Genomic DNA, 57,162 nt, shown 5'->3' on the forward strand with positions numbered 1-57,162 from the left:
GGTTCAACTCCCGCCAGCCCACCAAAATTCTCCATCGGTGATTACCAGAGTCATCCGATGAAGTCCTAAGAGCCCGCACGGCGCAAGCCCTGCGGGCTTTTTTGTGCCTGCAATTTGTTCCGCAAAATCTCAAGCAAACTAATTTATTCTGAACTTTTTAGGCCCATTGATAGGTCCAACATAAAGAACTATTGTTTTCGTTGGGCCTAAACGCATGGAGACACCCCATGGCAAGACGAACCAAGCCGCTAACGGATTCGGAAATCAAAGCCGCAAAACCTAAAGATACCGATTACCAGACAGGATGATGACAGGTTGACGCTGCTCATCAAATCCAGCGGTAGTAAAATCTGGCAGTTTCGCTACATTAGTCCTGTAAGCTCACGAATACGAATGTCGACTCCTACCAGTTCTGCTTTATAGTCCCGTGCTACGCATCGGATGCTTTTTAAACGGCGAAGGTTAGCAGGTACTTTATCGATCGCACGGCGTGTTCAGTTCGACTCCCCTTCACGCAAGCCACTATTTTTGACTGACCGTTACTACGAACATTTGCGCTTTCCTGAAGACATTTGTCTGGTACCTGAGATAATCAGCCAGCTATGCATTAAATACCGTTTCAGCGCTAATCTTTATCAACATCGAGAAAACGAATTAAGATCGCCTCCGGTTTGAAGGACTTTCACCAGTGCAGCGACAAGACCTCGAAAAGAAAATATAAAAATGTCTCTTCACTCAATCTGCTATTAATAACCTAAGGCTGTAACTCAAAAGTAATTGATATTAGCGTGTCTGGGTTAATCTCGGTAGGGGGAGTACTATATAGCGATCCTGCCTGACCATAGAGCGTGACAATCCCACCTTTGAGACCTGATAACAAGACTTTGCCTATAAGAGGATCAATATCTTTGTTGTTCACAAACGTTGAATTCATAGTATTCAATATAGGCGTACCATCAAGTTTTTTCTCCAGTATATTCATAGACAAAGACTCGTTAGCTTTGTACTGGACCTTCCCTTTCTTCTCAACAACGAAATAAACACCATTAGGTAAGATTTCATATTTCTTACCTTTAATTTTGGCCATGATTCTTTTTTCGATATCAACATATCTTGATGACATTTGACCGTTAAGAGTATTAACGATACTCTCTATTTCATCTTCTTTAATTTTAAGTTTTTTATTGTAAGCATCGTTAAACCCTGAAACCAACGCTGAGGGTGTCAGCTTCACATCATTGTCGGCCATTTTATTCACATCTGATAGCGCCTGGGTGAGGTAGAAAACGCCCAGTGCATAGGCATTTTTATTACTTTTATCAGCAAAATTTATAACCTTTTCTTTTATAGATAAGCTATCAAGCGTTGACTGTAATTTTTGATTTTTTTCGTTTAAAGCAAGTATCGAAGCATCATATTTTTTCTGCGCCGTATCTGCAGCAGTAATCTGTGCCGACAGCAAGTGGGTGGTGTTATCCCGCGTTTTCTGCGCAGCCTCGGTGGCGGCAGTCAGCTCGGCGTTCTTTTTCGTCAGCGCCTCAAGGGCGACTTTCTGCTGACTTTCACCCTGGGTATTCTGCGTTTTCAGCGCGGCAATCTGCGCCGACAGCGTGCGGGTAGTCTCATCCAGCTTTTTCTGCGCCGCCTCGGCGGCGGCAGTTAGCTCGGCGTTCTTTTTCGTCAGCGCCTCAAGGGCGACTTTCTGCTGACTTTCACCCTGGGTATTCTGCGTTTTCAGCGCGGCAATCTGTGCCGACAGCGTGCGGGTAGTCTCATCCAGCTTTTTCTGCGCGGCCTCGGCGGCGGCGGTCAACTCGGCGTTCTTTTTCGTCAACGCGCTGATGGTATTTTTCTGTCCATTTTCACTTTGCGCATTCTGTGCTCTTAGAGCACTCTGCGTTTTTAGCGCAGCAATCTGCACCGACAGCGTGCGGGTAGTGTCATCCAGCTTTTTCTGCGCGGCCTCGACGGCAGCGGTCAGCTCGGCATTCTTTTTCGTTAAGGCGTCAAGACTGGTTTTCTGGGCGCTGTCTTGTGGAGTAATCTGTGCTTTCAGCGCCGCGATCTGTGCCGATAGCTCACGTGTCGTTTCATCCCTTTTTTTCTCAGCCGCTTTCGCCGCAGCGCTCAGTTCCGCATTCTGTTTCTTAAGGGCATTTATCGTAGCTTCAGTTTTATTATTCTGATTTATTTTCTTTCTGGCTGTTTCCTGCTTCAGAGGCACTTTTTTACTGCGATTATCTTTCTCTTGATTAACCGAATTTGATTCTTCTGAGGCCGACGGATTTTTTATTTCGAGTTTCGATATACTATCAAGGAAATCTCCCCCCTCAGAATGAGCAGGGAGGGCAACAAAAAGGGTAAAGAGAGCCAATACAATCGCCAGAGTGCTAAGATCGTATATATTCAGTTTCCCCTTGCGGTATGTCATCTGGCCAGCCCATTGCTAAGTTCAGCTTTTCTTGCCCGGGCTTCAAACTCTTTAATTAATTTCTGAGAAATACTATTACACTTATCGTTTATCTTGTATTCAAAAAGCGGAGTAATTGTTGATTTTACGCTGGCCGACGTTTGGCCTGAAACAGAAGCATAAAACTTAGCATCGCTGATCAAACCATACAGCTCGCTGGAGTCCTTCTGAAACTTACTATCTAGCTTAACCAGAGCATCCGCATCCTGGATACACTGCTGTAAAGCAGGAACCTGAGCGGGCTGCTCGCTTTGACTATTATCTTTTTTTATTAGTGCACTATCCACTTTCTTAATATTAGCGCACCCCTGCAACAGGCCAACCGAAATGCAAACCACCATCAATAAGCTATTTCTTATCATTTTCATAATCCGTTAGATAAAATAATTCAAAATATATCAATCGATTCCAGCAGAAAAAATTCCAATAGACAATGCTGTTAGTCGAATTTAATACCAATTCGGATAAAACACACAATTTGATTGTTTTTTAACCACAAAAGAGATGGGAATAATCCTGGTGCAATGCGATATTTACATCCAATACCTTTCTTAAAGACAAAGACGAAATAGCGGATTGTCTTTTTTATTCCTGATATAAATCGGCTTTTTCGCAAAACAAATCAGACCAGGCTCTTTCTAAAGAGCCCCATGCATTACTCACGCCACTTCGGTCTGGCCACCGTATTCTTCTTCAGGAGATTACGGAACTCCTTCAACCAGGGTTCATTGCTGCGCCCACGTTTGCATATCGCCGAGAAAGGTGATTGAAAGCCAAACTCATTGGGCAACAGCACCCGCAGACGGTTCTCTTTAATCCATGGCCAGGCGTAGTGCTCAGGAAGATAGCCGATATATTTTCCGGACAAAATCAGCAGCAGCTGCGCATCAACGGTCTCAACGGTGGCGCTCCCCTTGCTGAATCCGCGCCGCCGCAGGTCGCTGGTGTTCCAGTAACTACGCGTCACCAGCGGACACTGGCTGATCAGATTTTTATCGAGTTGGCGACTAAAGAACATCGGATGCAGGTCGCTACAGTAAAGCCAGTGCTGCTCGCGATAGAGCGGTTCGCTGATGATGTTATGCACCCGCGAGTTATAGCTACCGATGGCGAGATCGATATGGTTATTCAGTACGCCATTAAGCTGTTCCGCCGGGGTACGGATAATCAGTTTGATATGCACATGAGGAAACTTATCGCTAAAGCTGCGCAGCACCACCGGCAGCGATAGTGCGGTTTCGGTTTCGATGGAGTCGAGGGTTGAGATACAAATCGTCCCGCTGTGCTCACCCTTCAGCAGCGCCGACTGGCGCTCCAGCTCGTTCAGTTCGCTCAGCACGCGGATCGCTTGCTGTAAAAAATGCTGCCCTTTTTCGGTCAGGGCAAAGCCACCGCGCCCGCGCTGGCACAGGCTAAAACCAAGTTGCCCCTCTAGCTGCGACATCGCATTGCTGATCGCAGAAACAGAAATCCCCAACTCCTGCTGAGCGCGGTTATAGCTCTCAAGACGGGCCACCGCCTCAAAAACCTGTAGCTGACGAATATTAAGCGTGGCGTCGTTAGGCATTGTATTTAGTTCACGAATAAATGAACTAAGTATTTGCGGCAGACGATTTAAAGTCCAGCACATCTTTCGCACTATCCCTCCTGTTGAGTTTTGTTTGTCAGATTCAGGAGCTGAAATGGATAACGTCTTTCATCAACCGCAGGGTGGCAACGAGATGCCGCGTTTCGGCGGCCGCGCAACAATGATGCGTCTGCCATTTATCGAAGATTTACAGGGACTTGATGCAGCATTTGTCGGCATACCACTGGATATCGGTACTTCCCAACGTTCCGGGACACGCTACGGACCGCGCTATATTCGTACCGAGTCGGTCATGATTCGTCCCTATAACATGGCAACCGGCGCGGCACCTTTTGAGTCGCTGTCGGTCGCGGATATCGGCGACGTACCGATTAACACCTATAGCCTGCTTAAATCAGTGCAGATCATCGAAGATTACTACACCGGTTTAAATAGTTTCCCGCTGATTCCCCTGACCCTGGGGGGCGACCACACCATTACGCTGCCAATTCTGCGCGCCCTGACCAAAAAGCATGGTCCGGTGGGGCTGATTCATGTCGATGCCCATACCGATACCAACGATGAAATGTTCGGCGAGAAAATCGCCCATGGCACCACCTTTCGACGCGCCGTCGAAGAGGGACTGCTGGACCTCAAGCGCGTAGTACAGATTGGCCAGCGCGCTCAGGGCTACGCCGCCGGTGACTTCCAATGGGGCGTCGATCAGGGCTTTCGTCTGGTCCAGGCGGAGAAGTGCTGGCACAAATCCCTGACTCCGCTGATGGCCGAAGTCCGTCAGCAAATGGGCGATGGCCCGGTCTATCTCAGTTTTGATATCGATAGTCTTGACCCGATCTGGGCGCCAGGAACCGGCACCCCGGAAGTTGGCGGTCTGACGTCAATTCAGGCGCTGGAGATTGTCCGCGGCTGCCGCGGCCTGAACCTGATTGGCTGCGACCTGGTCGAGGTCTCCCCACCTTATGACGTCAGCGGTAACACCTCGCAGCTGGCTGCCAACCTGCTGTACGAGATGCTCTGCGTTCTCCCCGGCGTAAAATACGAATAGAGGATAAACCATGCAGCTCAACGTCTTTCGCACGCTATGGGGCGTCACCTCCCCGTGGCAGCAAACGGTTAGCGAACTCAAAAGCGTCGGCTGCTGCGGCATTGAAGCGCGGGTGCCGCTCACAGTAGAAGATCAGCAGACGCTGGCCCTGCGCATCGAAGAGTCGGCGTTGCAGTATATCGCCATCGTATTTAGCGGCGGCGGCGTCATTCCGGCCCAGGCCGAAACGCCAGCCCAGCATCTGGAACGGTTAAAAGAACGCTTTACAGCTGCAAAAGCGCTCAATCCGCGCTTCGTCAACCTACTGGCCGGTAACGATCGCTGGCCGCTGGCGCAGCAGGTCGATTTTCTCGGTAAAGCTCATGAGCTGGCTGCCGATTATGAGCTGACCTGCAGTTTCGAAACCCATCGCGCCACGTCGCTATATAGCCCGTGGCTAACGCTGGAGATTATCCAGCAGCTACCGCAACTGCGCTTTACCGCCGATATCAGCCACTGGATTGTGGTGAGCGAACGCCTGCTGGATGACCCCTGCGATGACTTCAGCACGTTTATCGACCGGGTACACCATATTCAGGCCCGCGCCGGATATGACCAGGGCCCGCAGGTACCGCATCCGGCAGCGCCGGAATATCAGGCGGCCCTGCAGTTCCAACAGCGTTTCTGGCAACAAATCTGGCAGTCGCAGCGCCAGCGCGGCTACCAGCAAACCACGCTCACGCCGGAATTTGGCCCTGATGGCTACCTGCACCATCTGCCGTTTACCAACGTTCCGGTGGCCGACTTATGGTCGCTGAACGCGTGGATGGCGCAGCATGAACAGCAGCATTTTGTTGAATTCACTTCGCTCACTTAATAAGGAACGGTAGAAATGACCGCCGCAAAAAGTTCTTTCACTGAATTACCGACTATCGATATCAGCGACCTGACCTGCGACGATCTCGCTAAGCGCCAGGCGGTGGCCGACATCATTGGTCAGGCCGCCCGTGAAGTCGGTTTTTTCTACATTACCGGCCACGGCATTGCGCCAGAGCTGATCGCCGGAGTCCGCGCCGCGGCAAAACAGATTTTCGCCCTGCCGATGGAACGCAAAATGGCGTACTACATCGGTCAGTCCAAAAGTCATAAAGGCTACGTCCCCGAGGGGGAAGAGATCTACGGCTCCGGCAAGCCCGATCATAAAGAAGCATTCGATATCGGCTTTCAGGCCTCTGACGATCACCCTTTCGTTATCGCCAAAACGCCGTTGATTGGCGCCAACGAATGGCCGGATGTCCCGGAGTTTAAATCCCGAGTACTGGCCTACTATGAAGCGGTGTTCGCCCTCGGACATCGCCTGTTTGACGCCTTCGCTCTCGCCCTTGGCCTGCCGGAAGGCTATTTCCAGTCGATGGTCACCTGCCCGCCCTCGAAGCTGCGCCTGATCCACTACCCCTTTGACGCCAGCGCCGAAGATGTTCCCGGTATTGGTGCACATACCGACTACGAGTGCTTCACCCTGCTGCTCGCCGACCAGCCGGGTCTCGAAGTGCTGAATGAAGATAGCGACTGGATCGACGCTCCACCGTTGAAGAACGCGACCGGGGAAGAGGCTTTCGTGATTAATATCGGCGACATGCTGGAAGTGCTGAGCGCTGGCACATTTGTTGCAACAGCACATCGTGTGCGTAAGGTGCCGCAGGAGCGCTACTCGTTCCCGCTGTTTTTCGCCTGCGATTATCACACACTGATTCGCCCGTTACCCAGCTTCCTGGAAGCAGGAGAAGGCAGCGAATATCAGGAGCTGAGCATTGGCGAGCATATGTGGAGCCAGGCGTTACAGACCTATCGCTACCTGCGCGAGAAAGTCACCCGCGGAGAGCTTCAGCTCCCTGAACGCGCACGCGGCACCAACACCTTTGGTCATCTGAAAAAACAAGCACAGCAAAAATCCGTTAATAACCCGTGAGGATAAATGATGAAAAAAACGCTAAAAAAACTCTCGCGCCGTGTGGCTTTATGCATCGCCGTCACCGCTTGTTTTTCACCGCTAACCCAGGCCGCAGAGCTGCTGACCGATGGCGTATTCAAAGTCGGGATGGAGGTGACCTATCCACCTTTTGAGTCTTACGACAGCAATAACAATATCGTGGGTATCGACCCGGAATTTGCGGCGCTGATCGCCGAGCAACTAAAGGCTAAACCGCAGCTTATCGACACGAAGTTCACCAGCCTGATTTTAGGCATTGGTAAAAAATACGATGCGGTGATTTCCGGCATGTACGTGACTCCTGAGCGGCAGAAACAGGCGGATGCCATCCCTTACGCGTTGTCCGGCGCATCAATTATTGCGCTGAAAAACAGCGCTATTCAGCCGAAAACAGAAGATGAATTATGCGGCGTGAAGGTGGGGTTACAAGCAGGTACCGCCTGGGTTTCCAGTTTGAAAACCCACTCCGACGAGTATTGTCTGAAAAACGGCAAACCGGCGATTAGCATCCAGGAATTCCCGACGGCGCCAGAAGCCTCCCAGGCGCTGATGTCGAAAAATATCAACGCCCAGTTAGAAATCGCCCCGGCGGCGCAAATCATTGTCGACAAAAGTCGCGGTCGTCTGGCAATCAGCTCCAGCCGCCTGATATACCCATTACCGCTGGGAATTTATATCGCCAAAGGCAACACCGAACTGGCAGAGGCCATTAAATCGACGTTAGCCACCTTAAAAGCTAACGGCAAATATGACGCCATCATCAAGAAATACAATTTAGAACGCATTGATTAATACAATAAAGAAACAGGAGTCGGTATGGAGTTCGATTGGGGATACTTTTTCTCATTATTTAGCGTTGGGGCATTCTGGCAAGCGTGCGTAACCGTTGTTGTCGTCAGTTCATTGTCCTGGTTTATTGGCCTGATATTAGGTTTTCTTTTAGCCTGCGCCAAGCTCTCCGGCCCGCGCTGGCTAAAGGTTCCCGTCGAACTCTATATTTGGTTTTTCCGCAGCGTACCGCTGATGGTATTACTGGTCTTTGTCTATAACCTGCCGCAGCTATTTCCCATGACCCAACCGCTACTCGGCATTCCGTTTATTGCCGGGCTGGTGTCGATGACGGTAACCGAAGCGGCCTATATGGCGGAGATCCATCGCGGCGGCCTGCTTTCCGTCGCCAAAGGGCAAAGCGAAGCAGGGCACGCATTAAGCTTTAGCTTTATTGGTATTCAGCGCTTAATTATTATCCCGCAGGCGTTTCGCATTTCGCTGCCTACGCTGATAAACGAATATATCACCATTATTAAACTCAGCTCGATTCTGTCGGTGATTTCACTGCCGGAGCTGCTGTTGACTGGCCAGCGCCTGTACGCGCAGAACTTCCTCGTCATGGAGACGCTGCTGGCGGTCGCCGTCTATTACGTGATGGTAGTGACGGTCTTTACCTGGCTGTTCCGGGCGCTGGAAAACCTGCTCGATATTCAGCGCAAGCGCCCGCAAACGCTCAATGACGATGAATGCGAAACCCTGCGCCAGAATCTGACACCGCCGGTGCAGGCGCAAAAAACGCAGCCCACCAGCGGTAACCCACCGGCCCTGGATTTACGCGCCATCGAAAAATCCTGGGGCCAACACCACGTGCTGAAAGGCATCGACCTGAAGGTCGAAAACGGCGAGGTGATCAGCATCATCGGCCCATCCGGATCCGGTAAAACCACACTCATTCGCACCATTAACGCCCTTGAAAGCATCGATGCCGGAGAAATCATTCTTTACGGCGAGGACTATCTGAAAGGCGCGTCCATAGTTGATAAACAGCAAATGCGCGCAGGCGTGCGCCGCATCGGCATGGTGTTCCAGGGCTTCAACCTGTTTCCCCATCGTACGGTGCTGGATAACGTGATGCTCGCCCCGCTCTACCACAAATTGCTCGACCGCCCCGTCGCCCGGGAACAGGCGCTGTGGTTGCTGGACCGCGTCGGTCTGCTGGCTCACGCCGAAAAATACCCGTACCAGCTCTCTGGCGGCCAGCAGCAGCGCGTCGCCATTGCCCGCGCTCTGGCGCTTAAACCGGACATCATGCTGTTTGATGAACCCACATCTGCGCTGGATCCTGAACTGGTTGGCGAAGTGCTGAAAGTCATTCAGTCCCTCGCCCGTGAAGGGATGACGATGATTATCGTGACCCACGAGATGGACTTTGCCTTATCAATTTCTGACCGGGTAGTGATGATGGAAAACGGCGTGGTGCAGAGCGATATGCCGCCGCAGCGCATTCGCCACGATGTCGCCGATCCGTCCCTGACCCGCATTCGTGAATTTATGGGAGTGCAATAAATGGCAACTGAACTGGAGCTACGCCAGCAGCTGGCCGCCGCCTATCGTCTGGCGGCGCTATTCGACTGGGAAGACACGCTGTATACCCACTTCTCCGTACGCCTGCCCGGTGACGGCGAGCCGCGTTTTTTGATTAACCCCTTCGGGATGATGTTCGATGAAGTGACCGCCAGCAACTTAATCGTGGTCGACATGCAGGGCAAAGTTGTTGAGGGCAGCGCCCCGGCAAACTCGGCAGGATTTACCATTCACAGCGCGGTGCATATGGCCCGCGAAGACGCTCACTGCGTGATCCACACCCACACCCTGCCGGGAATGGCGGTCGCCGCCTGTGAAGATGGGCTACTGCAGCTTAACCAGATCAGTACCGAGTTTTATCGGCGCGTCGGCTACCACCCTTATGAAGGCGTAGCGTTCGATCTCGATGAACGTGTACGGATCCAGCAGTCGCTCGGCGATAACATCGCCATGATCCTGCAAAGCCACGGCCTGCTGTCGGTCGGTCGGACCGTCGCCGATGCGTTTTACATCATGTACTACCTCAACCGCGCCTGCGAGATCCAGATGGCTACTGCACAGTTGGCGCCGCTCAGCCCCATTCATACAATCCCTGAGCATTTAAGCCAGCACGCCTGTGAGCAGCTAATGGGGGTTGAACATGAACGCCAGCTGGTGTGGCAAGCCTGGTTACGTCGCCTCGATCGTCTTGATACTTCTTATAAAAGATAATGCTGATGACTCAATTAACCATCGTCGTGGATTGTAACGACCCCCTGTATGCACAGGAAATTTGTAGCGCATTCGCGCTATTCCCGGAAGTAAAAGCGGTTCTGCCAGAGGACCCCGCAGCCCGCGAGGCGCAATATGCGAGCTGCTGGTTTCCTGACCCGCAGCTGCTGGCCCGCTCGCCTGAGCTGAAACTGATCCAGGCCGCCTCAGCCGGAGTCGACCATTTACCCGCCAGCGTTTTTGCCAGCGACGTTCCGCTCTGCCGGGTGGTTGACGAAGATTTTCGCCACGGCATGTTTGAATACGCCTTGTGGGGCGTGCTGTGGTTCCAGCGCAGTTTTGATCGGGCGCTGGCCCACCAGCGTGAAAGAACGTGGAAGATTTATCCGCAGCGAGCGGCGGCCGATTATCACGTTGGGGTCATGGGCCTCGGCGAAATTGGCGGCTATATCGCCGCACAGCTTGCCGGATTGGGATATAAGGTTTCCGGCTGGGCGCGCAGTGAAAAATCCCTTGCTGGCGTGCGTTGTTATCACGGAGATGCTCAGGCTGGCGAATTTCTTGGCCAACTGGATGCGCTGATCAACGTCCTGCCGTTAACGGAGCAGACGCGAGGCATCCTTGCCCACCCTTTACTGGAGCAACTACCTGACGGTGCAGCGCTGATTAACTGCGGACGCGGCGAGCATATGGTGAATCAGGACGTACTTGAAGCACTGGAGAACGGCAAGTTGTCCGGCGCGGTGCTCGACGTGTTCCCCGTCGAACCGCTGCCGCAGGAAGACCCACTGTGGCAGCATCCGCAAGTGGTTATCACCCCGCATATGGCCTCCATCGCGCAAACGGTGGTGGTTGCCCGTCAACTGCTGGACAACATCCAACGGCTGCACCAGGCGCTGCCGCTGAAAAATCTTGTTAACAAACAGAGCGGTTATTAATCCCGAAAACGTCAATAGCCTCATATCCGCTGCTACGCTTAATGGTCTGTCCGACAAAAAATAAGGCTATCAGCATGAATATTGATTTATCGGGGAAAGTCGCACTGGTCACCGCCTCCACTGGCGGTATTGGTTACGCCATCGCCAAAGGTTTGGCGGCTAGCGGCGCGGAAGTGATGATTAATGGTCGCAGCGAGCGTAGCGTGAGCTCGGCCATCGCCCGTTTACAGAATGAGGTTCCCGGCGCGAAACTGCGCCTGGCAATTGCCGACTTAAGCAGCGCTGAAGGCGTCAATCAGCTGGTGCAGGCTGTTAACGGAGTCGACATTCTGGTCAATAACGCCGGTATTTACGGCCCGCAGGATTTCTATGAAACCGATGATGCAACCTGGGAGAACTACTGGCAAACCAACGTGATGTCAGGAGTGCGTCTTTCTCGCGCCCTGCTACCGGCGATGGTACAGAACGGCTGGGGTCGGGTTGTGTTTATCTCTTCGGAATCGGCGCGTAACATTCCGGCGGATATGATTCATTACGGCGTGACGAAAACCGCTCAGCTGTCGCTGGCCCGCGGGCTGGCGAAGTTTGTCGCCGGTAGCGGCGTCACCGTCAACAGCGTGCTGCCGGGGCCGACTATCTCTGATGGCTTTGCTGAGATGATGAAAGATGAAGTCGCGAAAACCGGGAAATCGCTGGAACAGCTGGCAAAAGAGTTCGTGATGGCGAACCGCCCAAGCTCGGTGATTCAACGTGCGGCCACGGTGGAAGAAGTCGCCAATATGGTGGTTTACGTCTGCTCGACTCAGGCTTCAGCAACGTCAGGCGCGGCGCTGCGCGTGGATGGCGGCGTGGTGGATGACATCGTCTGATAAGACGTGCCCGCCCGCAGGTTAGCGGTCGGGCGTTTTAGATGGCTCTTTAACGCTGGTCATTTCGTACTTGCCTTCCGGATCCATGGCGTTCACCGCTTTTTGCAGCTCCGCCAGAGCAAACTTAAGCGAAGCGACCTCTTCACGTAGCGCCTGCACTTCTTGCTCCTGAGTCACCGCACGGTTGGTTTTCGGAAAAGCTTCGAAGACATCTTCTTCGAGGAACATACGAACCTGACGATTATCAACATTCACCAACTGATATTTCAGCCGGCCACTGTTGATTGCGTTATAGATAGTTTTACGACTGACCATCGCTAACTCTATGACGTCGCTGATTCGTAACATCTTGTCCCTCGTCGGTTGCGGCTTCACCGTATTGAGCTCATCATTTTATCTTACTGCGTGACGACGGCATCGGTGAACACTTTTGCAATCTCCTCTGGCGTCATTTTCACGATATCGTTAACTCGATCATGATCGGCCAATAATGCGAACAAGGATTGAATAATTGCCACTTTTTCGCAAGTTTTATCAATCGCCATCATCACGACTATCTGTGGGACAACGCTCTCTTCAGGCTCGTCGGTACGCTGAAATTCAACCCCCGCCAGGTTAATGCCGATTGCAAAACCGGTCTGATTAACATGCTCAAACTCGGTATGCGGAATGGCGACGCTATGGGTCTCCATAAATATCCCGGTTGGATAGACTTTTTCCCGTTCAAGCACTCCGTCGGCAAAACTCGGTTTAACCAGCCCGTCGGCCTGCAGGCTATCTGCCAGGCGGGTCAGTAAAGCCGTCCGACTGACGGACCCGGTAAACTTCACCACCCGCTGTGCGCTAAACATCATTTCCCGCCCTCCACGCTCGCTTCGGCCATCTGTTCATTTTCCTGCGCCAGTTTACGGCGATTCCACAGCACCAGCGCGATGGTGCACAGCGTCAGGATACCCACGCCAATCTCTTTCAGATGGAAACTCTGGATAATCGCCCACGGCAGCATCGCCCCGGCATAATCCACGCTGCTAATACTGGTGGTCCCCTGCGGCAGCGAGAAGCCGGTGCTCACCGCGGTGCTGGTGACAATCGGCGCCAGGTTGGTACCAATCAACAACGCCAGACTTAAGGTTAACAGCCCGGTCAGCAGCGTGCGGAACATATCACCACGACAAACCGCCGTCACCAACACGAAGGCGAACGGTAGGCCGGTCAAAGAAGCGAACGGCAGGAACTGGTTGCCCGGAATAATCGCCGCCAGTACCAGCATCACCGGGATCATCAGCATCGACACGGACAACGTCACCGGGTGCCCAACGCTCACGGCTGAATCCAGGCCGATAGCGATTTTGCCGAATGAACCGGCACGCGACTGAGCTATCTCCTGAATACGTTCGCTAATCGGATAAACCCCTTCCATCAGCATTTTCGCCATCCGCGGAATAATGGTCATCACCGCCGCCATGGTTATTGCGGTTTGCAGAATAGCTTTCACTTCGATACCCGCGATAATACCCAACAGCGCGCCGATAATTGCCCCCAGAGAGGCCGGATCGCCGAGAATAGATAACCGTTTCTGGATAACTTCGGTATCAATTTTGATATCGCGAATAACCGGGATGCGGTCAACAATGGCATTCACCAACCACGCGGCCGGGACAAATGATGCGGAAAAACCGTGCGGTACCGAAATAGAAGGCAAGTTCAGGTATTTCTCGACATCACCACTGGTACGGTCAGCAATCACCATCGTAATAATACAGTTGATACCAGCGGCAAATATTCCCAGCCACAGGCTATCGGTAATAATCGTCACCAGGGAACCGGTAAAGGCATGATGCCACAGGTTCCAGATATCCACGTTCAGCACCCGCGTGGTTTTGGTATACAGCATCAACACGTTAATCGCGACGCACACTGGAATCACCAGCGCGCCGACCCGGGTCCCCATCGCTACCGCTGCAGCAGCAGGCCAGCCCACGTCCAGCACGTTGAGATTCAGACCAAAACGCTCCACCAGAGCATGGCTCACCGGGGTCAGGGAATCGATCATCAGATTAACGGTAATGCTTAAGCCGATAAAACCAATACCAACCATTAAACCGGCTTTTAATGCTTTGCTCAGCGACAGGCGTAATATCAAACCGAGGAGCATAAATATTAGCGGCATCATGACCGATGCCCCTAAACCTACAATGTAATCAACAATAAACATGGCTTAACCCTCGGCGAGAATTAATTCTTTCACGCTGCTGAAAACTTTATCAGTACCCATACCGGTTAATAGCGGCAGAGCGTTAACAACGGGAATAGAAAGCGCAACCGGCGAAGTAGAAACAATAAAATCTACGTCGTCGCGGGTTTTGGCTTCAGCCACGGTTCCCTGGGAAATACGGACTTTATCGAGAATATTTTCTTTTTTCAGGAAGTCCTGGAGCTTATTTAACGCAACGGTACTGGTCGCCACACCGGCGCCGCAGCAAATCATCATGTGTTTCATGAGCAATCCTCTCTGTTTTGGTGAGAGGAATTAAAGCATGCAGGAAAAATATGAATTGTGATCAATGTGTAATTTTACACACTAAGTACACAATGAATTGTAGAGTCAAAAGTAAGGTATTGATAAGTAGTGATTTTAAATCATACTCAAATGTGTAATCACGCTAAAAATGTGATGAACATCTCATTACAGTGTCCGTTCATCTGTATATTTTATATTTTTTACACACTACTGCACCGTGTCATCGGTGATGCCGTATACCGCATATTTTTTCAGCAAGGCGCTGTACTCACCATTTTCACGCAGGGTTTTCAGTGCGGAGGTCAACTGTTGCGCCAGCGCCTGGTTGCCCTTCTTGATGTAAATACCCAGCGTTTGCGGATATATCGTCTGCGGGGAACTGACCTTCAGTCGGCCTTTGCTGCGCTGGGTAAACAGGCTGACTACGCCAGCAATATCCACCTGAGCCTGAATATTGCCGGAAAGCAGTGCCTGCAGCGTCTCCGGCGCGGTCGGGAACTCTTTAATCTCAATCTCCCCTTTACCTTGCGCCTGGCAATAGCTCGTCGAAAGCTCATGCAGCTTTTTCACCCACGATGTACCCTGCTGCAGCCCAATGGTTAAGCCACAAAGTTCGTTTTCCGTTTGCGGCGCAACTTTGCTATCGCTGCGCACCATGATATAGGCCCCGGTTTTAGCATAAGGGATCGCATCCGCCTGCTGGGTACGCTCCGGCGTAATATAGAGCGCAGAGATCACCGCATCCTGGCGTCCCCCGCTCAGGCCGAGGATCAAGCTGCTAAATTTGGTATCTACCAGTTGTAGCGTCAGGCCCGCTTTTTGGCTTAATAACGCCGCCAGTTCAGCATCAAAACCGACGATTTTGTCATCCTGCCAGGATTCAAAAGGCGGGTAGGCGACTTCCATCGCTATTTTCAGTTTTCCCGGCGACAGAGTCGCATCCGCCGCATTGGCCGCCGTAACAAGGCCTGATGCCAGAACCAACACGGTAGCGAGATAGCGCAATGAGAGATTTCTTTTCATCATAATTCTCCGCTGTTATTGAGAAATACGCCGATGATGGGCGTCGGCAAGCTGGCACAGGAGTTCAAACATCATGGTCGCGCCGGTCAGGCTGGTCAGATTGCCCTGGTCAAAGGGCGGCGAGACTTCCACCACGTCGGCACCAATCAGATTCAATCCAGCAAGCTGACGAACGCAGCGCTGGGCCTGCAGCGTGGTCATACCGCCAATTTCCGGCGTTCCGGTACCAGGCGCATAGACCGGATCCAACACATCGATATCGAAGCTGATATAGGTAGGCTGCTCGCCAACAATCTCACGCGCCCTCCGCATCACCTTGTCGATACCCAGCTCGTCCACCTGCTCCATACGGATGATGGTGATACCGTTCTCCTCCGCCCAGCGGTGCTCATCGGCGGAAAACAGTGCTCCGCGGATGCCGATTTGCACCGTGCGTTGCGGGTCGAGAACGCCTTCTTCTACCGCACGACGAAACGGAGTACCGTGGGTAAAGCGCTCGCCGCCGAAATAGCTGTCGTTAGTATCCGAGTGGGCATCAAAATGGATCATCCCCAACGCCTTATTCCGCCCAAGTGCGCGTAAAATCGGCAGCGTAGTGAGATGGTCGCCGCCAGCCGTTAGAGGCATCACCTGCTGCTCATCAAGGGCGCGATACCATGCTTCAATGCGCGCCAGGCTGTCCTGCATATCTATCGGATTGATACGCACATCCCCCAGATCGCCCACGCGGGCGTAATCGTAGGGAGAACGGCGGGTGGTCTGGTGGACTCGACGCACCAGGCTTGAAGCATTGCGTAGCTCGCGTGGCCCGTGGCGAGTCCCCGCACGGTTGGTGGTTCCGCCGTCCCACGGCACGCCTACCACGCCGATATCCAGGTCGGCGGCCTGTGGCGCAAAAGGGAGACGGAAAAAGGTCGGTAATCCACTAAAACGTGGAATTTCGCCATCCTGCGGCTGCGGGTATTCATGTTCAATTAAGGATGTCATTGCTGTGTCTCCAGGGCTTTTCGGGGCGATGAAGACATACTGCTGAACGCGGATGAGAGAAAAAATAGTCAAAAGCAAAAAATTAGTTTAGAAAAATAAAAACAAAACCCGGGGCTTACAGCGGAGCATCCCCTTTATGTCAGTTGGAAAATTTCCGAATCTGCGGCTGCTACACGTTTTTATTACCGTGGCGAAATATCAGGGCTTTGCCAATGCGCAGCAGGAACTTAACCTGACGGTTTCGGCTATCAGCAACTATATGAGTGAACTGGAAGAGAAGCTCGGCATCACCCTATGTCGTCGCGGTAGAGGCGGTTTTTCTCTGACCGAAAAAGGGGAAACCGTCCTCCAGCAAAGCATCGACCTGCTGAATTCGATGGAGGATTTTGAGCGCAATACGGCGACGCTGCGCGGCGAGCAGACCGGGATTTTTAATCTTGGCGTAATTGACTCGACGATTACCGACCCGATGCTGCCGATGAGCGAAATCATCGCCACGTTTAGCGAGCGCTTCCCGCTGGTGCATATTAATTTACAGGTCAGAAGCCCGAACGCGCTTTTGCAGGGCGTACTGAATAATGAACTGGATCTCGCCGTGGGCACCTTCTCTTTACAGGCCAATAGCGTGGTGTCTCACCCACTTTATCGCGAACAAAACTGGCTCTATTGCGGTGACAAACACTCTCTGTTTACCGTTAAGCACCCGACGGAAGCGCTTATTTCCGAGATGCGAATGGTCACCCGCAGCTACTGGAGCAGCAGCGATTTAGGGCGCAAAGGCTTTAAGCAGAGCGTCGCGAGTGCAGAAAGTATGGAAGCGCAACTGATGCTGATTCTGTCTGGCAAATACGTCGGCTATCTGCCGGAACACTACGCTTTGCCCTGGGTGCAATCGCAAAAGCTGCGCGCCCTGCTGCCAACAGAATATGGCTATCAGGCTCCCTTCTCGCTGATTTTCCGCCGGGGTCGCAGCAAAGAAACCTTAATTCGCTCAATGCGAGACGCCGTGCGTGCTGGCGTTAAATCACGCAAAAATTAGGCCCGTTTCGTTGCTCGTCCGCCGACCAGCAACGCAAGCAGCGCGATGACAATCGGCACCAGCGATCCCCACAGCACGGCGTTCCAGCCAAAGAGGTTCATCAGCGCACCGGAGGAGAAAGAGCCAATCATCATGACGCCGAAAACAATAAAATCATTCAGCGACTGCACCTGGGTTTTCTCTTCCGGACGATGGAAATCCATAATCTGCGCCGACGCGCCGGTAAAGCCAAAGTTCCAGCCAATACCCAACAGGATCAGCGACAGCCAGTAGTGCATTACGTCGATACCCGCCAGGCCGACCATCACCGACAGCACCAGCAGAATTAACCCAGCCGCGTTAATACACCGGGCTCCGAATCGATTGATTAATTTACCGGTGAAAAATCCGGGCCCGTACATGGCAATAACGTGCCACTGAATCCCGAGGTTTGACGCCTGCTGCGAGATACCGTGCATATGCATAGAAAGCGGCGCGGCGGTCATCAGGAAGTTCATCACCATATAGGAGATTGCGCCGCTGAACACCGTGCGGGCAAATCCCGGCTGGCGCACAATTTCGCCCAGCGGACGGCCGCCGGATGTTGCCTGCGCCACCGGCTCGGCGGTTTTTACCCCCAGCAATACCAGCGCCGATACCGCAGCCACCAGCCCCTGCGCGATAAAGGTCATCGCGAAGGTGTGCGGCGGCCATAGATTCATGGTGCCGGTGACCAACATCGGCCCGATGACCCCAGCGGCCACCCCGCCGCCCATGACCAGGGAGAGCGCCCGCGCGCGGCGCTCGCCGCTGACGCCATCGGTGGCGGCAAAGCGGAACGACACCGCCACTGCGGCGTAGGCTCCGCCGAAAAAGGCCGCGATACAGAATAGCCAGAATGAGCCAATAACCACCGCCAGCGCCGCCAGTAGCCCGGTCAAAACACCGGCCCCGGTGCCTGTCATAAAGACGGTTTTGCGCCCACGCCTTCTGGCCAGCGCACCAAACGGTAAAATACAGGCCGCCATGCCCAGCACAAAAATGGTGATTGGCAGCGTCGCCAGCGTGGGATTCGGCGCAATCGCGTTCCCCACGATCGCCCCGGTGGCGTAAAACACCACCGAGTTCGCTCCCGCCAGCGCCTGCGCCGTGGCCAGACGGACGATATTCCGGTTTTGCTGCGCGACCGGCAGCGTTGTCTCAGCGCTCATTGATTTTCGTTACCCTGAATTCGTTTTTATTTATGCCAACAGTCTTGATGACATAATGAACGTAATCAGGCATTACGACCAGCCATCACGCCGCCGTCAATATCCCATACCGCACCGGTCACCCAACCGGTACTATCGCTGAGCAGGAACGCCACGGTTTGCGCGATATCCTCAGGCGTGCCAACGCGGCCAATCGGGTGAAAGCTGTCAAAGCTATTCATCACCGTCTTCACCTCCTCTTTCGCAATAAAGCCTTCATAAATCGGCGTATATACCACCGCCGGGGATACCGCATTGACGCGAATACCGCTGCTACCTAGCTCAATCGCCAGATTTTGGGTTAGCGCATGCAGTCCGGCCTTCGCCATTGAGTAGGCCGATGACGGCGTCGCGCCGATAGCCTGCTGCGCCCACATTGAGCCAATATTCACAATCGCGCCTTTGATACCGGCGGCCAGCATGTTGCGCACCACTTCGCGGGTGATAAAAAAGGTCGCCCGATTGAGATTCATATACAAATAATAATCGGCCATTTCATGTTCAATAAACGGTTTCGGGAAGAAGACGCCTGCGGCGTTAACCAGCAGGCTGATATCCCGATGCTCGGCGTTGATAGTCGTCATGACCTGCTGCATACCCGCTTCGGTCATCAGGTCGGCAACGATAATATCCACCTTGCCGTAGGCCGCCAGCGTCTGCCGCGCCTGCTCCGCTTTCTCCTGGCGATTGCCCACCAGCACCACGCTGCCGCCGTTCTCAATCACCCGTTTGGCCGTCGCCAGCCCCATGCCGCTGGTCCCACCGACCACTAACAGCTTTTTCCCAGTAAATACGGTGTTCATCATTAACCTCTTCACGCTTGATTTGTGTGGCCCAAGCATGCCTGTCTTGAGTCACGCTGACGAATGAGAAGAAATAGCACTGCAACAAAGAAAATCTATCTTGATGAGATATACTGAAGTACAAAATGACCGAGGAATATCCACCATGCGCTCGCTTAACCGACTGAAATGGCTGCATGCTTTTGAAGCCGCCGCCCGCCACGGCAGCTTTACCGGCGCGGCCCGGGAACTGGGCGTGACGCCCGCCGCCGTCGGGCAGTTAGTCAGGGCGCTGGAAGATTGGGTCGGCCACCCGCTGCTGCACCGCACCCGGGCAGGCAAGGAACGTCTGACCCTGGTGAGTGAGGCGCAGGAAGCGCTGCAGGATATTACCCTCGGGCTGGATAAGCTCGAGAGCGGACTGAACAAGCTTCGCGGTCGCCGGGCACGCTCCGTGGTGGTGATAACCGCCTCGCAGGTGTTGATGATGAACTGGCTGATGGAGCGCTTAAACTGCTTCTCTGAGGCTTATGAAAATATCGACCTGCGCCTCAACGTCACGGAAAAGCTGATGGATGTTTCCCACGGCGAAGCGGATTTGGGGGTTCGCTGCGGACGCGGCGACTGGTCCGGCGTCGATAAAACCTGGCTGATGGATGAAGAGGCGGTGCTGGTATGCAGCCCGCTAATTGTTCCGCCGGGGAAAATCACCTGCGGCGACTGGCTGGCGGAGCAAAAGCTGATTCATGATGATACGCCGCATCCCGGCGCCAGCTTCCCTTCGTGGGAGGATGTGCTGACGGCAGCTCAGGCCCCGGCCCCTCGCGATAGCGGTCTACATATTAATTCAACCTCGGCAGTCATTCTCGCCGCCCTTAGCGGGCGCGGCGTCGCTATTGTGCGCCATGCGCTGGTTAGGCAACTGCTCGCCACTGGCCAACTGGTTCAACTACATCCTGATAACCGCTGGCCGCTAACGTGGTCTTATTATATCGTCACGCCGCAGCACGCGGTGATGCGCCCGGAAGTGAAGGTATTTTATGAATGGCTGCTCGCCGACGTACGGGCAGAAAATCAGAACCGCTGATTTCTGCCTCGGACACCACATAGAAAACCTTTAGTGAATCAGGATTTCACCTGATCATGAATCCGCCATTTCTGTTTGAGCACATTTTTGTCCTGGCTCTCCAGCCACTGGTTAACCTTCTCCAGCAGCTGCGGGTTGTCTTTGTTCATCATATAGACTTTGAAACTGGCGGTTCCGGCGAACGGCGTCTCGTTGGCTACGCAAAAAACGCCCGGCTCATTGCTTTGGTAATAGACCCCTTCGATCAGGTCGGTCACCATCATATCCGCCGTTTTCTGCCGCAGCGCTTCAAGGTTATCGATATTGTTTTTCACCCGAATAATCTGCGCATGCTTGATATGTTCATCAACAAAGCTCTGGTTGGTGCCGCCCGGATTCACAACCACCTTCACATTCGGCTGGTCAATTTTCTCCAGGCTGCCAAGCGCGGGGGCCGCCGCGCAGTTAGCCAGCGCAATTTTACCATTCGGTACCACCGGCAGGCTTAGGGCAAAATCTTTTGCCCGCGCCGGGGTTTGTGTCACCCCACCCATAGCGATATCAAACTTATCGGCCTTCAGGTCAGCGGAGAGCGTCGGCCAGCTGGTCTGCACAAAGCTCACCTTCAGGCCCAGCCGCTTGCCAAGATCTTTCGCCATATCAACGTCGTAGCCCAGCAGCTCCCCGGCTTTATTATGAAACGCCAGCGGCGCGTAGTCTCCCGGCACACCTACTTTCAGCTCGCCGCTTTGTTGAATGCTGTTCATATCGCGCGCCTCAGCGCCAAAGGCGACGGCAGCAATGACGAAAGCAATACCTGACTTCAACTTCATCTTTTTATCCTTGTCCAAATGTGAACCGCTTCTGATTAAACCGCGCTACGCGGCGGATTTTGCTTATTAGCCATAACAGCTTTAATCATGGATGCCGTCAATACCGGCGGCGAGAAAGTCAGCATCGTCCCTTCAGCAACGCGCTCGTTAAACAATTCACAAAAGCGCTCAACCTGATTCACCGGAAACGTAGCAATATCCTGGGCGGAGAAACGCCACCATCGTAGCGCCAGCAGTTGTTCAATAATCGCGTCGTTAAAGCGCATACGGATCGGTTTTGCCGGGTTGCCGCCGACGATGGTGTACGGCGCGACGTCTTTGACCACCAACGCGTTGGCGGCAATAACGGCCCCATCGCCAATAGTAATGCCCTGCGCCAGGGTAACATTCTGACCAATCCACACATCGTTACCGATGGTTATTGGCCGGGGCGTTTTCTCAAAGGGATAAAATTGATTAGGTTTACCGCTGTCGGCTGCAAGAGTCGACATGACGCCGGAGAGATGGGCATAAAACACCGGGCTGGCGCTGGCCCACTCCAGAGGGTGTCGGTCGCCAAGCACCTGCAAGCGATCGGCAATCGAGGTATAACGCCCTACCTGAATCAGCGCCGGAAGCAGGGTTCGCGTATAGCTAAAAGCGCCCATGGAGGCCAGCCGTTCACCGCAGCGCCCCCAATAGGTGGTATAAGGTTCGGTGACTAGATTTTCCGGTATATCAATTAGCAGGTCGTCACGGTAAAAGGCATGGGCGCAGGTAAGCTTCTGCCCGCCGACAAAAACGCGATGCGCCTGCAATAAAGGTTTTAGCTCACCAAAAGCGATTTTCATCTTTGATTTTCCCGCACAAAAGTATTCCAGGTCAGCCGCTTAATCTCTCGATCATTGATAGCGTACCGATCTGCTCACCGTGCAAAAAATCGTAATGACATCTCTTTTTTGTGAGCTACAGCGCGAAAGCGGCGGCTCTTTGATCGCAGGAACCGTTAGTTATATTCCAGTGCGAAAGTCACCATGCTGTTTGCCGTTCCGGCGGCTACCGCGTCATCGATCTGCACATACTGGGCGCTGAAGTTGATATTTTCCGCAGCGCCCGCGCTGCTGGCGGTGATTCGTTTGAGCACCGGTAAGTTGCTGGCTTCGTTAATTTTTACGCTGGTCCCGGCGGCGGGTGCCGGGGCGCTATTATTGCCGTAGGTGAGCTTGATGCCCACGCCGCTGGCGGAGGCGTTCTGTTTGCTGAGCGCCAGGGTATCCGTCACTCCGGCCTGCGCTGTCACGCCAAAAAAGCCAATGCGAATATCGGTTGGCGTCGAGCAAAAAACCGGGATGGAGAAGCTCTTTGCGCTACCGCCGGTAGTGCTTTTACCTTTGAACTCCGCCTTATTCACCGTGCCGAGGCTAACGTGAATGTTCGAGGTCGAGACCTGACAGCTGCCGCTGCTGCCGATATCGACGTTCAGCGCGGCCATATCAAGCGTGACCGGTGAGCTGGCAACAAACCCAGCGCTGCTGTCGGCCTGCTGCTGAATGGTCAGTTCGCCGATCTGCGGCTGTGCCGGAACGTTAGCGTGGTTACCGCTAACCAGCGCGACCTGCCCGGTCTTGTAAAACGTCACAAATACTTTCACCACCGTCTGCTGCTGTTTCAGCAGGTTAGCAATCTCATTGCTGTCACAAACCGTCACTGACTCCGCGCTTCCAGCGGTATGGCTGCCATCGATAAAACGAATCGCCCCACCATTGCACTGAAAGCCCAGCGAATATCCCATGCCGTCCAGCGCCGAGGGAAACACGTGCTGACCATTAATCGACAGCGGTGATGAGGCGGTTTTTAGCTGCCGATAAACCAGACGCTTAGCCACGGCTTTCGGCACCTGAAGATCACAGGAAAAATGAATGCCGCCGCCGTTATCCGCCATCATACTGGTCATCTGCGTGTTGAGCGGTAGAGTGGGTAGATACTTGATATTCTGGACGTTAATGGTCATCTGACCGATATCCCCTTTGCAGGTTTCCGCCCATCCACTGTGGCTATAAATCCCCGCCATCAGCAGCAATAAAAACGATACTATGCGCAAAATAACCTCGTTACAGACAGACGCCAGAGACGGTTTTTAGCGGACTCTGTTCATGCTGTGCGTTATCGGTAAGATGGAAATGCAGCGCGCATTTCCGCGAAATGTTGTCGGCGTTCCACTCCACATCCAGGGTTCCCTCTTGCGGAACGCCGCTCAGATAAACTTGCCCCATGTCCGCAACCATGCCGCCCGGAGCCGCCCCTTCGTCATCTTCAGTCTTACGTAAGTGAACGCTGGCACCAAACGGCAGCGGGCCGTGGCTATCGCTGAGCGTAAACAACACGCGGCTGCCGATATGCGTCTGATAATTAGCCTGCACCACCGCCCCGCCGCCGGGGATCACCGTCTGCCCTTCAAGATCGACATCGGCATCGTCGGCCAGCGATTCGGTATCGAGGGTAATGGTGTTTTTGCGATATGCCGTCAGCGAGGGCACCACCGCATAGCCCCGCCAGTCGGTATGCACGTTGCTGCCGTTCTGAATCGCCACATCGGCAGCCCCCGGCGCACGCACGATGGCAAAGCTCTCACCTACGGTCTGCCCCAGCGTCACGCCATGCTGATGGGCGACGATAGAACCCGATGCGCCCCAGGTAAGCTGGCTGCTTGCGCTGTCATGGCGATAGCCGAGCTGCGCACTGCCGTAACCACCGTGGTAATCCAGCGATGCGCTGCTGTTGCTGCCCTGACCGCCGTTAACATAGCCCTGCTGTAGGGAATAATAGAGATTCGGATTGTGCGGAACCGAACCATATAACGAGGCCTGCTGCGAAGTTCGTCCGTTATTGTCGGAAGTGGTGCTGTAGCTCACCGCGCTCCCGGAGAACGGGCCGCCAAGCGGAATACTCAGGTTAAACGACCACGAGCGATCGGCTTTATCGCGATCCGAGGACTGAGTGTAGTAATAGCCGACGCCCCACGAGACGCCCCGCCAGGCGCTGTAAAATCCGAGATGGAGCGTTTCATCGCGGTTTTGGCGGTGCCAGTACTCTTGTGAATAAGCGGAAATCGCCAGGCTGCTCATGCCGCCGAACGCCTGAGAAATGGACACCTCTTCGCGGCTACGCTTGTTATCCAGCAGCCCGTTGCGGCTTTCAAGGGTATTCGCTTCGCTAAAGTCATAGTAGCCGCTGGAAGAGTAGCGGTAGCTGGCAAGACTAAATGAAGTACCGGTTCCGGCGAAATCCTTCTGATACTGTACGCGAACGGAGTGGCCCGCCGAGTGCTTTCCAGAAGGCGTCGTCGTGCTGGCCCAGGTCGCGTCTCCCCCGAGCGAACCCAGTTCGCCAAAACCGCGCCCGACGCCGAGCGCCCATGACTGATAATCCTGCGCCAGCTGGCTGCCGCCGTAGAGGGGGAACTCCGAAGGCAGGCCATAAAACAGCGTACTCTGCACAAACGTCGGCGATCGGGTCTCGCTCTGCCCGGAATGGTAGCGTCCGGCGCTCAGGCTGAATTTAACTCGCCCTTCGCGCAGCATAAAAGGTACTGCCGAAAAGGGCTGCGTAAAGGTGCGAACCGAGCCATCGCTCTCTTTGACCTGCACTTCGAGGTCGCCGCTTTGCGCCGTCGGGTAGAGGTCGTTAATCGCAAACGCCCCCGGCGAGACAAAGGTTTCATAGATAACGTAACCATGCTGGGAGATGGTCACTTTGGCGTTGCTGTGCGCCATACCACGGATCGTCGGCGCAAAACCGCGCTGGCTGTCCGGCAGCATTTCATCATCGGACATCAGTTGCACGCCGCGAAACTGCACGCTGTCAAAGACTTCACCGGAGGTAAAGGTGTCCCCCATGCGCAGCAGGCTTTTCAGTGATTTCACATCGCGCTGCAGCCAGGTGCTTTGTGAATTCCAGCGCCGGGTCTGCTGGTCATATTGCATCGACGAGACGTTACGCAGACGCCAGGCCCCGAGGTTAATTCCGCTGCGCAAATTCAGATAGCTCGAACGCTGATTATCCTGAGCCTGCTGGCTCTGCGACCCGGTCAGGCTGTAGTTGACGAACGCTGCCGGGATGCCGTCATCCCAGCGCGCCGGATCGACATAGCCGCGGCTCTGGACGTTCATCGCGGCCTGCGGAATGCTCAGGTTCAGGCGCTGGGTAGCGAAATCAAAACGGCTGCTGGCATCAGGGATATAGTGCTCAATGCGGGTAAACCTTTCACCGTCATGCAGCGTATTAAAGGCCGGGAAAGCGCTAACGTTAACGCCATATTCCGCCAGCTGTGCCGGAGTTAATTGCGGTTGCAGCGCGCCGTTGCTGTCGACAAAAGTCACTTCACTTTGGGCTATCTCCTGGTTATTCACCCAAATGCTAACCGGATACGTCCCCGGTTGTTGGCCGCCTGATTTAGCAAAGTAGTGTAAATCAGCGGTCTTTTGCTGCGGATTGGCGAACTCCAGCGCAGCCGGGTCAAAGTAGTCGTCTGCCCTTACCGGACTACTTTGGCAAAGAAGAAATAGCGCCGTCGGCACCGTCGCTAATAATAAAAATCCCCCGGTTGGCGCGACGATCGCTGAATAACCGGGTGTGATACCAGGAGTGTTATTTTTCACAATGTTCTGCCCAGGCGAAGCAAAAAGTTACTGCTGTGCGTAATCCGTAATGCCGCCAAAATCATTAATGGCGCGCCATTTGACCACTCCGGAACCGTTCACCGGCCACTCTTTATGGGTTAATGGTCCAATCATTCCGGGTTCGCTAATCTCTTTACCACCAACCGAAATAACAAAAAAGGAGACAAAATAAGGCGTTGGGTTTTGCGCAATCAGGCGATTACCCTCAATTTTAAATGTCAGCTTACGCCACGCATCGGCAGGTTCACCGGCGAGACCCTCCGGGCGATAGAAAATCTTAAATTTCGATTTAATATTGACTTGTAATTTATTGGTTTCATCTTTTTGCGTTGGCGCAATACTTTTCACATTCAGCCAAAAAACGGATTCCCGATCCGCTGGCATATTTCCGCCAATGTAATTAATACGCAATACGTTCTGTTGTTCAGGGTCGAGACGAAATAGCGGCGGCGTGACAATAAAGGGCACCCGACTTTTATTTTCCGGCACATAGTTTTCTACCCATGACTGCACCAGATAAGGCGAATGGGTATCAGCATTGGTCACTGAAATTGCAGCTTCGCGCTTCCCTTCCTGATAAACAACACGGGTCCCGCCCATGACAATACCGGCCTGTGCCGCAGTGGATAGCAGTAAAAAGGCTATCGCGGCAATCGTTCTTTTCATAATCACTACCATCAGGAAATAATAAAGAGCAGGGATGAATACCTGAGACGGGTAACAAACCGCTATTAAATATTGTGTTCGCATTTCTGCCGGGCGGCGGCTAGCGCCAGCCCGACAGGGGCAAAAAGCAGAAACTGCGTTGCGCGCGCTTTCCCGGAGGCGATACTACGCATCTGTCCGGGCTACTGACCCCCGTAGCCCGGGAAGGCAGACATCCACAGTATCTACGAAATCTTCAATATCAACAGGCGATAAGAGCCCCGCTGTTTCAGCCGTCTGACCTGCTCTTTTTTATTAGTTGTAAACCATATTGAAGTTAGCTGTGCCGTCGGCAGAACCGGCGGAAACCGCGCTGGTAGAGACGTAGTCAGCGAAGAACTCCAGATCGGCGGTACCGGTCGTGGTGCCGGTCGCACCAGCGGTAACGTTATGACCACGTGAAACAGCGCCCAGACCAACCGGCGTTGATTTATCATTTTCATACAGCTTAATCGCTACCCCTTTCGCGGTACCGTTAATCGCCAGCAGGTCGCTATTGTTGGTATCGCGGGTGCCGTCAAACAGCACGGAAACGGTGGTGACGGTCGAAGGACAATCTTTCACTTTGATATGGAAGGAGGTTTTGGTGGTTTCTGAGCCTGTGCCGGTAAAATAGCTGCTTGCCCATTTCCCCAGATCAACGCTTTGATTTGCGCTGGTGCTATCAACATTACAGGAGGAGTCGGTAATAGAGCCGGTAAATTCAACCTGACCGCCAGTACCTTGGGTTCCCGCGCTGCTGCCGGGATTAACGGTCATAGCAGAACTGGCCGGTTGGGAAATACTTGATAATGCTGAGCCAGACACCAGAGCACCGACAATCATTGCCATAACACGAAATTGCGTTTTCATTATTTATCTCATCTCTAACTTATATTTTTGCCGATTACGCATTGAGCCAGTATAGCCTGAGCGAATCTGCTTACAGATCCTCCATGTTAATGATATTCGCGTTCCATCCGCAGGATATTGGGCGTACAGGCATCCTGCTCCGCTTATTTCTATGACATTATTCATGCGCAAAGAATTATTGAGCGAAACGACTAAAAGATGCATTTAGAGTACAAATAAATATTATCCCGCCCAAAAACAATTCGCAATATTTTGTTATGTTAATGAAATGGTGTTTTATTTTACATAATAGAAGAATATTAAACACATCCCGATAATTGTTAATTAATGCAACCAAGAATCCCAATACAGCAACAGAAAAAAGCAACAATAACACACATAAATTAACACCAGAAGGCGGTTTAACCTCAGCATATAGTTATCATTTAGCTAAACAGGAATAGAACTCATCAAATATTAAGATAAATCTTAGAGTGAATTTTCATCTTATTTTCATCACCGAAATAACAATAATCACGCTAAGGAAGGTGCGAATAAGCGGGGAAATTCTTCTCGGCTGACTCAGTCATTTCATTTCTTCATGTTTGAGCCGATTTTTTCTCCCGTAAATGCCTTGAATCAGCCTATTTAGACCGTTTCTTCGCCATTTAAGGCGTTATCCCCAGTTTTTAGTGAGATCTCTCCCACTGACGTATCATTTGGTCCGCCCGAAACAGGTTGGCCAGCGTGAATAACATCGCCAGTTGGTTATCGTTTTTCAGCAACCCCTTGTATCTGGCTTTCACGAAGCCGAACTGTCGCTTGATGATGCGAAATGGGTGCTCCACCTTGGCCCGGATGCTGGCTTTCATGTATTCGATGTTGATGGCCGTTTTGTTCTTGCGTGGATGCTGTTTCAAGGTTCTTACCTTGCCGGGGCGCTCGGCGATCAGCCAGTCCACATCCACCTCGGCCAGCTCCTCGCGCTGTGGCGCCCCTTGGTAGCCGGCATCGGCTGAGACAAATTGCTCCTCTCCATGCAGCAGATTACCCAGCTGATTGAGGTCATGCTCGTTGGCCGCGGTGGTGACTAGGCTGTGGGTCAGGCCACTCTTGGCATCGACACCAATGTGGGCCTTCATGCCAAAGTGCCACTGATTGCCTTTCTTGGTCTGATGCATCTCCGGATCGCGTTGCTGCTCTTTGTTCTTGGTCGAGCTGGGTGCCTCAATGATGGTGGCATCGACCAAGGTGCCTTGAGTCATCATGACGCCTGCTTCGGCCAGCCAGCGATTGATGGTCTTGAACAATTGGCGGGCCAGTTGATGCTGCTCCAGCAGGTGGCGGAAATTCATGATGGTGGTGCGGTCAGGCAAGGCGCTATCCAGGGATAACCGGGCAAACCGACGCATGGAGGCGATTTCGTACAGAGCATCTTCCATCGCGCCATCGCTCAGGTTGTACCAATGCTGCATGCAGTGAATGCGTAGCATGGTTTCCAGCGGATAAGGTCGCCGGCCATTACCAGCCTTGGGGTAAAACGGCTCGATGACTTCCACCATGTTTTGCCATGGCAGAATCTGCTCCATACGGGACAAGAAAATCTCTTTTCTGGTCTGACGGCGCTTACTGCTGAATTCACTGTCGGCGAAGGTAAGTTGATGACTCATGATGAACCCTGTTCCATGGCTCCAGATGACAAACATGATCTCATATCAGGGACTTGTTCGCACCTTCCCTAATCAATAATAATCTTTAATATGGAGGGGATGGTTATTTCGAATGAAGCCCATCAGTGAAATGAAAGATAATTAACCACATTTATTTCAGGGAATAAAAACCCGTAATCTCTTATTAAGATTACGGGTTACCTTAATTAAGGGCTATTCGGTCAGAACAGACCCAACGGTGCGGTACCGTAGCTCACCAGCAGGTTCTTCGTCTGCTGGTAGGCATTAAGGGCCATTTTATGCGTTTCGCGCCCAACACCAGACTGTTTGTAACCGCCGAAGGCCGCGTGCGCCGGGTAGATATGGTAGCAGTTAGTCCACACGCGACCGGCTTTAATGCCGCGCCCCATGCGATACGCCAGATTGGTATCCCGCGTCCAGACGCCAGCGCCGAGACCAAACTGGGTCTGGTTGGCAATAGACAGCGCCTCCGCTTCATCTTTAAAGGTGGTGACGCCGATAACCGGGCCAAAGATCTCCTCCTGGAAGCTGCGCATATCGTTACGGCCCTGAATCAGCGTCGGCTGAATATAGAAACCGTTATCCAGCTCGGCAGAGATACTGGCGCGTTCCCCCCCGGTCAGGATCTTGCCGCCTTCGTCGCGGGCGATCTTGATATAAGAGAGGATCTTATCGAACTGCTGACGTGACGCCTGAGCACCAATCATGGTGTCAGTATCAAACGGATCGCCGCGGCGAATCTGCGCCACTTTCGCCATTACCCGTTGCATAAAAGGTTCGTAAATAGACTCCTGAATTAGCGCGCGGGACGGACAGGTACAGACCTCACCCTGGTTAAAGAAGCCCAGCACCAGGCCTTCAACCGCCTTCTCGATAAACTCCTCTTCGCCTTCCATCACGTCGGCAAAATAGATATTCGGCGACTTACCGCCGAGCTCGACGGTACAAGGTATGATGTTCTCAGCGGCGCAGGCCATGATATGGCGGCCAACCGGCGTTGAACCGGTGAATGCAATCTTAGCAATACGTTTGCTGGTCGCCAGCGCTTCACCCGCCTCTTTACCAAAGCCCTGCACCACGTTGAGTACCCCCGCCGGGAACAGATCGCCAATGATCTCCAGCAGCAGGGTGATGCTAAGCGGCGTCTGCTCAGCGGGTTTCAGCACTACGCAGTTACCGGCCGCGAGCGCCGGAGCCAGCTTCCAGGCGGCCATCAGCAGCGGAAAGTTCCACGGAATAATTTGCCCGACCACGCCTAGTGGTTCATGGAAGTGGTAGGCCACAGTAGTCTCGTCGATCTCCGCCGTACTCCCCTCCTGCGCGCGCAGACAGCCGGCAAAATAGCGGAAGTGATCGACCGCCAGCGGCAGGTCGGCGTTAAGGGTCTCGCGGATTGGTTTGCCGTTATCCCAACTCTCCGCCACCGCCAGATATTCCAGGTTAGCCTCGATACGATCGGCGACCTGCAACAGCAAATTAGCGCGATGCTGAGCCGAGGTTTTGCCCCAGGCATCGGCGGCCCGGTGCGCCGCATCAAGGGCCAGGTCGATATCTTTGGCATCAGAACGCGGGAACTGCCCAATATCGCTACCATCGACCGGGGAGGTATTCATAAAGAATTCGCCGCCGATCGGTTCAATAAATTTACCGTCAATAAAGTTACCGTAAGCAGACTTCAGTGAAACCAAAGCGCCCGGCGTGCCAGGATGTGCATAACGCATCGCGAATCTCCTTCATGTAGGGTTGAGGCGCAGCGGCATATTAGTTTTGTACGATCGCTCGCTGCACCTGAACGCTATTGCAGGGGTTATGCCACTTTTCCTGTTTCTTAAAACTTATTTATATTCAATAAATTAAATACTCACTCCATTTTTCTGTTGCGCCGATTTTTTCTTATGTGTCGCAAATCGCAACATCAAATAAACCACATAGCTACAATATTGCAACACAACTAAACCGCCATGAGGTGTCACGTGCGAGGAAATCCGTTTTCCCTGACGTCGGAGGTCAAAGCGAGCCCGCTGCTGAGCGATTCCTGGTGTCGCAGCCAGCGCTATGGCCTCGACCCCACCACGGATGACTTTCCTCGCTTGCACGCTAGCGAACTGGCCGACAGGCTTGCCAGCCATCACCGCATACAAAGGCTGACGCAGCCGGTGGTCAATGGACTATCAGGCAAGGTTAGCGACCTGCAATCGGTGGTGATTCTCTCCGATGCCAGCGGCCTGGTCCTACAAACCTTCGGCAACCTGGATGCCATGCAGAAGGCACAGCGCTTTGCCTTGGCCCCGGGAAATCTGTGGAGCGAGAGCGGGCGCGGCACCAATGCCATAGGCACCGCGCTGGCGATTGACGACTGCTGCGAAATCGATGGTCGTCAGCATTTCCTGACCAGCAATCAGGGGCTTTATTGCGCCGCCGTGCCGCTGCAAAGCCCCGACGGACAAATTGCAGGCGTGCTGGATATCTCCGGCCCGGCCCACTATCCGCATACCCAGACCATGGTCTGGGTAAAAGGCGCGGCGAAACAGATAGAATATCTGTGGGTCAAACAGAGCCTGCATCCGCAGCAGTGGCTGATGAGTCTGCATTCCCGGGTCGAAAAACTCGACAGCGTAGAGGAGTTGCTGCTGATTTTTACCGATAATGTGCTGACCGCAGGTAACCGGCTGGCGATGCGCGAACTCCGCCTCAACGCGGCGCAGTTTGGGCACATCACCTTCCAGCAGCTTTTCCCCCAACTTCAGCAAACCGCCGTCAGCGTACCACTGCCGTTCACCACTGGACGTCAGAACTACTACTACCGCTTACGCGCGCCAAATCGCACCAGCGTGGCAATGCCAGAGCGGCCAACTATCAACTACCCCTTCTCCATTCAGCATGAAGGCGAAAAGCTGGTCCGCCTGCTTAACGCCGGAATTGGCTTGTGTATTGAAGGAGAGACCGGCTGCGGCAAAGAGTACGTCAGCCGTATGATTCACCAGCACAGTCGCTGGCACAGCGGTAAATTCGTCGCCATCAACTGCGCCGCTATTCCCGAATCACTGATTGAATCCGAGCTGTTTGGCTATCAGCCTGGTGCTTTTACGGGTGCCAACAAGAACGGTTATATCGGCAAGATTCGCGAGGCCGACGGCGGCGTGCTGTTTCTCGATGAGATTGGCGATATGCCATTAGCCCTACAGACCCGGCTGCTACGGATCCTTCAGGAGAAAGAAGTGACACCACTTGGCGCCAGCCAGAGTTCAGCGGTCAACTTCGCGGTAATTTGCGCCACTCACCGCAACCTGGCCCAGCGCGTCGACGAAGGCACCTTCCGCGAAGACCTGCTCTATCGACTGCGAGAATATGCCCTGACGCTGCCGCCGCTGCGCGCCTGGGCTGAACTACCTGCATTTATACAGCAGCTGTGGCGGGATCTGGGCGGAGAAAAACGACGGGTCATCCTGACACCTGAACTATGCGAACACCTGGCGGCGCTGCCGTGGCCGGGAAACGTTCGTCAGTTGCAAAGTCTGATGAGGGTACTGCTGGCGCTGGCCGAAGATGGCGAGAGGCTGGGGATCAATGCCCTGCCCAATGAATATCGTACCCACTCCGTCGCCCACGTACCGCGCGGGCTTCAACAGCATGATGCCCAGTTGATTGCCGACACCCTGGCAAGCTATAACGGCAACATCAGCAAAGCCGCACAGGCGTTAGGCGTGGCGCGCAGTACCTTGTATCGTCGCGCCGCCCGTCGTGGAAGTCATAAAGCATAGCGCCCTGCTTCGCTCAGGGCGTAAAGCGCGGCGGTAGCCAGGAGAACATTCGCCTGCTCATCGCTTCGCACAACGAAGTTAAGCGCCGTCCAGCGCCCTGCCAGATAAGCTTTGCGATGCAGACGCCGCAGGCTGAAACCAGCACCGACCCTGCCATATCCAGCGGAAAGTGAACCCCCAGGAAGATTCGTGCCCAGGCTACGGGCAGCGCCGCCAACAGCAGAAAAAGCCCTGCGGCGCGTAAACGCAGCGACAGCAGTGCAAAAGCAGCGCTAAACATCACCGTTCCATGGTCGCTCGGGAAAGAGTTATCCGCCGGATGGCTTATCCAGGTATGGCCAAGAGAAATCATAAACGGCCGCGGGTGAGACCACAGCATGCCACAGATAAATCCCAGCCCCAGCGCGGTCAGAATGCTCAGGGTACAAAACAACGCCTGCCGATGCCCCTGCCGCCCTCCTGAAAACCACAGCCAAAGCAAAATGAGCGGAACCACAAAAATTATCCCACTTGCCGAAAAGCGAGCCAATGAGAGGATAGCGTCCGGCGTACCGGGCGATGCATTCAGCGCTAAAAAAGCGCTTTGATTGAAGGTTTCCAGTGCGTTCATAGCAATAACTCGTGCAGTCATATTACCGTCATTATCGCTATCCAGGCTTAAGTTACGCTTAACCCGGCGACAATGAATTATCCTGATTTCTGACAAACAATTTAGCCGCAGAAGCATCCATTGCTGGCACAATATTATTTTTTATTTTAGACTTTACTAAATTTAGAAAAGACTAAAATAAATGAATACACCTGAACAGCTACAGACCAGCGCCGGGGAAGCCGCCGCCCTGTTGAAAGCCATGAGTCACCCCAGCAGGCTATTGATTCTGTGCATGCTTTGCGAAACCCCGCACACCAGTGCTGGTGAGCTTGCGCGGATCACCGGCCTGAGCCCTTCGGCAACCTCACAACATCTCACCCGTATGCGTGACGAAGGGCTTATCGGCAGCGAACGCCAGGCGCAGCGAATTCACTACTTCATCACCCAGCCCGCGGTTCAGCAAATCGTCGCTACGCTAAAATCCATCTATTGTCCTTAAGGAACATTCATGACAATCGCCACTCTTTCCCCTACAGAAGCTCAGACGCTCATCGCCCAGGGTGCACGGCTGGTCGACATCCGCGATGCTGATGAGTACGCCCGCGAGCATATCCCTGAAGCTGAACTGGTGCCGCTGAGTACGCTGAACAACGGAGCTTCGCTGCACGCAAGCGCTGACGAAACGATCGTGTTTCACTGCCAGGCGGGCTCGCGTACCCAGAATAATGCCGCTCGTCTGGCGCAAGCTGCCGCTCCGGCGCAGGTAAAACTGCTGGCGGGAGGAATTCAGGCATGGAAAGCAGCGGGGCTGCCGGTGCAAGAGGACAAGTCGCAGCCGCTGCCGCTGATGCGTCAGGTGCAAATCGCCGCGGGCGTGCTGATTTTACTCGGCGTGGCGTTGGGCTATTCCCTCGGCAGCGGCTTTTTTCTGCTCAGCGCATTCGTCGGGGCCGGTTTAACCTTCGCCGGAGTGACTGGTTTTTGCGGTATGGCGCGTCTGCTGGCGGTGATGCCGTGGAACCGTCGTTAACGTCTACCTCTTTCGGCCAGTTGTTTGCGGCTCTTTTGCTGAGCTATGGTTATTAGCAGCAATAACTTTTATCAGCACAAAGGAGAAGAACCATGTTTTCAGTTGGCGATCTGGTACAACCGCGTTCAGGCGGGCCAAAATTGAAGGTTGTGGAAGTCCATGACGATCAAATTGTTGCCGTTCAGGCGAGTAATGAGCAAGGTGAGAAATACACGCTGAAGTCGGTCGACGTTACGGCTTATAAAGAAGATGGTGATTTTGGCGTGTGCTAATCAAATCCGTAAAGACCACGGTGGGTTTCCCCACCGTTTTCAATATTACATTTCCAGCGTTTAAATAATTCAGGATATATCGCCAGTAGAGAATCAAAACGCTGCCGATGCTCGCAAAGAATAGTCATGCACGAAATACGAATAGTCACCCAACGGCCTAAACAGCACGTCATGCTACATTAAAACCAAATCACGCATAAAAAACTCCGAAAGTGACACAAATCACATCAGGACGCGATCCCGTCGCAAAGTCGGCCATTACTAAACGTCACCGATCTCACTCTTATTACGTACACATTAATTATCTAATTGATAAATAAAATAAAAAACACCAAAGAGAACAAAAGTAGCGTAACGGACAAAAAACAGCCTGATGCAGAGTATTTTATCGACAAAAAGCCATTAAATAAAAATTTATAGCTAGTTGCCACTTTTAATGCAGAGATATAATCTACGCACATCAAAACAGACAGCCCAAAAACGCTAATTAACTGCGAATATTTTGGCTTTATTGACTTTAATTTCGAGGAGCATACCGATGTTCTCTGCGCAGTCCCGCTTGCGTCACGCGGTAGCAGACACCTTTGCGATGGTGGTTTACTGCACCGTTGTAAACATGATGATCGAAATTTTTCTCTCCGGCATGTCCTTCCAGCAGTCATTATCGTCGCGACTAGTCGCGATTCCGGTAAACATTATTATTGCGGTACCTTACGGTTTTTACCGTGATTTCGCCATGCGCCAGGCGCGTCGCATCAGCCCATCTGGGTGGATGAAGAATATTGCTGACGTGATTGCCTATGTGACATTTCAGTCACCGGTATACGTGGCGATTCTGTTGGTTGTTGGCGCTGAATGGCAGCAAATTGCCGCGGCGGTCAGTTCAAATATCGTGGTATCAATGCTGATGGGTGCGGCGTACGGCTATTTCCTTGATTACTGCCGCCGCCTGTTCCGCGTGAGTCCTTACCAGCAGGCTAAAGCCTGAGTCATTCAAAAAAGCGACTGGTTACGCCAGCCGCTTTTTTTCAACTATATTGCGCCTCGCCAAATAGGCCATTCAGGAAACGCTCAAGCGCCATGCGCGAACTAAAACCGTGTGGAATACCATAATGTTGCTGGACATCGCCCGCTAAATACAACGGAAACTGCTCGTAATGATCGCAGGTTTTAATATCCGATGCAGGATCCGACAGCGTCGTACTACGTTCTTTTAACGCAGGATGAATAATTAACGCGGTACGCCCCATACGAGCTTCACGGTTCACATAAACATAATCATCGCCACGACGATATCCATACGCCTTTTGCGTCACAACATCCATGGTGAAGCCGGATTTTTCAAGAACACGCGCCACCTCATCGGGTCTTAAATACATACTGATTCCTCGTTATCTTTCACCGCACGTCAACCTTACCTTATTCATTAAAGACAACGCTTTCGGATAATTCCATAAACCACCTCCTACAGCATAATTCGAAATCGTGTCCTACACTTTAAGACTCAATGGAACTAAGGGAGAAACTCATGGCCAATCGAGCAAACCGCAACAACGTAGAAGACAGCGCTGAAGATATTCATAACGATGTCAGCCAATTAGCGGATACGCTGGAAGAGGTGCTGAAATCGTGGGGCAGCGATGCGAAGGACGAAGCCGAGACCGCGCGTAAAAAAGCCCAGGCGCTACTGAAAGAGACTCGCGCCCGCCTTAACGGTAATAATCGCGTACAGCAGGCCGCGCGTGATGCTGTGGGCTGCGCCCGCGATGTGGCCGGAAGCGCTGACAGCTACGTGAGAGACAAACCGTGGCAAAGCGTCGGTGCCGCAGCCGCCGTTGGGGTATTTATTGGCGTATTGCTGAATTTGCGCCGATAATCTAATTGCCAGACCAATGAAGATAACAAATACGCGTCTACCCCTGCATACCCCGGTATGCAGGGGTTTTTATTACCCTAAGAATTTTATTACCCTAAGAAAACAGCGCTAACCTGAGCTGACGGACCACGTCGATAGCCCTCTCTGCCGACGTCAGATTGGTAAAACTCATCAGCAACCCCTTCTCCCCCTGGCTATCAATTCGCCAGTCGCTCAGCGCCTGCACCGCCAGACCGGCTTGCCTGCCGCGCAGGGCCAACTGACGATCGTCCCCCTCAACGTTAACCACCATCTGAATCCCGCCCAGTTGGGGAACCGCCGAAAATCCCTGCTCCCGCAGCGCCGACTCCAGCCACTGGCGGCGCTGCGCATAGCTGGCGCGCATTTTCTTCAGATGACGCCAGAAATGGCCCTCGCGGATAAAATCGGCCAGCGCCTGCTGCCATAGCGTCGGCACGCTACAGCTCATCAGCGCGGCCTGTTCACGAAACTGCGCCACGAGCGGTTCCGGTACCACCAGCCAGGCGGCGCGCAGTGCCGGAAAAAATGATTTACTGAACGCCCCGGCGTAGATGACCCGTTGCGGGGCGTCGAGGCTTTTTAACGGCGGTAGCGGCTTACCGTGATAGCGAAACTCACTATCATAGTCATCCTCGATAATCCACGCGTCGTTCTGCGCCGCCCATTGCAATAGCTGCCTGCGCCTGGCCAACGATAGCGCAACACCGAGCGGACTTTGGTGAGCGGGAGTCAGCAGAGCAAAATGCGCATCCGGATAGTGCTGCTGCGCCCAGGCGATATCCATCCCCTCATCGTCAACCGGAACGGGATTTATCTTTACCCCTTCCCCGCTCACGATGGGTCGGATCAGCGGAAACCCAGGGTCCTCCATCCACATGTTCTGGCCCGGCCGGGCCAGGGTGCGCAGGATAAGGCGCATTGATGCAGCATAGCTACCGGTGACCAACACCTGCTCAGGCCGACACTCAATACTGCGCGATAGACGTAAATAATCAACGATGGCCCGGCGCAGGATCATCTCGCCGCTTGGATCGCCAGGAGCAAGATCAAAGCGCGTTTGCGTGCGCAGCCGTCGGCCCATCACCCTCGCCCACAGCCCGCGAGGAAACAGATCGAGCGCCGGGAGCCCAAGTTGAAACGGCAGCGGTGCCGTCGGTTCGTCGCCCGCACCAGGCTGCACAGGAGCGCTTTGCTGCGGGCTGAGACGCTCGCTGACAAAGGTCCCCGCCTGCCCGCGCCGCTCCAGCCAGCCCTGCGCCACCAACTCACCCCAGGCGTTTTCTATCGTCGCCCTCGACACACCGAGTTCCTGGGCATAGACCCGACTCGCCGGCAGCCTGCTGCCTGGCATCAGTTCGCCACTCTCAATGGCCGACTTAAGCTGTCGGGCAATACGCTGATAGTGCGGGAGTTCTTTGGCATTCATTATGGTCTGCTTTTTTCATCACAATATGGCTATCTTATGCAGTCCATTATAGTGCTATTTTGCTGGCGTCTTAATGAGGAGAGTAAAATGACCACACTACGTCAGCCGTACAATGAACTGAGCCCGGAAGTCTATAACGCCCTGGTACAAGCAAAGATTGCGCTGGAAAAAAGCGAACTGGATGGCGCGCTGATAGAGCTGGTTTATTTGCGGGTGTCGCAAATCAACGGCTGCGCCTTCTGTCTGGAGATGCATAGCAAAGCGCTGCGCAAGTCCGGCGTGGCGCAGAACAAATTAGACGCCCTGGCAGGCTGGCGAGTCAGCGCTCATTTCAGCAATGCTGAACGCGCGGCGCTGGCGTGGGCCGAATCGGTCACCCATATCGCCGAAAGCCATGCTGAAGATGATGTTTATCTGCCGCTGCTGGAGCATTTTAGCGCCCGACAGATTAGCGATTTGACTTTCGCCATCAGCCTGATGAACGCCTTTAACCGCCTTGCAGTGAGCATGCGCCTGTAATTTCACGACAAAAAAATCTCCCCCCCGCTGATACCTTTAGTGGGGGTTACTTTTTGCAAAAACCATATATATTGAGTTGTTGAACTTTTAAATAACTACATCTAGTATTTCCCTCAACGATAACCCATAACGCCCGACGTCATTTTTTGCGCCGTGCTGTTATCTTAAATGGAAATACGAATCATGCGCATTACTATTTACACTAAAAACGACTGCGTGCAATGCCATGCCACCAAACGAGCTATGGAAACCCGCGGGTTTGAATTCGACATGGTCAACATCGACCACCATCCTGAAGCCGTCGATATGCTGCGCGAGCAGGGCTTCCGCCAGCTGCCGGTAGTGATTGCCGGCGAAACCCGCTGGTCCGGCTTCCGCCCGGACATGATTAACCGCCTGCGCCCGGCAACCTCAGCGGCCAGCGCATGAGCCTGATCGTCTACTTTTCCAGCAGTTCCGAAAACACGCATCGGTTCGTCCAGCGTCTGGGGCTGCCCGCGGTGCGTATTCCGCTTAACGAGCGGGAGCGCATCCAGGTAGACGAACCCTATATTCTCATCGTCCCCAGCTACGGTGGCGGCGGCACGGCGGGCGCGGTTCCGCGACAGGCGATCCGTTTTCTTAACGATCCGCATAATCGCCAGTTGATTCGCGGCGTGATTGCCGCGGGTAACCGTAACTTCGGCGACGCCTATGGCCGCGCTGGCGACGTTATCAAGCAAAAATGCGGCGTACCGTATCTCTACCGCTTTGAGCTGATGGGCACCCCACAAGACGTCGACAACGTGCGTAAAGGAGTAAGCGAATTTTGGCAACGACAACCGCAGAACGTGTAACCACCGGGGCACCTGACTTCCACGCCCTCAACGCGATGCTGAATTTGTACGACAGCAACGGTCGCATCCCGTTTGAAAAGGACCATCAGGCGGTAGAGGCGTTTATGGCCAGCCACGTTGAGCCAAATACCGTGCCTTTCGCCAGCCAGGGTGACAAGCTGACGTGGCTGGTCGCCGAAGGCTATTACGATGCAAAAGTGCTGGCCCGCTACGACAGGCAGTTTATTCTTGAGCTGTTCGCCCATGCGCAGAGCTACGGTTTTCGCTTCCAGACGTTTCTCGGCGCATGGAAGTTCTATACCAGCTACACGCTGAAAACCTTCGATGGCAAGCGCTACCTTGAAGACTTTGCCGACCGTACCTGCATGGTGGCCCTGAGTCTGGCGCAGGGCAACGAGGCGCTGGCACATCAATTGACCGATGAAATCCTTTCCGGGCGCTTTCAGCCCGCTACGCCGACGTTTCTTAACGCCGGTAAACAGCAGCGCGGCGAGCTGGTCTCCTGCTTCCTGCTGCGTATTGAAGACAACATGGAATCCATTGGTCGCGCGGTCAACTCAGCGCTACAGCTGTCAAAACGCGGCGGCGGCGTGGCATTTCTGCTCTCTAACCTGCGCGAAGCTGGTGCACCGATCAAGCGTATCGAGAACCAGTCCTCCGGCGTGGTGCCGGTAATGAAAATGCTGGAAGATGCCTTCTCCTACGCCAACCAGCTTGGCGCGCGTCAGGGGGCCGGAGCGGTCTATCTGCATGCCCATCATCCGGATATCCTGCGTTTCCTCGATACCAAACGCGAAAATGCCGATGAGAAAATCCGCATTAAAACGCTCTCCCTCGGGGTGGTGATTCCGGATATCACCTTCCAGCTCGCGAAAGAAGATGCGCAGATGGCGCTGTTCTCGCCCTATGACGTCGAGCGTCTGTACGGTAAACCGTTCGGCGATATCGCGGTGAGCGAGATGTACGAGCAGTTGGTTGCCGACGAGCGGGTAAGCAAGCGCTGGATCCGCGCCCGCGAGCTGTTCCAGCGGCTGGCGGAAATTCAGTTTGAGTCAGGCTATCCGTACATCATGTTTGAAGATACGGTCAATCGCGCGAACCCGATTGCCGGGCGCATTAATATGAGTAACCTGTGCTCGGAGATATTGCAGGTCAATACCCCCTCTACGTTTGATGAAAATCTGGATTACGCCAGCATCGGCCGGGATATCTCGTGCAACCTCGGTTCGCTGAATATCGCCCATACCATGGACTCACCTGACTTCGCCCGCACGGTAGAGGTGGCGGTACGCGGTCTGACGGCGGTGTCCGATATGAGCGATATCCGCTCTGTGCCATCGGTAGCGGAGGGCAATGCCGCGTCTCACGCCATCGGTCTGGGGCAGATGAATCTGCACGGTTATCTGGCGCGGGAAGGCATTGCCTACGGCAGCGAAGAGGGATTGGATTTTACCAACCTCTATTTCTATACCATCACCTGGCACGCGCTGCGCACCTCGATGCTGATGGCCCGCGAACGGGGTGAGCATTTTGCCGGGTTCGAGCAGTCGCGTTACGCCAGCGGCGACTATTTCCAGCAATATCTTGAGGGTGACTGGCAGCCGAGAACGGCGAAAGTTCGCGAGCTGTTCGTCCGTTCGGGTATTCGCCTGCCCGACCGCGATATGTGGCGGCAGCTGCGCGATGACGTGATGCGCTACGGTATCTACAATCGCAACCTGCAGGCGGTGCCGCCGACGGGGTCCATTTCATACATTAACCACGCGACCTCCAGCATCCACCCGATCGTGTCGAAGATAGAGATCCGCAAAGAGGGGAAAACCGGACGCGTTTACTACCCCGCTCCGTTTATGACCAATGACAATCTGGCGCTGTATCAGGATGCCTATGAAATTGGGCCGCAGAAAATCATCGATACCTACGCCGAGGCGACGCGTCATGTCGATCAGGGGCTGTCGCTGACCCTGTTCTTCCCCGATACCGCCACCACCCGCGATATCAATAAAGCGCAAATCTACGCGTGGAAGAAAGGCATCAAAACGCTGTATTACATCCGTCTGCGCCAGCTGGCGCTGGAAGGTACCGAAATCGAAGGCTGCGTGTCCTGCGCGCTGTAAGGAGAACAGGATGACCCATTTATCGCGCATTAGCGCCATCAACTGGAACAAGATTGAGGACGACAAGGATCTGGAGGTCTGGAACCGGTTGACCAGCAACTTCTGGCTGCCGGAGAAGGTGCCGCTGTCCAACGATATTCCGGCCTGGCAAACGCTTACCCCGGTAGAACAGCAGCTGACGATTCGCGTATTCACCGGACTAACGCTGCTGGATACCATTCAAAACACCGTCGGCGCTCCGGCGCTGATGGCCGATGCCCTCACCCCGCACGAAGAAGCGGTGCTGTCGAACGTTAGCTTTATGGAGGCGGTGCACGCCCGCTCCTACAGTTCGATTTTTTCCACCCTTTGCCAGACCAAAGACGTGGATGCCGCGTACGCGTGGAGCGAACAAAACGCGCCGTTGCAGCGCAAAGCGCAGTTGATGCTGGAGTTCTATCAGGACAATGAACCGCTGAAGAAGAAAATCGCCAGCGTATTTCTTGAATCCTTCCTCTTCTATTCTGGGTTCTGGCTGCCGATGTATTTCTCCAGCCGGGGAAAAATGACCAACACCGCCGATCTTATTCGCCTGATTATCCGCGATGAAGCGGTACATGGTTACTATATCGGCTACAAATTCCAGAAAGGGTTGGAGATTGTCAGTGCCGAAAAGCGCGAAGAGCTCAAAAATTTCGCCCTCGACCTGCTAATGGATCTCTACGATAACGAGCTGGCCTATACCCGCGAACTGTACGCCGACAGCGACTGGATTGAGGAGGTTAACGCCTTCCTGTGCTACAACGCCAATAAGGCGCTGATGAACCTCGGTTACGAAGCGCTGTTCCCGGCAGAAATGGCCGCCGTCAACCCAACCATCCTCGCAGCCCTTTCGCCGAATGCCGACGAAAATCACGACTTTTTCTCCGGTTCCGGATCGTCGTATGTGATGGGAAAAGCAGAAGAAACCGTCGACGACGATTGGGACTTTTAACCTTACTTTCACCAGGAATATATCAACATATTTCCTGGTGATTTATTTCACATTATTCGTTTTCACCTCACTCAATATCTTTCAGTCATCACCGCGTCATATTCAACAGAATCTTGTCGATTTCAGGCGAAATTATCGCAACATAACCAAAAAATATTAGGGAAGGTGCGAATAAGCGGGGAAATTCTTCTCGGCTGACTCAGTCATTTCATTTCTTCATGTTTGAGCCGATTTTTTCTCCCGTAAATGCCTTGAATCAGCCTATTTAGACCGTTTCTTCGCCATTTAAGGCGTTATCCCCAGTTTTTAGTGAGATCTCTCCCACTGACGTATCATTTGGTCCGCCCGAAACAGGTTGGCCAGCGTGAATAACATCGCCAGTTGGTTATCGTTTTTCAGCAACCCCTTGTATCTGGCTTTCACGAAGCCGAACTGTCGCTTGATGATGCGAAATGGGTGCTCCACCTTGGCCCGGATGCTGGCTTTCATGTATTCGATGTTGATGGCCGTTTTGTTCTTGCGTGGATGCTGTTTCAAGGTTCTTACCTTGCCGGGGCGCTCGGCGATCAGCCAGTCCACATCCACCTCGGCCAGCTCCTCGCGCTGTGGCGCCCCTTGGTAGCCGGCATCGGCTGAGACAAATTGCTCCTCTCCATGCAGCAGATTACCCAGCTGATTGAGGTCATGCTCGTTGGCCGCGGTGGTGACTAGGCTGTGGGTCAGGCCACTCTTGGCATCGACACCAATGTGGGCCTTCATGCCAAAGTGCCACTGATTGCCTTTCTTGGTCTGATGCATCTCCGGATCGCGTTGCTGCTCTTTGTTCTTGGTCGAGCTGGGTGCCTCAATGATGGTGGCATCGACCAAGGTGCCTTGAGTCATCATGACGCCTGCTTCGGCCAGCCAGCGATTGATGGTCTTGAACAATTGGCGGGCCAGTTGATGCTGCTCCAGCAGGTGGCGGAAATTCATGATGGTGGTGCGGTCAGGCAAGGCGCTATCCAGGGATAACCGGGCAAACCGACGCATGGAGGCGATTTCGTACAGAGCATCTTCCATCGCGCCATCGCTCAGGTTGTACCAATGCTGCATGCAGTGAATGCGTAGCATGGTTTCCAGCGGATAAGGTCGCCGGCCATTACCAGCCTTGGGGTAAAACGGCTCGATGACTTCCACCATGTTTTGCCATGGCAGAATCTGCTCCATACGGGACAAGAAAATCTCTTTTCTGGTCTGACGGCGCTTACTGCTGAATTCACTGTCGGCGAAGGTAAGTTGATGACTCATGATGAACCCTGTTCCATGGCTCCAGATGACAAACATGATCTCATATCAGGGACTTGTTCGCACCTTCCTTAGTTGTCAGCAATTCACGCTCAGCCCTTATATCACGGGGGATGCGCTGGAATCCTCTCGTTTGAATTTCCGCCGTAAATCAACATAAAGGGTTGTCTCAGATTCTCAGTATGTTAGGGTGTAAAAAAGCAATTATCTCCACCAGGTACTATATCGATATAAATAAATTACAGGAAACTTTCTATTGCATGGCAATTAAATTAGAAATCAAGAATCTCTATAAAATATTTGGCGAGCACCCACAGCGGGCTTTCAAATATATCGAAAAAGGATTATCGAAAGAGCAAATACTGGAAAAAACGGGACTTTCGCTTGGCGTAAAAGACGCCAATCTGACCATTGAAGAAGGCGAGATATTCGTCATCATGGGGCTCTCCGGCTCGGGGAAATCTACCATGGTTCGCCTTCTCAATCGCCTGATTGAACCCACCCGTGGACAGGTGCTGATCGATGGCGTTGATATCGCCAAAATCTCAGAGGCCGAGCTCCGCGAGGTGCGCAGAAAAAAGATTGCAATGGTATTTCAATCGTTTGCCCTGATGCCGCATATGACCGTGCTCGACAACGCCGCTTTCGGCATGGAGCTGGCCGGCGTTTCGCCTCAAGAACGCCAGGAGAAAGCGCTGGATGCGCTGCGTCAGGTGGGCCTGGAAAACTATGCTCACTCTTACCCGGATGAACTCTCCGGCGGGATGCGTCAGCGCGTTGGTCTGGCCCGCGCGCTGGCCATTAACCCCGATATCCTGTTAATGGATGAGGCCTTCTCAGCCCTCGACCCATTAATTCGCACCGAAATGCAGGATGAGCTAACCAAATTACAGGCAAAGCATCAGCGCACCGTGGTATTTATTTCCCACGATCTCGATGAAGCAATGCGCATTGGCGATCGCATTGCCATTATGCAAAATGGCGAAGTGGTCCAGGTCGGTACACCAGATGAAATACTGAATAACCCGGCCAATGATTATGTCCGCACCTTCTTCCGCGGCGTCGATATTAGCCAGGTATTTAGCGCCAAGGATATTGCCCGCCGTCGTCCGGTTGGTCTGATTCGTAAAACGCCAGGTTTCGGCCCGCGTTCGGCGTTGAAATTATTGCAAGATGAAGACTGCGAATATGGCTATGTCATAGAACGCGGTAATAAGTTTGTTGGCATTGTCTCCATTGATTCACTGAAGGCCGCGCTGAGCGAAGGTCAGGGAATCGATGCGGCGTTAATTGACTCCCCGCAAGCGGTGGATGCACAAACGCCGCTCAGCGACCTGCTCTCCCACGTCGGCCATGCACCTTGTGCGGTACCGGTTGTAGACGAAGGGCAACAATACATCGGCATCATTTCTAAACGTATGCTGCTGCAGGCTTTAGATCGCGAGGGGGCAAACAATAATGGCTGATCAATCTAACCCGTGGGACACCGCACCAGCGGCGGATAGCGCGTCGCAATCCGCTGATGCCTGGGGCACATCAACACCCGCCCCGGCCGATGGCGGCGGTGCCGACTGGCTGAGCAGCGCACCCGCGCCGCAGCCGGAACACTTCAATATTATGGATCCGTTCCATAAAACGCTTATTCCGCTTGATAGCTGGGTCACGCACGGTATCGACTGGATAGTGATGCACTTTCGCCCGCTGTTTCAGGGGATCCGCGTACCGGTGGATTACATCCTGAGTGCTTTTCAGCAGCTCTTGCTGGGGATGCCTGCGCCGGTCGCGATTATTATTTTCTCGCTGATTGCCTGGCAGATCTCCAGCGTCGGTATGGGCGCCGCAACGCTGATTTCGCTTATTGCTATCGGGGCCATCGGCGCCTGGTCGCAGGCTATGGTGACCCTGGCACTGGTGCTGACCGCACTGCTGTTTTGTATGTTGATCGGCCTGCCGCTGGGGATTTGGCTCGCCCGTAGCCCGCGGGCGGCAAAAATTATTCGCCCGCTGCTCGATGCGATGCAAACCACTCCGGCATTTGTCTATCTGGTGCCGATCGTGATGCTGTTCGGTATCGGTAACGTTCCGGGCGTGGTGGTGACCATTATCTTCGCCCTGCCGCCGATTGTTCGTCTGACGATTCTGGGGATTAACCAGGTACCTGCGGATCTGATTGAAGCTTCGCGCTCCTTCGGCGCCAGCCCGCGTCAGCTTCTGTTCAAGGTTCAGCTACCTCTGGCTATGCCGACCATTATGGCCGGGGTCAACCAGACGCTGATGCTGGCCTTGTCGATGGTGGTTATTGCTTCGATGATCGCCGTTGGCGGCCTTGGCCAAATGGTACTGCGCGGCATTGGTCGCCTGGATATGGGCCTGGCGACCGTTGGCGGCGTCGGCATTGTTATCCTCGCCATCATTCTCGACCGCCTGACTCAGGCCTTCGGGCGCGACTCGCGCAGTCGCGGCAACCGCCGCTGGTACACCACCGGCCCACTGGGGCTTATCACTCGCCCTTTCTGTAAATAAGAGCACATCCCCCCGGCAGTCGGGGGGATGGACTTCCCTTCTGATAAATAAAAGGAACAACGATGCGACATACCGCGATTCTTGCCACAGCGTTTACCGCCCTCATTTCCACCACCGCCTTCGCCGTGGACCTGCCAGGTAAAGGCATTACCGTGAAACCGGCACAGAGCACCATTTCGGAAGAGACCTTCCAGACCCTGCTGGTCAGCCGCGCGCTGGAAAAGCTGGGCTATACCGTCGAGAAGCCGAGCGAAGTCGACTATAACGTCGCCTACACCTCTATCGCCGCAGGTGATACCACCTACATCGCCACCAACTGGAAACCACTGCACGATGATATGTACGCAGCCGCCGGCGGCGATAAGAAATTTTATCGTGAAGGGGTATTTGTTACCGGTGCCGCACAGGGTTATCTGATCGACAAGAAAACCGCCGAGCAGTACCACATTAAATCTATCGACCAGCTAAAAGATCCGAAAATTGCCAAACTGTTTGATACCAACGGTGATGGCAAAGCCGATATGACCGGCTGTACGCCGGGCTGGGGCTGTGAAGCGGTCATTAATCACCAGATTGATGCTTACGGTCTGAGCAACACGGTCGTGCATAACCAGGGCAACTATGCGGCGATGATGGCCGATACTATTGCGCGTTATAAAGAAGGCAAACCGGTGCTTTATTACACCTGGACGCCTTACTGGGTTAGCGACGTGCTGAAACCGGGTAAAGATGTCGTCTGGTTACAGGTACCGTTCTCCTCCCTGCCGGGCGAGCAGAAGGATATCGACACCAAGCTGCCGAACGGTATGAACTACGGCTTCCCGGTTAACACCATGCACATCGTGGCAAACAAAGCCTGGGCTGAGAAAAACCCGGCGGCGGCGAAGCTGTTTAGCACCATGAAGCTGCCAATTGCCGACATCAACGCCGAGAATGCGATGATGCATGCCGGTCACGGTTCAGAAGCGGATATTCAGGGCCACGTCGACGGCTGGATTAAAGCCCACCAGCAACAGTTTGACGGCTGGGTGAATGAAGCGCTGGCTGCGCAGAAATAATCCCCCTCTTTTAGGGTATTCCCGGAGGCGATGCTGCGCATCTGTCCGGGCTACAAAACCCACAGACCGCACGAACCCGTAGCCCGGGCAAGGCGCTCTGCGCCGCCCCCGGGGGAAAACCGCAGAGTATTGCAGAATTTCCCGGAGGCGATGCCGCGCATCTGTCCGGCTACAAAATCCGCAGGCTGCACGAACCCGTAGCCCGGGCAAGGCGCTCTGCGCCGCCCCCCGGGGAAAAACCGCAGAGTATTGCAGAATTTCCCGGAGGCGATGCCGCGCATCTGTCCGGCTACAAAATCCGCAGGCTGCACGAACCCGTAGCCCGGGCAAGGCGCTCTGCGCCGCCCCCGGGAAAGACTGCATCCTGCACAACACGACATTTTCTGTTCTAAATGATGGGTTGATATGCAAATAAACTGCATAACTTTAGCCATCAACCTGTTAGATACTGTTAAGCTACGCCGCTCTCTGCTAAGGTTAATCCACCTATGCAATCATGTGATTTTCACGTGCGTTATTAATAAGTAATCCCTATGGAAAACCCTGCCGCAATGACGCAAACGGCCCCTGCGTGCGAAGCCACGCTGGCCGAAGGCATAAAAGATAGCCTGCCGATTGTGATTAGCTACATTCCCGTGGCCTTCGCCTTTGGCCTGAACGCCACCAAACTCGGTTTTACTCCGCTGGAAAGTCTGTTCTTCTCCTGCATCATCTACGCGGGTGCCAGCCAGTTCGTGATCACCGCGATGCTCGCCGCTGGCAGCTCGCTGTGGGTCGCGGCGCTTACCGTCATGGCAATGGACGTTCGCCACATACTGTACGGCCCTTCCCTGCGCAGCCGCATTCAGCGCTTGCTGAGCAAGAAAAAAACCGCCGTCTGGGCGTTCGGCCTGACCGACGAAGTTTTTGCCGCCGCCACCGCTAAACTGGTACGCGATAACCGCCGCTGGAGTGAAAACTGGATGATCGGTATCGCTTTTATGTCCTGGGCTTCGTGGGTCTTCGGCACGCTGGTAGGAGCTTACTCAGGCAGCGGTCTGTTAACCGACTTTCCGGCGGTAGAAGCAGCGCTAAGCTTTATGCTGCCCGCGCTGTTTATGAGTTTCCTACTGGCATCGTTCCAGCGCAAACAATCACTCAGCGTTACCGCCGCGCTGGCGGGCGCGCTTGGGGGGATTATCCTCTTTTCTATTCCCGCAGCGATCCTTGCCGGGATTGTCTGCGGTTGCCTGACCGCTCTGGTGCAGGCCAGCATTCAGGGGATGCCCGATGAACAGTGACGTTCTTCTTATTGGGGCCGTAGTCGGCTGCGTGAATTACCTGTTCCGCTATCTTCCACTACGCCTACGAGCGGGAAACGCCCGCCCTGCGCGTCGCGGCCCGGTCAGCGTCCTGCTCGATACTATCGGCATCGCCTCCATTTGCGCCTTACTGGTGGTTTCCAGCGTGCCGGAAATCCTCCATGACTCCCACCGTCTGTTTCCCACATTAGCGGGTTTTGCGGTGCTGGGTCTGGCCTTCTGGAAAACGCGCAGCATTATTATTCCTACGCTTTTAAGCGCATTAACCTATGGCGTAGTGTGGAAAATCGGCACATGGTTATAAGCTTAAAGTATCAATATCAATCAATAATTCATTTGATTTATTTGTCACAATAGTTATTATATCGGCTGTAATTAATGAGGTCATAACCAAAATGGATAGTTCGTTTACTCCCATTGAGCAAATGCTCAAGTTCCGCGCCAGCCGTCACGAAGACTTCCCCTTTCAGGAAATTCTGCTCACTCGTCTTTGCATGCATATGCAAGGTAAGCTGCTGGAAAACCGTAACAAGATGCTGAAAGCGCAAGGGATTAACGAGACATTGTTTATGGCGCTGATCACGCTTGAGTCTCAGGAAAACCACAGCATTCAGCCTTCAGAACTGAGCTGCGCGCTGGGCTCTTCGCGCACCAACGCCACGCGTATTGCCGATGAGCTGGAAAAACGCGGCTGGATTGAGCGCCGTGAAAGCGATAACGATCGTCGCTGCCTGCATTTGCAACTTACCGACAAAGGTCATCAGTTCCTGCGTGAAGTCTTACCACCGCAGCATAACTGCCTGCATCAACTCTGGTCTTCTTTAAGCACTGGCGAAAAAGATCAGCTCGAACACATCACCCGCAAGCTGCTTGGTCGTCTCGACCAAATGGAAGAGGATGGCGTGGTCGCGGAGTCTCTGCGCTAAGCGCAGCATCGCTCGCCCCATTTTTGAGTTGCAAGGAAAACAGCCAGGCCAGCAGATCTTCTGCTGGCCTTTCTGATAAACAGGTCGGCTCAGCCGATGTGAAATAATAAGATCGTGGAGAATAACATGAGCGCAAATGCGGAGAGCCAAGTCCCGCAGCAACCGGGCAGCAAGAGAGGCATGCGTAAAGGCGCCCTTCTGCTACTGACCTTGCTCTTTATTATTGTTGCCGTGGCATATGGGATTTATTGGTTTTTGGTACTGCGTCACTTCGAAGAGACGGACGACGCCTACGTGGCAGGGAACCAGGTACAAATCATGGCGCAGGTGTCCGGTAGCGTGACGAAAGTCTGGGCCGACAACACCGACTATGTGCAAAAAGGCGATCCGCTGGTCACCCTCGACCAGACCGATGCTCAGCAGGCGTTTGAAAAAGCGCAGACCCAGTTGGCTGCCAGCGTGCGCCAAACGCGCCAGCAAATGATCAACAGCAAGCAACTGCAGGCCAGTATCGAAGTCAAAAAAACCGCCCTTTCCCAGGCGCAGACCGACCTTAACCGTCGTATTCCTCTGGGGGCCGCCAACTTGATTGGCCGTGAAGAGCTGCAACATGCGCGCGACACGGTTGCCAGCGCACAGGCGGAACTGGACGTGGCCATTCAGCAATATAATGCCAATCAGGCGATCGTTCTGGGAACGAAGCTGGAGCAACAGCCGGCGGTGCTGCAATCTGCAACCGAAGTCCGCAACGCCTGGTTAGCTTTGCAACGAACCAAAATCGTCAGCCCGATTAGCGGTTATGTTTCCCGCCGTTCCGTACAACCTGGCGCACAAATTAGCCCCACCACTCCGCTGATGGCCGTGGTTCCGGCGACCAACCTGTGGATTGATGCCAACTTTAAAGAAACCCAGCTGGCGCATATGCGTATCGGCCAACCAGCAACCGTTATCAGCGATATTTACGGTGACGATGTGAAATACACCGGCAAAGTCGTTGGTCTGGATATGGGTACCGGTAGCGCCTTCTCGCTGCTGCCTGCACAGAACGCCACCGGTAACTGGATCAAAGTGGTTCAGCGCCTGCCGGTGCGTATTGAGCTGGATGAAAAACAGCTGGCGGAGCACCCGCTGCGCATCGGTCTTTCCACGCTGGTTGAAGTTAACACCACCGAGCGCGGCGGCGAGATGCTGGCAAGCCAGGTCCGTAGCTCTCCGGTCTATGAAAGCAACGCCCGCGAAATCGGCCTTGAGCCGGTCAATAAACTGATCGACGGTATCATCCAGGCTAACGCCGGATAATTCGGGGTGAGCGTAATGCAACAGCAAAAACCGCTAAAACCGCTGGAAGGCGCGCAGTTGGTCATTATGACCATTGCGCTGTCGCTCGCGACCTTTATGCAGGTGCTGGACTCCACTATCGCCAACGTGGCCATCCCCACCATCGCCGGTAACCTTGGCTCATCGTTGAGCCAGGGGACCTGGGTTATTACCTCGTTTGGGGTGGCGAACGCTATCTCCATTCCGATTACCGGCTGGCTGGCAAAGCGCGTCGGTGAAGTGAAGCTGTTCCTCTGGTCGACGGTGGCGTTCGCTATCGCCTCCTGGGCCTGCGGCATGTCAAACAGCCTGACGATGCTGATTTTCTTCCGCGTGATTCAGGGGATCGTCGCCGGTCCGCTGATCCCACTGTCGCAAAGTCTGCTGCTCAGTAACTATCCGCCAGCTAAGCGCTCTATTGCGCTGGCGCTGTGGTCAATGACGGTGATCGTCGCGCCCATTTGCGGCCCCATTCTTGGCGGCTACATTAGCGACAACTACCACTGGGGCTGGATATTTTTTATCAACGTTCCCATTGGCATTGCCGTGGTGGTGATGACGCTGCAAACCCTGCGCAGTCGTGAAACCCGCACCGAGCAGCGGCGAATCGACGGCGTTGGCCTGGCGCTGCTGGTGATCGGTATCGGCAGTCTGCAGGTGATGCTCGACCGCGGTAAAGAGCTGGACTGGTTCGCCTCTAACGAGATAATCATCCTGACGATTGTTGCGGTGGTGGCGATAAGCTTCCTGATTGTCTGGGAACTAACCGACGATAACCCGATAGTCGACCTGTCGCTGTTTAAGTCGCGAAACTTCACTATCGGCTGCCTGTGTATCAGCCTCGCCTACATGCTCTACTTCGGCGCGATCGTGTTGTTGCCACAGCTATTGCAGGAGGTATACGGCTACACCGCGACCTGGGCCGGTTTAGCCTCAGCGCCGGTTGGGGTGATCCCGGTCATCCTGTCGCCGATTATCGGCCGCTTCGCGCATAAGCTCGATATGCGTCGGCTGGTCACCTTCAGCTTTATTATGTACGCAGTCTGCTTCTACTGGCGCGCATACACCTTCGAACCCGGTATGGATTTCGGCGCTTCGGCCTGGCCGCAGTTTATCCAGGGCTTCGCGGTGGCCTGCTTCTTTATGCCGCTGACCACCATCACCCTTTCCGGCCTGCCGCCGGAGCGGCTGGCGGCAGCATCGAGCCTGTCGAACTTTACCCGTACGCTGGCAGGGTCAATTGGTACTTCAATTACCACCACCATGTGGACCAACCGTGAGGCGCTGCACCATGCGCAGCTCACCGAATCGGTCACGCCGTACAACCCCAATGCCCAGCAGATGTACGATCAGCTGCAAGGGCTGGGGATGACTCAGCAGCAGGCGTCCGGCTGGATAGCACAGCAGATAACCAACCAGGGATTGATTATATCGGCCAACGAAATCTTCTGGTTCTCGGCGGCAATATTTATCCTTCTGCTCAGCCTGGTGTGGTTCGCCAAGCCACCGTTTAGCGCCGGTGGAGGCGGAGGCGGTGCCCACTAGGGTTTGATAAAAGGGATCTGCGGATCCCTTTTTTATTGCCTGAAAATGCAGGTTGTCCAATTTGCACTAGTTTCTGTCTAGTTTGCTAAAGCTGCCTTCTTGCCATGTCATGCACGATAAATATCCAACAAGAGGAGAAAATCATGCTGACTCATCCCGGCGAAAAATATCGCCCCTACCCGCCAATCGCCCTGCCCGACCGCCGCTGGCCGGATCAACAAATCACCCGAGCCCCCCGCTGGCTTTCCACCGACCTACGCGATGGCAACCAGGCGCTGGCCGAGCCGATGGATAGCGCGCGCAAGCTCCAGTTCTGGGACTTACTGCTGGAATGCGGATTTAAAGAGATTGAAGTGGCTTTTCCTTCGGCTTCACAAACCGATTTTAACTTCGTACGTCAATTGATTGAAGAGCAGCGCATCCCACAGGATGTGACAATTCAGGTGCTGACCCAGGCGCGGGAAGATTTAATCCTGAAAACCTTCGAATCGCTTCGCGGTGTACACAACGCCACCGTTCATCTCTATAACGCTACAGCGCCGCTGTTCCGCGAACTGGTTTTCGGGATGAACAAAACGCAGGTTGTCGAGCTGGCGACTCGTGCCACCCGGCTTATCCGCCAGCAGTGTGAACAGCAGCCGCAGACCCGCTGGCAATACGAGTACTCACCGGAAACCTTTTGCTTTACCGAGCCTGAATTTGCGCTGGAAATTTGCGAGGCGGTGGCGGAGCTCTGGCAGCCTTGCGCCGAACGGCCGATGATTATCAACCTGCCTGCGACGGTAGAAGTTAACACCCCCAACGTTTACGCCGATCAAATTGAGTATTTCTGCCGCCACTTTTCACGTCGCGCCGATGTGTGCATAAGCATCCATCCACATAACGACCGGGGAACTGGCGTCGCCAGCGCAGAGCTGGCAGTGATGGCCGGAGCCGACCGCGTCGAAGGCTGCCTGTTCGGCAACGGCGAGCGCACTGGCAACGTCTGCCTGGTGACGCTGGCGATGAATCTCTACAGCCAGGGCATTGACCCACAGCTCAAATTCTCAGAAATGAACCGGGTGGTCGAAATTGTCGAAAGCTGCAACCAGATCCCGGTGCATCCGCGTCATCCCTGGGCGGGTAGCCTGGCCTACACCGCCTTTTCTGGCTCTCATCAGGATGCCATCAAAAAGGGATTCGATGCCCGCCAGCCCGGCGATCTCTGGGAAATGCCCTACCTGCCTATCGACCCGCAGGATATCGGTTGTAGCTATGAGGCAGTGATTCGCGTTAACAGCCAGTCTGGAAAAAGCGGTAGCGCATGGTTGATTGAACAGAATCATGGCCTCAAACTGCCGCGTGCATTGCAACAGGATTTTAGCTTGCACGTACAGCAAGAAACCGATACTCATGGTAAAGAGATGACCCAGAACGCGCTGTGGCAGCTGTTCCGTGCTCGATACGGCCTGGTGGCCCAGCCGACGCTTGCGCTGCTGGATTACAAAAGCGATAGCCAGCAGGACGGGCAGCTTACCCTACAGGCAACCCTGCGAATCGCCGGGGAAGCGCGACGATTGCAAAGCCGCGGCAACGGGCTACTGTCTGCTGCCGCCAGCGGGCTGAGTGGCTTATTAAAGCAAAACTTCATTATCAAAGATTATCACGAGCATACCCTCGGCGAACGTAGCGACAGTCGTTCAGTGGCCTATATTCGCTGTATCTTCCCGAATGGAGACAGTCGTTGGGGAGTAGGGATTGATAACGATGTAGCGCGCGCTTCACTTCAGGCTCTGTGTAATGCCATTAGCGAAAACCATCACTCCGGTGAGCGGAAATAGTCGCTGGGAGCAACGCCGATAATCCGGCGGAACATGGCGCTAAAAGCGCTATGGCTGCCGTAACCAAGATCCAGGGCCACCCGCAAAACGGAGTGGCCATGCGCCAGGCGGACCAGCGCTTCCATGAGCTTCGCCCGCCGCACCCACTCGCTCCAGGTTAACGTGGTCTGTTGCTGAAAATGGCGATTTAGCGTGCGATCGCTCATGCTGACTTCTTTCGCTGCCTGGGCGCTGCTCCACGGCTCGCCAGGCGCTTCCCTTACCTTCTGGCATAAACGGCGCAGCGCTTCGCTTTGTGGCTCAGGCAGACCAAACGGCAGCACCGCCATACCGCGAATCTCATCGAGGATCAATTCGTAGATTCGCTCATCGCGACTGCCCGGCGCGTAAGATTCTGCCAGCGTCAAAGAAGCGACAATTAGTTCACGCAGCAACGGAGTCACCTGCACTATCTGGCAGGATGAAGGAAGGTCCGCGCGCGCAAGGGGGTCGATAAACAGGGTTCGCGCAGCCGCTGTCCCCGTAACCCATAGCGTATGCCACGTACCTGCAGGCAGCCAGACACCCCGGCCAGGCGGCACAACCCAATAACCTTGCGCGGTTTCAACCCGCACCACGCCGCTGAGGATATGTAGTAGCTGAGCGCAATTATGCTGATGCCAGGGCTCGCTATCGCCATGGGCGTAATCATGGGCAAAAGGCACCAGTGAACGGTGTTGAAAGCTAAAGTTTAAGGTTGTCGACATCACGGCGTTAGGGGATAGCGGCCCGGCAGTACTTGCCGGACCGTAGAAGACGCACTAAATGTGCAGTTCTTGCAGTTTTTCTTTCGGCAGCGCCAGCTCATCGTTGCTGTTAACGCGTACGTCGCGCTCAATGATATGACGAGCGATATCCTGGGCTTCTTCCAGCGAGTGCATAGTGTAGGTTCCGCACTGGTAAACGTTCAGCTCCGGGATCTGGTTCTGTTCTTTCACTTTCAGCACGTCGGCCATCGCCGCTTTCCAGGCATCCGCAACGCGCTGCTCGTCTGGCGTACCGATCAGGCTCATATAGAACCCGGTGCGGCATCCCATCGGAGAGATATCGATAATTTCCACACCGTTACCGTTCAGGTGATCGCGCATGAAACCGGCAAACAGATGCTCAAGGGTGTGAATACCCCTTTCCGGCATCACTTCCTGGTTTGGGATGCAGAATCGCAGATCAAAAACGGTAATTTCATCGCCGTGAGGCGTGTTCATTTTCTTCGCGACACGCACCGCAGGCGCTTCCATTCGGGTATGGTCGACTGTGAAACTATCTAACAACGGCATTCTTCACCTCCGATAGTGATTTTTTTAAAAATAAAATGAACTCTTTTTGAGACGGCGAGTCTGAGTATATGAAAGACGCGCATTTATTATCATCATCATCCCTGAATCAGAGATGAGAGTTTGGCCACATTGATTGTGGCCGTTTTCTTTTCTACGGCCTGTAAAACTACAGGTGCCTTGCCAACAGCGCTTCAAACGGCTCGTTATCTTCCGCTTCAACCTTCTGCTGACGCTGTATTGACGCTTCACGCTCGGTAATAAAATCCTCTTCGCGTAAAATTCCCAACGGCTCTTCGCGCAGCATCGTACGATATTGATCGGCAAGCTCCCTACCGGTGCCGCCAATCCCTTCTTCAAGCATAGAACGCAGAATGCGCGCCGAGAAGGTTAACTCCGGGTTGTCAAAGCAGGCAACCAGCTCATCACAAACCTGCTGATACGCCTGACATCCATGGATGCTATCTAGCGTTTGCGCTACGCGGCGTAAATCACGGAACAGATCTTTACCCACTTTAGCCAGCGGGAATTGAGCGGTTTCGCAACCAATACCCAACGTCAGACCCGGCTTGCGGCCTTCCAGAATAACGCGATTCCAGTTGGTGCGCGTGCACAACAGTTCATCGCTGCTCATCTCTGGCGCATCGGCCAGTACACACCAGACCATAAACAGATCCAGGAAGCGTACCTGCTGCTCGTCAACGCCAATCGGTGAGAACGGGTTAATATCCAGAGAGCGCACTTCGATGTATTCAATACCACCGCGCAGCAGCGCGTCGGAAGGCGTTTCACCGCTGCGGGTGACGCGTTTAGGGCGAATCGGCGCGTACAGTTCATTTTCGATCTGCAATACATTGCTGTTGATTTGCAGACGCTTTCCGTCTTTCGCCAGCCCAATCTGCGCGTACTCTTCGGAAGGCGTTTTAATCGCCCGCTTCAATCCTGCCACATACTCATACAGATCGTTAAACGTAATTCCGAGATTACTTTGCGACTTATTGGTATAGCCCAGATCGCTCAGACGCAGAGAGGTAGCGTAAGGCAGGTAATACATGCCGTTGCTGGCTTCCTCAAACGGCAATGTCGTCGGTTTCCCTTGCAGGAACGAAGAACAAATTGCCGGGGACGCGCCAAACAGGTACGGAATCACCCAACCAAAACGGTAGTAGTTACGAATGGAACGGAAATAACCCGCTGAAATGGCCTCTTTACCGCTTTCAACATCCTCAACGCCACATTTAGCCTGCCAGAACGCCATTGGCAGAGAGAAGTTATAGTGCACGCCGGAAATGGTTTGCATGAGCGCACCATAACGGTTCTTCAACCCTTCGCGATACAGTGT

Annotated in this window: 56 protein-coding genes and 1 pseudogene (1 of these 57 only partly in view); 31 read left to right on the plus strand and 26 right to left on the minus strand. The window is 53.8% G+C overall.

Going from position 1 to position 57,162, the window contains the following annotated elements; translation table 11 throughout:
• Positions 1-227: 227 nt before the first annotated feature.
• Positions 228-381 (plus strand): annotated as a pseudogene (locus tag HV127_RS00005) (integrase arm-type DNA-binding domain-containing protein); the annotation flags it as partial.
• 373 nt (positions 382-754) lie between these two features.
• Here the strand turns inward: HV127_RS00005 and HV127_RS00010 are convergent.
• The 3 genes from HV127_RS00010 to HV127_RS00020 form a co-directional block, all read right to left on the minus strand.
• Positions 755-2,431, minus strand: coding sequence for a cell envelope biogenesis protein TolA (locus HV127_RS00010; RefSeq protein WP_182234269.1), 1,677 nt, complete (start codon positions 2,429-2,431; stop codon positions 755-757).
• Positions 2,428-2,832, minus strand: coding sequence for a hypothetical protein (locus tag HV127_RS00015; RefSeq protein ID WP_182234271.1), 405 nt, complete (start codon positions 2,830-2,832; stop codon positions 2,428-2,430). The genes HV127_RS00010 and HV127_RS00015 overlap by 4 nt, the downstream gene beginning before the upstream one ends.
• Before the next feature lie 293 nt (positions 2,833-3,125).
• The gene (locus HV127_RS00020) at positions 3,126-4,037 is read right to left on the minus strand and encodes a LysR family transcriptional regulator (RefSeq protein ID WP_182240497.1); all 912 of its coding nucleotides are present in this window, start codon (positions 4,035-4,037) and stop codon (positions 3,126-3,128) included.
• A gap of 115 nt (positions 4,038-4,152) precedes the next feature.
• Between HV127_RS00020 and speB (HV127_RS00025) the strand changes: the two genes are divergently transcribed.
• From speB (HV127_RS00025) to HV127_RS00060, 8 genes are all read left to right on the plus strand, one after another.
• On the plus strand, positions 4,153-5,103 hold the full coding sequence (gene speB, locus HV127_RS00025) for an agmatinase (protein ID WP_182234273.1): 951 nt from the start codon (positions 4,153-4,155) through the stop codon (positions 5,101-5,103).
• A 10-nt stretch (positions 5,104-5,113) separates the two neighbouring features.
• On the plus strand, positions 5,114-5,959 hold the full coding sequence (locus tag HV127_RS00030) for a TIM barrel protein (protein ID WP_182234275.1): 846 nt from the start codon (positions 5,114-5,116) through the stop codon (positions 5,957-5,959).
• Between the two features lie 15 nt (positions 5,960-5,974).
• Positions 5,975-7,051, plus strand: a complete 1,077-nt coding sequence (locus HV127_RS00035) for an isopenicillin N synthase family oxygenase (RefSeq protein ID WP_182234277.1) — start codon at positions 5,975-5,977, stop codon at positions 7,049-7,051.
• Between the two features lie 9 nt (positions 7,052-7,060).
• Positions 7,061-7,864, plus strand: a complete 804-nt coding sequence (locus tag HV127_RS00040; protein ID WP_182240499.1) for an ABC transporter substrate-binding protein — start codon at positions 7,061-7,063, stop codon at positions 7,862-7,864.
• A gap of 24 nt (positions 7,865-7,888) precedes the next feature.
• Positions 7,889-9,409, plus strand: a complete 1,521-nt coding sequence (locus tag HV127_RS00045; RefSeq protein ID WP_182234279.1) for an amino acid ABC transporter permease/ATP-binding protein — start codon at positions 7,889-7,891, stop codon at positions 9,407-9,409.
• Complete coding sequence (locus tag HV127_RS00050; RefSeq protein WP_182234281.1) at positions 9,410-10,138, plus strand: class II aldolase/adducin family protein; 729 nt, start codon at positions 9,410-9,412, stop codon at positions 10,136-10,138.
• A 5-nt stretch (positions 10,139-10,143) separates the two neighbouring features.
• Positions 10,144-11,076, plus strand: coding sequence for a glyoxylate/hydroxypyruvate reductase A (locus tag HV127_RS00055; RefSeq protein WP_182234283.1), 933 nt, complete (start codon positions 10,144-10,146; stop codon positions 11,074-11,076).
• Positions 11,077-11,150: 74 nt separating this feature from the next.
• Positions 11,151-11,945: an SDR family oxidoreductase gene (locus tag HV127_RS00060; RefSeq protein ID WP_182234286.1), complete on the plus strand. Its 795-nt coding sequence runs from the start codon at positions 11,151-11,153 to the stop codon at positions 11,943-11,945.
• Between the two features lie 21 nt (positions 11,946-11,966).
• Here the strand turns inward: HV127_RS00060 and HV127_RS00065 are convergent, their stop codons facing one another.
• From HV127_RS00065 to speB (HV127_RS00090), 6 genes are all read right to left on the minus strand, one after another.
• Positions 11,967-12,293, minus strand: a complete 327-nt coding sequence (locus HV127_RS00065; protein WP_004853397.1) for a hypothetical protein — start codon at positions 12,291-12,293, stop codon at positions 11,967-11,969.
• 50 nt (positions 12,294-12,343) lie between these two features.
• Positions 12,344-12,799: a PTS sugar transporter subunit IIA gene (locus HV127_RS00070; protein WP_182234288.1), complete on the minus strand. Its 456-nt coding sequence runs from the start codon at positions 12,797-12,799 to the stop codon at positions 12,344-12,346.
• On the minus strand, positions 12,796-14,160 hold the full coding sequence (locus HV127_RS00075; RefSeq protein ID WP_181485235.1) for a PTS transporter subunit IIC: 1,365 nt from the start codon (positions 14,158-14,160) through the stop codon (positions 12,796-12,798). The genes HV127_RS00070 and HV127_RS00075 overlap by 4 nt, the downstream gene beginning before the upstream one ends.
• A gap of 3 nt (positions 14,161-14,163) precedes the next feature.
• Positions 14,164-14,445: a PTS sugar transporter subunit IIB gene (locus tag HV127_RS00080; protein WP_009652557.1), complete on the minus strand. Its 282-nt coding sequence runs from the start codon at positions 14,443-14,445 to the stop codon at positions 14,164-14,166.
• Between the two features lie 228 nt (positions 14,446-14,673).
• Positions 14,674-15,489 (minus strand): ABC transporter substrate-binding protein, encoded by an 816-nt coding sequence (locus HV127_RS00085; RefSeq protein WP_182240501.1) that lies wholly within the window; start codon positions 15,487-15,489, stop codon positions 14,674-14,676.
• A gap of 15 nt (positions 15,490-15,504) precedes the next feature.
• Positions 15,505-16,476 carry an agmatinase gene (gene speB, locus HV127_RS00090; RefSeq protein WP_182234290.1) on the minus strand — a complete coding sequence of 324 codons (972 nt, stop codon included), beginning with the start codon at positions 16,474-16,476 and terminating at the stop codon, positions 15,505-15,507.
• A gap of 136 nt (positions 16,477-16,612) precedes the next feature.
• Between speB (HV127_RS00090) and HV127_RS00095 the strand changes: the two genes are divergently transcribed.
• Complete coding sequence (locus tag HV127_RS00095; protein ID WP_009652525.1) at positions 16,613-17,515, plus strand: LysR family transcriptional regulator; 903 nt, start codon at positions 16,613-16,615, stop codon at positions 17,513-17,515.
• On the opposite strand, the gene HV127_RS00100 is transcribed toward HV127_RS00095, so the two are convergent.
• Positions 17,512-18,705, minus strand: coding sequence for an MFS transporter (locus HV127_RS00100; protein WP_182234292.1), 1,194 nt, complete (start codon positions 18,703-18,705; stop codon positions 17,512-17,514). The two genes, HV127_RS00095 and HV127_RS00100, sit on opposite strands and share 4 nt — an antisense overlap.
• A 65-nt stretch (positions 18,706-18,770) precedes the next feature.
• The gene (locus HV127_RS00105; RefSeq protein WP_182240503.1) at positions 18,771-19,547 is read right to left on the minus strand and encodes an SDR family oxidoreductase; all 777 of its coding nucleotides are present in this window, start codon (positions 19,545-19,547) and stop codon (positions 18,771-18,773) included.
• Between the two features lie 145 nt (positions 19,548-19,692).
• On the opposite strand from HV127_RS00105, the gene HV127_RS00110 reads away from it, so the two are divergent.
• Positions 19,693-20,613 (plus strand): LysR substrate-binding domain-containing protein, encoded by a 921-nt coding sequence (locus HV127_RS00110; RefSeq protein ID WP_182234294.1) that lies wholly within the window; start codon positions 19,693-19,695, stop codon positions 20,611-20,613.
• A 38-nt stretch (positions 20,614-20,651) separates the two neighbouring features.
• Here the strand turns inward: HV127_RS00110 and HV127_RS00115 are convergent, their stop codons facing one another.
• The 8 genes from HV127_RS00115 to HV127_RS00150 form a co-directional block, all read right to left on the minus strand.
• Positions 20,652-21,425 carry a transporter substrate-binding domain-containing protein gene (locus tag HV127_RS00115; protein WP_182234296.1) on the minus strand — a complete coding sequence of 258 codons (774 nt, stop codon included), beginning with the start codon at positions 21,423-21,425 and terminating at the stop codon, positions 20,652-20,654.
• A 35-nt stretch (positions 21,426-21,460) separates the two neighbouring features.
• A complete protein-coding gene (locus tag HV127_RS00120; protein WP_182234298.1) occupies positions 21,461-22,255 on the minus strand; it encodes a CatB-related O-acetyltransferase in 795 nt (264 codons plus the stop codon).
• Positions 22,256-22,410: 155 nt separating this feature from the next.
• Positions 22,411-23,475, minus strand: coding sequence for a fimbrial protein (locus tag HV127_RS00125; protein WP_228727516.1), 1,065 nt, complete (start codon positions 23,473-23,475; stop codon positions 22,411-22,413).
• Between the two features lie 40 nt (positions 23,476-23,515).
• Positions 23,516-26,062 (minus strand): fimbria/pilus outer membrane usher protein, encoded by a 2,547-nt coding sequence (locus HV127_RS00130; RefSeq protein ID WP_182234302.1) that lies wholly within the window; start codon positions 26,060-26,062, stop codon positions 23,516-23,518.
• Between the two features lie 27 nt (positions 26,063-26,089).
• Positions 26,090-26,749, minus strand: coding sequence for a molecular chaperone (locus tag HV127_RS00135; protein WP_182234304.1), 660 nt, complete (start codon positions 26,747-26,749; stop codon positions 26,090-26,092).
• A gap of 294 nt (positions 26,750-27,043) precedes the next feature.
• On the minus strand, positions 27,044-27,640 hold the full coding sequence (locus HV127_RS00140) for a fimbrial protein (protein ID WP_182234306.1): 597 nt from the start codon (positions 27,638-27,640) through the stop codon (positions 27,044-27,046).
• A 668-nt stretch (positions 27,641-28,308) separates the two neighbouring features.
• A complete protein-coding gene (locus HV127_RS00145) occupies positions 28,309-29,289 on the minus strand; it encodes an IS5-like element IS5 family transposase (protein WP_042934497.1) in 981 nt (326 codons plus the stop codon).
• Between the two features lie 221 nt (positions 29,290-29,510).
• Entirely contained in the window at positions 29,511-31,031 is a 1,521-nt protein-coding gene (locus tag HV127_RS00150) for an aldehyde dehydrogenase family protein (RefSeq protein WP_182234307.1), read from the minus strand.
• Positions 31,032-31,283: 252 nt separating this feature from the next.
• On the opposite strand from HV127_RS00150, the gene HV127_RS00155 reads away from it, so the two are divergent.
• A complete protein-coding gene (locus tag HV127_RS00155; protein WP_182234309.1) occupies positions 31,284-33,071 on the plus strand; it encodes a sigma-54-dependent Fis family transcriptional regulator in 1,788 nt (595 codons plus the stop codon).
• A 13-nt stretch (positions 33,072-33,084) separates the two neighbouring features.
• Here HV127_RS00155 and HV127_RS00160 read toward each other — a convergent pair whose 3' ends face one another.
• Entirely contained in the window at positions 33,085-33,681 is a 597-nt protein-coding gene (locus HV127_RS00160) for an undecaprenyl-diphosphatase (RefSeq protein WP_182234311.1), read from the minus strand.
• A 181-nt stretch (positions 33,682-33,862) separates the two neighbouring features.
• On the opposite strand from HV127_RS00160, the gene HV127_RS00165 reads away from it, so the two are divergent.
• The 4 genes from HV127_RS00165 (at position 33,863) to alaE (ending at position 35,953) form a co-directional block, all read left to right on the plus strand.
• The gene (locus HV127_RS00165; protein WP_112216445.1) at positions 33,863-34,162 is read left to right on the plus strand and encodes a metalloregulator ArsR/SmtB family transcription factor; all 300 of its coding nucleotides are present in this window, start codon (positions 33,863-33,865) and stop codon (positions 34,160-34,162) included.
• Positions 34,163-34,171: 9 nt separating this feature from the next.
• Positions 34,172-34,693: a rhodanese family protein gene (locus HV127_RS00170; protein ID WP_182234313.1), complete on the plus strand. Its 522-nt coding sequence runs from the start codon at positions 34,172-34,174 to the stop codon at positions 34,691-34,693.
• 92 nt (positions 34,694-34,785) lie between these two features.
• Positions 34,786-34,965 (plus strand): hypothetical protein, encoded by a 180-nt coding sequence (locus tag HV127_RS00175; protein WP_182234315.1) that lies wholly within the window; start codon positions 34,786-34,788, stop codon positions 34,963-34,965.
• Between the two features lie 538 nt (positions 34,966-35,503).
• Positions 35,504-35,953, plus strand: a complete 450-nt coding sequence (alaE, locus tag HV127_RS00180; RefSeq protein WP_110277047.1) for an L-alanine exporter AlaE — start codon at positions 35,504-35,506, stop codon at positions 35,951-35,953.
• A 40-nt stretch (positions 35,954-35,993) separates the two neighbouring features.
• On the opposite strand, the gene HV127_RS00185 is transcribed toward alaE, so the two are convergent.
• Positions 35,994-36,344, minus strand: a complete 351-nt coding sequence (locus tag HV127_RS00185; RefSeq protein ID WP_110277046.1) for a DUF2002 family protein — start codon at positions 36,342-36,344, stop codon at positions 35,994-35,996.
• Positions 36,345-36,493: 149 nt separating this feature from the next.
• Here HV127_RS00185 and HV127_RS00190 point away from each other — a divergent pair, with 149 nt between their 5' ends.
• Complete coding sequence (locus HV127_RS00190) at positions 36,494-36,841, plus strand: DUF883 family protein (RefSeq protein WP_110277045.1); 348 nt, start codon at positions 36,494-36,496, stop codon at positions 36,839-36,841.
• 94 nt (positions 36,842-36,935) lie between these two features.
• Here the strand turns inward: HV127_RS00190 and HV127_RS00195 are convergent, their stop codons facing one another.
• On the minus strand, positions 36,936-38,288 hold the full coding sequence (locus HV127_RS00195; protein ID WP_182234317.1) for a PLP-dependent aminotransferase family protein: 1,353 nt from the start codon (positions 38,286-38,288) through the stop codon (positions 36,936-36,938).
• Positions 38,289-38,375: 87 nt separating this feature from the next.
• Between HV127_RS00195 and HV127_RS00200 the strand changes: the two genes are divergently transcribed.
• The 5 genes from HV127_RS00200 (at position 38,376) to nrdF (ending at position 42,733) form a co-directional block, all read left to right on the plus strand.
• On the plus strand, positions 38,376-38,807 hold the full coding sequence (locus tag HV127_RS00200; RefSeq protein WP_182234319.1) for a carboxymuconolactone decarboxylase family protein: 432 nt from the start codon (positions 38,376-38,378) through the stop codon (positions 38,805-38,807).
• A gap of 183 nt (positions 38,808-38,990) precedes the next feature.
• Positions 38,991-39,236, plus strand: a complete 246-nt coding sequence (nrdH, locus tag HV127_RS00205) for a glutaredoxin-like protein NrdH (protein ID WP_182234321.1) — start codon at positions 38,991-38,993, stop codon at positions 39,234-39,236.
• On the plus strand, positions 39,233-39,643 hold the full coding sequence (gene nrdI / locus HV127_RS00210) for a class Ib ribonucleoside-diphosphate reductase assembly flavoprotein NrdI (protein WP_112216439.1): 411 nt from the start codon (positions 39,233-39,235) through the stop codon (positions 39,641-39,643). The genes nrdH and nrdI overlap by 4 nt, the downstream gene beginning before the upstream one ends.
• Positions 39,616-41,760 carry a class 1b ribonucleoside-diphosphate reductase subunit alpha gene (gene nrdE / locus HV127_RS00215; protein ID WP_182234323.1) on the plus strand — a complete coding sequence of 715 codons (2,145 nt, stop codon included), beginning with the start codon at positions 39,616-39,618 and terminating at the stop codon, positions 41,758-41,760. The genes nrdI and nrdE overlap by 28 nt, the downstream gene beginning before the upstream one ends.
• Positions 41,761-41,770: 10 nt before the next feature.
• Positions 41,771-42,733, plus strand: coding sequence for a class 1b ribonucleoside-diphosphate reductase subunit beta (nrdF, locus tag HV127_RS00220; RefSeq protein WP_182234325.1), 963 nt, complete (start codon positions 41,771-41,773; stop codon positions 42,731-42,733).
• 306 nt (positions 42,734-43,039) lie between these two features.
• Here nrdF and HV127_RS00225 read toward each other — a convergent pair whose 3' ends face one another.
• Positions 43,040-44,020, minus strand: coding sequence for an IS5-like element IS5 family transposase (locus HV127_RS00225; protein ID WP_042934497.1), 981 nt, complete (start codon positions 44,018-44,020; stop codon positions 43,040-43,042).
• Positions 44,021-44,277: 257 nt separating this feature from the next.
• On the opposite strand from HV127_RS00225, the gene proV reads away from it, so the two are divergent.
• The 9 genes from proV to leuA all read left to right on the plus strand — a co-directional run bounded on the left by proV (position 44,278) and on the right by leuA (position 54,507).
• Positions 44,278-45,483, plus strand: coding sequence for a glycine betaine/L-proline ABC transporter ATP-binding protein ProV (gene proV / locus HV127_RS00230; RefSeq protein ID WP_182234327.1), 1,206 nt, complete (start codon positions 44,278-44,280; stop codon positions 45,481-45,483).
• Positions 45,476-46,540 (plus strand): glycine betaine/L-proline ABC transporter permease ProW, encoded by a 1,065-nt coding sequence (gene proW / locus HV127_RS00235; protein ID WP_182234329.1) that lies wholly within the window; start codon positions 45,476-45,478, stop codon positions 46,538-46,540. Before proV ends, proW begins: the two co-directional genes overlap by 8 nt.
• 62 nt (positions 46,541-46,602) lie before the next feature.
• Complete coding sequence (gene proX, locus HV127_RS00240; RefSeq protein WP_182234331.1) at positions 46,603-47,598, plus strand: glycine betaine/L-proline ABC transporter substrate-binding protein ProX; 996 nt, start codon at positions 46,603-46,605, stop codon at positions 47,596-47,598.
• A 551-nt stretch (positions 47,599-48,149) separates the two neighbouring features.
• Positions 48,150-48,878 (plus strand): AzlC family ABC transporter permease, encoded by a 729-nt coding sequence (locus HV127_RS00245; RefSeq protein WP_182240505.1) that lies wholly within the window; start codon positions 48,150-48,152, stop codon positions 48,876-48,878.
• Positions 48,868-49,203, plus strand: a complete 336-nt coding sequence (ygaH, locus tag HV127_RS00250) for an L-valine transporter subunit YgaH (protein ID WP_182234333.1) — start codon at positions 48,868-48,870, stop codon at positions 49,201-49,203. Before HV127_RS00245 ends, ygaH begins: the two co-directional genes overlap by 11 nt.
• A gap of 91 nt (positions 49,204-49,294) precedes the next feature.
• Positions 49,295-49,825 (plus strand): transcriptional repressor MprA, encoded by a 531-nt coding sequence (gene mprA, locus HV127_RS00255; RefSeq protein ID WP_110277034.1) that lies wholly within the window; start codon positions 49,295-49,297, stop codon positions 49,823-49,825.
• A gap of 126 nt (positions 49,826-49,951) precedes the next feature.
• Positions 49,952-51,124: a multidrug efflux MFS transporter periplasmic adaptor subunit EmrA gene (emrA, locus tag HV127_RS00260; RefSeq protein ID WP_182234335.1), complete on the plus strand. Its 1,173-nt coding sequence runs from the start codon at positions 49,952-49,954 to the stop codon at positions 51,122-51,124.
• A gap of 15 nt (positions 51,125-51,139) precedes the next feature.
• The gene (gene emrB / locus HV127_RS00265) at positions 51,140-52,687 is read left to right on the plus strand and encodes a multidrug efflux MFS transporter permease subunit EmrB (RefSeq protein WP_181485208.1); all 1,548 of its coding nucleotides are present in this window, start codon (positions 51,140-51,142) and stop codon (positions 52,685-52,687) included.
• A gap of 143 nt (positions 52,688-52,830) precedes the next feature.
• Positions 52,831-54,507 (plus strand): 2-isopropylmalate synthase, encoded by a 1,677-nt coding sequence (gene leuA / locus HV127_RS00270; protein ID WP_182234337.1) that lies wholly within the window; start codon positions 52,831-52,833, stop codon positions 54,505-54,507.
• Here leuA and HV127_RS00275 read toward each other — a convergent pair.
• From HV127_RS00275 to gshA, 3 genes are all read right to left on the minus strand, one after another.
• Entirely contained in the window at positions 54,486-55,253 is a 768-nt protein-coding gene (locus HV127_RS00275) for a helix-turn-helix transcriptional regulator (protein ID WP_182234339.1), read from the minus strand. The genes leuA and HV127_RS00275 overlap by 22 nt on opposite strands.
• A gap of 54 nt (positions 55,254-55,307) precedes the next feature.
• Positions 55,308-55,823 (minus strand): S-ribosylhomocysteine lyase, encoded by a 516-nt coding sequence (gene luxS, locus HV127_RS00280; protein ID WP_110277029.1) that lies wholly within the window; start codon positions 55,821-55,823, stop codon positions 55,308-55,310.
• 166 nt (positions 55,824-55,989) lie between these two features.
• A protein-coding gene (gene gshA, locus HV127_RS00285; RefSeq protein ID WP_182234341.1) for a glutamate--cysteine ligase crosses the window boundary here: on the minus strand, positions 55,990-57,162 show its 3' portion. The gene runs 384 nt beyond the window's last position; only the last 1,173 of its 1,557 coding nucleotides appear in the window; the start codon falls outside the window, past its right edge; it ends in the stop codon at positions 55,990-55,992.

It is taken from the genome of Klebsiella sp. RHBSTW-00215 (assembly GCF_014103785.1).
GTDB lineage: Bacteria > Pseudomonadota > Gammaproteobacteria > Enterobacterales > Enterobacteriaceae > Klebsiella.

Coding starts and splice junctions, on each gene's coding strand:
- mprA (WP_110277034.1), top strand. CDS start 49,295: ATGGATAGTTCGTTTACTCCCATTGAGCAAATGCTCAAGTTCCGCGCC.
- HV127_RS00140 (WP_182234306.1), bottom strand. CDS start 27,640: ATGAAAACGCAATTTCGTGTTATGGCAATGATTGTCGGTGCTCTGGTG.
- HV127_RS00060 (WP_182234286.1), top strand. CDS start 11,151: ATGAATATTGATTTATCGGGGAAAGTCGCACTGGTCACCGCCTCCACT.
- HV127_RS00110 (WP_182234294.1), top strand. CDS start 19,693: ATGCGCTCGCTTAACCGACTGAAATGGCTGCATGCTTTTGAAGCCGCC.
- HV127_RS00150 (WP_182234307.1), bottom strand. CDS start 31,031: ATGCGTTATGCACATCCTGGCACGCCGGGCGCTTTGGTTTCACTGAAG.
- alaE (WP_110277047.1), top strand. CDS start 35,504: ATGTTCTCTGCGCAGTCCCGCTTGCGTCACGCGGTAGCAGACACCTTT.
- HV127_RS00120 (WP_182234298.1), bottom strand. CDS start 22,255: ATGAAAATCGCTTTTGGTGAGCTAAAACCTTTATTGCAGGCGCATCGC.
- HV127_RS00190 (WP_110277045.1), top strand. CDS start 36,494: ATGGCCAATCGAGCAAACCGCAACAACGTAGAAGACAGCGCTGAAGAT.
- emrB (WP_181485208.1), top strand. CDS start 51,140: ATGCAACAGCAAAAACCGCTAAAACCGCTGGAAGGCGCGCAGTTGGTC.
- HV127_RS00100 (WP_182234292.1), bottom strand. CDS start 18,705: ATGAGCGCTGAGACAACGCTGCCGGTCGCGCAGCAAAACCGGAATATC.
- HV127_RS00075 (WP_181485235.1), bottom strand. CDS start 14,160: ATGTTTATTGTTGATTACATTGTAGGTTTAGGGGCATCGGTCATGATG.
- HV127_RS00020 (WP_182240497.1), bottom strand. CDS start 4,037: ATGCCTAACGACGCCACGCTTAATATTCGTCAGCTACAGGTTTTTGAG.
- HV127_RS00105 (WP_182240503.1), bottom strand. CDS start 19,547: ATGAACACCGTATTTACTGGGAAAAAGCTGTTAGTGGTCGGTGGGACC.
- HV127_RS00115 (WP_182234296.1), bottom strand. CDS start 21,425: ATGAAGTTGAAGTCAGGTATTGCTTTCGTCATTGCTGCCGTCGCCTTT.
- HV127_RS00065 (WP_004853397.1), bottom strand. CDS start 12,293: ATGTTACGAATCAGCGACGTCATAGAGTTAGCGATGGTCAGTCGTAAA.
- HV127_RS00030 (WP_182234275.1), top strand. CDS start 5,114: ATGCAGCTCAACGTCTTTCGCACGCTATGGGGCGTCACCTCCCCGTGG.
- nrdF (WP_182234325.1), top strand. CDS start 41,771: ATGACCCATTTATCGCGCATTAGCGCCATCAACTGGAACAAGATTGAG.
- HV127_RS00165 (WP_112216445.1), top strand. CDS start 33,863: ATGAATACACCTGAACAGCTACAGACCAGCGCCGGGGAAGCCGCCGCC.
- proX (WP_182234331.1), top strand. CDS start 46,603: ATGCGACATACCGCGATTCTTGCCACAGCGTTTACCGCCCTCATTTCC.
- HV127_RS00170 (WP_182234313.1), top strand. CDS start 34,172: ATGACAATCGCCACTCTTTCCCCTACAGAAGCTCAGACGCTCATCGCC.
- HV127_RS00070 (WP_182234288.1), bottom strand. CDS start 12,799: ATGATGTTTAGCGCACAGCGGGTGGTGAAGTTTACCGGGTCCGTCAGT.
- proW (WP_182234329.1), top strand. CDS start 45,476: ATGGCTGATCAATCTAACCCGTGGGACACCGCACCAGCGGCGGATAGC.
- HV127_RS00185 (WP_110277046.1), bottom strand. CDS start 36,344: ATGTATTTAAGACCCGATGAGGTGGCGCGTGTTCTTGAAAAATCCGGC.
- HV127_RS00095 (WP_009652525.1), top strand. CDS start 16,613: ATGTCAGTTGGAAAATTTCCGAATCTGCGGCTGCTACACGTTTTTATT.
- HV127_RS00125 (WP_228727516.1), bottom strand. CDS start 23,475: ATGGCGGGGATTTATAGCCACAGTGGATGGGCGGAAACCTGCAAAGGG.
- nrdH (WP_182234321.1), top strand. CDS start 38,991: ATGCGCATTACTATTTACACTAAAAACGACTGCGTGCAATGCCATGCC.
- HV127_RS00010 (WP_182234269.1), bottom strand. CDS start 2,431: ATGACATACCGCAAGGGGAAACTGAATATATACGATCTTAGCACTCTG.
- HV127_RS00135 (WP_182234304.1), bottom strand. CDS start 26,749: ATGAAAAGAACGATTGCCGCGATAGCCTTTTTACTGCTATCCACTGCG.
- speB (WP_182234290.1), bottom strand. CDS start 16,476: ATGACATCCTTAATTGAACATGAATACCCGCAGCCGCAGGATGGCGAA.
- HV127_RS00080 (WP_009652557.1), bottom strand. CDS start 14,445: ATGAAACACATGATGATTTGCTGCGGCGCCGGTGTGGCGACCAGTACC.
- HV127_RS00145 (WP_042934497.1), bottom strand. CDS start 29,289: ATGAGTCATCAACTTACCTTCGCCGACAGTGAATTCAGCAGTAAGCGC.
- emrA (WP_182234335.1), top strand. CDS start 49,952: ATGAGCGCAAATGCGGAGAGCCAAGTCCCGCAGCAACCGGGCAGCAAG.
- HV127_RS00160 (WP_182234311.1), bottom strand. CDS start 33,681: ATGAACGCACTGGAAACCTTCAATCAAAGCGCTTTTTTAGCGCTGAAT.
- proV (WP_182234327.1), top strand. CDS start 44,278: ATGGCAATTAAATTAGAAATCAAGAATCTCTATAAAATATTTGGCGAG.
- HV127_RS00045 (WP_182234279.1), top strand. CDS start 7,889: ATGGAGTTCGATTGGGGATACTTTTTCTCATTATTTAGCGTTGGGGCA.
- speB (WP_182234273.1), top strand. CDS start 4,153: ATGGATAACGTCTTTCATCAACCGCAGGGTGGCAACGAGATGCCGCGT.
- HV127_RS00040 (WP_182240499.1), top strand. CDS start 7,061: ATGAAAAAAACGCTAAAAAAACTCTCGCGCCGTGTGGCTTTATGCATC.
- HV127_RS00225 (WP_042934497.1), bottom strand. CDS start 44,020: ATGAGTCATCAACTTACCTTCGCCGACAGTGAATTCAGCAGTAAGCGC.
- HV127_RS00035 (WP_182234277.1), top strand. CDS start 5,975: ATGACCGCCGCAAAAAGTTCTTTCACTGAATTACCGACTATCGATATC.
- HV127_RS00055 (WP_182234283.1), top strand. CDS start 10,144: ATGACTCAATTAACCATCGTCGTGGATTGTAACGACCCCCTGTATGCA.
- HV127_RS00245 (WP_182240505.1), top strand. CDS start 48,150: ATGACGCAAACGGCCCCTGCGTGCGAAGCCACGCTGGCCGAAGGCATA.
- HV127_RS00085 (WP_182240501.1), bottom strand. CDS start 15,489: ATGAAAAGAAATCTCTCATTGCGCTATCTCGCTACCGTGTTGGTTCTG.
- HV127_RS00195 (WP_182234317.1), bottom strand. CDS start 38,288: ATGAATGCCAAAGAACTCCCGCACTATCAGCGTATTGCCCGACAGCTT.
- HV127_RS00015 (WP_182234271.1), bottom strand. CDS start 2,832: ATGATAAGAAATAGCTTATTGATGGTGGTTTGCATTTCGGTTGGCCTG.
- HV127_RS00175 (WP_182234315.1), top strand. CDS start 34,786: ATGTTTTCAGTTGGCGATCTGGTACAACCGCGTTCAGGCGGGCCAAAA.
- luxS (WP_110277029.1), bottom strand. CDS start 55,823: ATGCCGTTGTTAGATAGTTTCACAGTCGACCATACCCGAATGGAAGCG.
- leuA (WP_182234337.1), top strand. CDS start 52,831: ATGCTGACTCATCCCGGCGAAAAATATCGCCCCTACCCGCCAATCGCC.
- ygaH (WP_182234333.1), top strand. CDS start 48,868: ATGAACAGTGACGTTCTTCTTATTGGGGCCGTAGTCGGCTGCGTGAAT.
- nrdI (WP_112216439.1), top strand. CDS start 39,233: ATGAGCCTGATCGTCTACTTTTCCAGCAGTTCCGAAAACACGCATCGG.
- HV127_RS00050 (WP_182234281.1), top strand. CDS start 9,410: ATGGCAACTGAACTGGAGCTACGCCAGCAGCTGGCCGCCGCCTATCGT.
- HV127_RS00275 (WP_182234339.1), bottom strand. CDS start 55,253: ATGTCGACAACCTTAAACTTTAGCTTTCAACACCGTTCACTGGTGCCT.
- HV127_RS00200 (WP_182234319.1), top strand. CDS start 38,376: ATGACCACACTACGTCAGCCGTACAATGAACTGAGCCCGGAAGTCTAT.